The organism is Cytophaga sp. (assembly GCF_051961495.1).
Taxonomy (GTDB): domain Bacteria; phylum Bacteroidota; class Bacteroidia; order Cytophagales; family Cytophagaceae; genus Cytophaga.
The window spans coordinates 1-57671 of sequence record NZ_JBQCDF010000005.1; the positions used below are offsets into that span (position 1 = coordinate 1).

50 protein-coding genes (1 of these 50 running past the window's edge) are annotated in these 57671 nt (G+C 41.5%); 24 read left to right on the forward strand and 26 right to left on the reverse strand.

The genetic code is table 11. From position 1 onward, the window contains the following. The 3 genes from ileS to ACTHJT_RS00320 form a co-directional block, all read left to right on the forward strand. The coding region (gene ileS, locus ACTHJT_RS00310) for an isoleucine--tRNA ligase (RefSeq protein WP_440235541.1) at positions 1-2655 on the forward strand (2655 nt) is incomplete at its 5' end. A 69-nt stretch (positions 2656-2724) separates the two neighbouring features. Beyond that, positions 2725-3351, forward strand: coding sequence for a lipoprotein signal peptidase (locus tag ACTHJT_RS00315; protein ID WP_440235542.1), 627 nt, complete (start codon positions 2725-2727; stop codon positions 3349-3351). A gap of 194 nt (positions 3352-3545) precedes the next feature. Continuing rightward, positions 3546-3998 (forward strand): hypothetical protein, encoded by a 453-nt coding sequence (locus ACTHJT_RS00320; protein WP_440235543.1) that lies wholly within the window; start codon positions 3546-3548, stop codon positions 3996-3998. A gap of 80 nt (positions 3999-4078) precedes the next feature. On the opposite strand, the gene ACTHJT_RS00325 is transcribed toward ACTHJT_RS00320, so the two are convergent. The 6 genes from ACTHJT_RS00325 to mutY all read right to left on the reverse strand — a co-directional run bounded on the left by ACTHJT_RS00325 (position 4079) and on the right by mutY (position 10632). Then, positions 4079-5119, reverse strand: a complete 1041-nt coding sequence (locus ACTHJT_RS00325; protein ID WP_440235545.1) for a patatin-like phospholipase family protein — start codon at positions 5117-5119, stop codon at positions 4079-4081. 80 nt (positions 5120-5199) lie between these two features. Further along, entirely contained in the window at positions 5200-7290 is a 2091-nt protein-coding gene (recG, locus tag ACTHJT_RS00330; RefSeq protein WP_440235547.1) for an ATP-dependent DNA helicase RecG, read from the reverse strand. 112 nt (positions 7291-7402) lie between these two features. Next, positions 7403-7993 carry a gliding motility lipoprotein GldD gene (gldD, locus tag ACTHJT_RS00335; RefSeq protein ID WP_440235548.1) on the reverse strand — a complete coding sequence of 197 codons (591 nt, stop codon included), beginning with the start codon at positions 7991-7993 and terminating at the stop codon, positions 7403-7405. Beyond that, entirely contained in the window at positions 7983-8867 is an 885-nt protein-coding gene (locus ACTHJT_RS00340; protein WP_440235549.1) for a transporter associated domain-containing protein, read from the reverse strand. Before ACTHJT_RS00340 ends, gldD begins: the two co-directional genes overlap by 11 nt. A 181-nt stretch (positions 8868-9048) precedes the next feature. After that, positions 9049-9501: a single-stranded DNA-binding protein gene (locus tag ACTHJT_RS00345; protein ID WP_440235551.1), complete on the reverse strand. Its 453-nt coding sequence runs from the start codon at positions 9499-9501 to the stop codon at positions 9049-9051. A 60-nt stretch (positions 9502-9561) separates the two neighbouring features. Continuing rightward, complete coding sequence (mutY, locus tag ACTHJT_RS00350; RefSeq protein ID WP_440235552.1) at positions 9562-10632, reverse strand: A/G-specific adenine glycosylase; 1071 nt, start codon at positions 10630-10632, stop codon at positions 9562-9564. Positions 10633-10759: 127 nt separating this feature from the next. On the opposite strand from mutY, the gene ACTHJT_RS00355 reads away from it, so the two are divergent. The 4 genes from ACTHJT_RS00355 to ACTHJT_RS00370 all read left to right on the forward strand — a co-directional run bounded on the left by ACTHJT_RS00355 (position 10760) and on the right by ACTHJT_RS00370 (position 15978). Then, positions 10760-11113 carry an HU family DNA-binding protein gene (locus ACTHJT_RS00355; RefSeq protein ID WP_440235609.1) on the forward strand — a complete coding sequence of 118 codons (354 nt, stop codon included), beginning with the start codon at positions 10760-10762 and terminating at the stop codon, positions 11111-11113. Between the two features lie 73 nt (positions 11114-11186). After that, the gene (locus tag ACTHJT_RS00360) at positions 11187-12035 is read left to right on the forward strand and encodes a tetratricopeptide repeat protein (protein WP_440235553.1); all 849 of its coding nucleotides are present in this window, start codon (positions 11187-11189) and stop codon (positions 12033-12035) included. 219 nt (positions 12036-12254) lie between these two features. Further along, positions 12255-13862 (forward strand): Rne/Rng family ribonuclease, encoded by a 1608-nt coding sequence (locus tag ACTHJT_RS00365; RefSeq protein ID WP_440235555.1) that lies wholly within the window; start codon positions 12255-12257, stop codon positions 13860-13862. 229 nt (positions 13863-14091) lie between these two features. Beyond that, positions 14092-15978: a hypothetical protein gene (locus ACTHJT_RS00370; RefSeq protein WP_440235557.1), complete on the forward strand. Its 1887-nt coding sequence runs from the start codon at positions 14092-14094 to the stop codon at positions 15976-15978. Positions 15979-16028: 50 nt separating this feature from the next. Here ACTHJT_RS00370 and ACTHJT_RS00375 read toward each other — a convergent pair whose 3' ends face one another. Next, positions 16029-16703, reverse strand: coding sequence for a porin family protein (locus tag ACTHJT_RS00375; RefSeq protein ID WP_440235558.1), 675 nt, complete (start codon positions 16701-16703; stop codon positions 16029-16031). A 43-nt stretch (positions 16704-16746) separates the two neighbouring features. On the opposite strand from ACTHJT_RS00375, the gene gldB reads away from it, so the two are divergent. After that, positions 16747-17781, forward strand: a complete 1035-nt coding sequence (gldB, locus tag ACTHJT_RS00380; protein WP_440235559.1) for a gliding motility lipoprotein GldB — start codon at positions 16747-16749, stop codon at positions 17779-17781. Here the strand turns inward: gldB and ACTHJT_RS00385 are convergent. The 5 genes from ACTHJT_RS00385 to ACTHJT_RS00405 form a co-directional block, all read right to left on the reverse strand. Further along, a complete protein-coding gene (locus ACTHJT_RS00385; RefSeq protein WP_440235560.1) occupies positions 17762-18988 on the reverse strand; it encodes a glycosyltransferase family 4 protein in 1227 nt (408 codons plus the stop codon). The genes gldB and ACTHJT_RS00385 overlap by 20 nt on opposite strands. Beyond that, positions 18972-20813, reverse strand: a complete 1842-nt coding sequence (locus tag ACTHJT_RS00390; protein WP_440235561.1) for an asparagine synthetase B family protein — start codon at positions 20811-20813, stop codon at positions 18972-18974. Before ACTHJT_RS00390 ends, ACTHJT_RS00385 begins: the two co-directional genes overlap by 17 nt. 112 nt (positions 20814-20925) lie before the next feature. Continuing rightward, the gene (gene nth / locus ACTHJT_RS00395; protein WP_440235563.1) at positions 20926-21591 is read right to left on the reverse strand and encodes an endonuclease III; all 666 of its coding nucleotides are present in this window, start codon (positions 21589-21591) and stop codon (positions 20926-20928) included. Between the two features lie 9 nt (positions 21592-21600). Then, positions 21601-21831 (reverse strand): hypothetical protein, encoded by a 231-nt coding sequence (locus ACTHJT_RS00400; RefSeq protein ID WP_440235564.1) that lies wholly within the window; start codon positions 21829-21831, stop codon positions 21601-21603. After that, positions 21806-22411, reverse strand: a complete 606-nt coding sequence (locus ACTHJT_RS00405) for an RNA polymerase sigma factor (RefSeq protein WP_440235566.1) — start codon at positions 22409-22411, stop codon at positions 21806-21808. The genes ACTHJT_RS00400 and ACTHJT_RS00405 overlap by 26 nt, the downstream gene beginning before the upstream one ends. A gap of 318 nt (positions 22412-22729) precedes the next feature. On the opposite strand from ACTHJT_RS00405, the gene ACTHJT_RS00410 reads away from it, so the two are divergent. Both ACTHJT_RS00410 and uvrA read left to right on the forward strand, forming a co-directional pair. Beyond that, positions 22730-23164, forward strand: coding sequence for a DMT family transporter (locus tag ACTHJT_RS00410; protein WP_440235567.1), 435 nt, complete (start codon positions 22730-22732; stop codon positions 23162-23164). Positions 23165-23369: 205 nt separating this feature from the next. Next, positions 23370-26201: an excinuclease ABC subunit UvrA gene (gene uvrA / locus ACTHJT_RS00415; RefSeq protein WP_440235568.1), complete on the forward strand. Its 2832-nt coding sequence runs from the start codon at positions 23370-23372 to the stop codon at positions 26199-26201. 208 nt (positions 26202-26409) lie between these two features. Here uvrA and ACTHJT_RS00420 read toward each other — a convergent pair whose 3' ends face one another. From ACTHJT_RS00420 to ACTHJT_RS00450, 7 genes are all read right to left on the reverse strand, one after another. After that, positions 26410-27795 carry a T9SS type A sorting domain-containing protein gene (locus ACTHJT_RS00420; RefSeq protein ID WP_440235569.1) on the reverse strand — a complete coding sequence of 462 codons (1386 nt, stop codon included), beginning with the start codon at positions 27793-27795 and terminating at the stop codon, positions 26410-26412. A 34-nt stretch (positions 27796-27829) separates the two neighbouring features. Further along, a complete protein-coding gene (locus ACTHJT_RS00425; RefSeq protein WP_440235570.1) occupies positions 27830-28468 on the reverse strand; it encodes a LysE family translocator in 639 nt (212 codons plus the stop codon). 77 nt (positions 28469-28545) lie between these two features. Continuing rightward, positions 28546-29328: a TPM domain-containing protein gene (locus ACTHJT_RS00430; RefSeq protein WP_440235571.1), complete on the reverse strand. Its 783-nt coding sequence runs from the start codon at positions 29326-29328 to the stop codon at positions 28546-28548. Further along, positions 29329-29766, reverse strand: a complete 438-nt coding sequence (locus tag ACTHJT_RS00435; RefSeq protein ID WP_440235572.1) for a TPM domain-containing protein — start codon at positions 29764-29766, stop codon at positions 29329-29331. It lies immediately after the preceding gene. A 7-nt stretch (positions 29767-29773) separates the two neighbouring features. Further along, a complete protein-coding gene (locus ACTHJT_RS00440) occupies positions 29774-30352 on the reverse strand; it encodes a LemA family protein (protein WP_440235573.1) in 579 nt (192 codons plus the stop codon). A gap of 233 nt (positions 30353-30585) precedes the next feature. After that, complete coding sequence (gene prfA / locus ACTHJT_RS00445; protein WP_440235574.1) at positions 30586-31659, reverse strand: peptide chain release factor 1; 1074 nt, start codon at positions 31657-31659, stop codon at positions 30586-30588. 62 nt (positions 31660-31721) lie between these two features. Further along, positions 31722-32297 carry an SRPBCC family protein gene (locus ACTHJT_RS00450; RefSeq protein WP_440235575.1) on the reverse strand — a complete coding sequence of 192 codons (576 nt, stop codon included), beginning with the start codon at positions 32295-32297 and terminating at the stop codon, positions 31722-31724. A 272-nt stretch (positions 32298-32569) separates the two neighbouring features. Between ACTHJT_RS00450 and ACTHJT_RS00455 the strand changes: the two genes are divergently transcribed. The 3 genes from ACTHJT_RS00455 to ACTHJT_RS00465 are packed head-to-tail and all read left to right on the forward strand — an operon-like array spanning position 32570 to position 35864. Beyond that, on the forward strand, positions 32570-32878 hold the full coding sequence (locus ACTHJT_RS00455) for a hypothetical protein (RefSeq protein WP_440235576.1): 309 nt from the start codon (positions 32570-32572) through the stop codon (positions 32876-32878). A 58-nt stretch (positions 32879-32936) separates the two neighbouring features. After that, positions 32937-35267 carry a TonB-dependent receptor gene (locus ACTHJT_RS00460; RefSeq protein ID WP_440235577.1) on the forward strand — a complete coding sequence of 777 codons (2331 nt, stop codon included), beginning with the start codon at positions 32937-32939 and terminating at the stop codon, positions 35265-35267. A gap of 12 nt (positions 35268-35279) precedes the next feature. Then, the gene (locus ACTHJT_RS00465) at positions 35280-35864 is read left to right on the forward strand and encodes a hypothetical protein (RefSeq protein WP_440235580.1); all 585 of its coding nucleotides are present in this window, start codon (positions 35280-35282) and stop codon (positions 35862-35864) included. Positions 35865-35941: 77 nt separating this feature from the next. Here ACTHJT_RS00465 and ACTHJT_RS00470 read toward each other — a convergent pair whose 3' ends face one another. Continuing rightward, a complete protein-coding gene (locus ACTHJT_RS00470; protein WP_440235581.1) occupies positions 35942-36658 on the reverse strand; it encodes a hypothetical protein in 717 nt (238 codons plus the stop codon). Positions 36659-36772: 114 nt separating this feature from the next. Here ACTHJT_RS00470 and ACTHJT_RS00475 point away from each other — a divergent pair, with 114 nt between their 5' ends. Further along, entirely contained in the window at positions 36773-37954 is a 1182-nt protein-coding gene (locus ACTHJT_RS00475) for a class I SAM-dependent rRNA methyltransferase (protein WP_440235583.1), read from the forward strand. A 3-nt stretch (positions 37955-37957) separates the two neighbouring features. Here ACTHJT_RS00475 and ACTHJT_RS00480 read toward each other — a convergent pair whose 3' ends face one another. Next, entirely contained in the window at positions 37958-38653 is a 696-nt protein-coding gene (locus ACTHJT_RS00480; protein ID WP_440235584.1) for a HEAT repeat domain-containing protein, read from the reverse strand. A 109-nt stretch (positions 38654-38762) separates the two neighbouring features. Between ACTHJT_RS00480 and ACTHJT_RS00485 the strand changes: the two genes are divergently transcribed. Continuing rightward, positions 38763-40316, forward strand: a complete 1554-nt coding sequence (locus ACTHJT_RS00485; protein ID WP_440235585.1) for a hypothetical protein — start codon at positions 38763-38765, stop codon at positions 40314-40316. A gap of 293 nt (positions 40317-40609) precedes the next feature. Here the strand turns inward: ACTHJT_RS00485 and ACTHJT_RS00490 are convergent, their stop codons facing one another. The 4 genes from ACTHJT_RS00490 to recF are packed head-to-tail and all read right to left on the reverse strand — an operon-like array spanning position 40610 to position 45914. After that, positions 40610-41164, reverse strand: a complete 555-nt coding sequence (locus tag ACTHJT_RS00490) for a hypothetical protein (RefSeq protein ID WP_440235586.1) — start codon at positions 41162-41164, stop codon at positions 40610-40612. Between the two features lie 8 nt (positions 41165-41172). Next, positions 41173-44460 carry a PKD domain-containing protein gene (locus ACTHJT_RS00495; protein ID WP_440235587.1) on the reverse strand — a complete coding sequence of 1096 codons (3288 nt, stop codon included), beginning with the start codon at positions 44458-44460 and terminating at the stop codon, positions 41173-41175. Positions 44461-44469: 9 nt separating this feature from the next. Next, positions 44470-44787, reverse strand: coding sequence for a DUF721 domain-containing protein (locus tag ACTHJT_RS00500; protein WP_440235589.1), 318 nt, complete (start codon positions 44785-44787; stop codon positions 44470-44472). A gap of 14 nt (positions 44788-44801) precedes the next feature. Further along, positions 44802-45914, reverse strand: a complete 1113-nt coding sequence (recF, locus tag ACTHJT_RS00505) for a DNA replication/repair protein RecF (RefSeq protein ID WP_440235590.1) — start codon at positions 45912-45914, stop codon at positions 44802-44804. 57 nt (positions 45915-45971) lie between these two features. Between recF and pdhA the strand changes: the two genes are divergently transcribed. The 4 genes from pdhA to ACTHJT_RS00525 all read left to right on the forward strand — a co-directional run bounded on the left by pdhA (position 45972) and on the right by ACTHJT_RS00525 (position 49666). After that, on the forward strand, positions 45972-47015 hold the full coding sequence (gene pdhA / locus ACTHJT_RS00510) for a pyruvate dehydrogenase (acetyl-transferring) E1 component subunit alpha (protein WP_440235591.1): 1044 nt from the start codon (positions 45972-45974) through the stop codon (positions 47013-47015). 22 nt (positions 47016-47037) lie between these two features. Continuing rightward, positions 47038-47745 carry a tetratricopeptide repeat protein gene (locus ACTHJT_RS00515; protein ID WP_440235593.1) on the forward strand — a complete coding sequence of 236 codons (708 nt, stop codon included), beginning with the start codon at positions 47038-47040 and terminating at the stop codon, positions 47743-47745. Between the two features lie 77 nt (positions 47746-47822). Further along, positions 47823-48302, forward strand: a complete 480-nt coding sequence (ribH, locus tag ACTHJT_RS00520) for a 6,7-dimethyl-8-ribityllumazine synthase (protein ID WP_440235594.1) — start codon at positions 47823-47825, stop codon at positions 48300-48302. 32 nt (positions 48303-48334) lie between these two features. Further along, on the forward strand, positions 48335-49666 hold the full coding sequence (locus ACTHJT_RS00525) for an aspartate kinase (protein WP_440235595.1): 1332 nt from the start codon (positions 48335-48337) through the stop codon (positions 49664-49666). 155 nt (positions 49667-49821) lie between these two features. Here ACTHJT_RS00525 and ACTHJT_RS00530 read toward each other — a convergent pair whose 3' ends face one another. Then, the gene (locus ACTHJT_RS00530) at positions 49822-50310 is read right to left on the reverse strand and encodes a regulatory protein RecX (protein ID WP_440235596.1); all 489 of its coding nucleotides are present in this window, start codon (positions 50308-50310) and stop codon (positions 49822-49824) included. 30 nt (positions 50311-50340) lie between these two features. On the opposite strand from ACTHJT_RS00530, the gene ACTHJT_RS00535 reads away from it, so the two are divergent. The 5 genes from ACTHJT_RS00535 to ACTHJT_RS00555 all read left to right on the forward strand — a co-directional run. Further along, positions 50341-51627, forward strand: coding sequence for an MFS transporter (locus tag ACTHJT_RS00535; RefSeq protein WP_440235597.1), 1287 nt, complete (start codon positions 50341-50343; stop codon positions 51625-51627). Then, on the forward strand, positions 51614-54079 hold the full coding sequence (locus ACTHJT_RS00540; RefSeq protein ID WP_440235598.1) for a bifunctional UDP-N-acetylmuramoyl-tripeptide:D-alanyl-D-alanine ligase/alanine racemase: 2466 nt from the start codon (positions 51614-51616) through the stop codon (positions 54077-54079). Before ACTHJT_RS00535 ends, ACTHJT_RS00540 begins: the two co-directional genes overlap by 14 nt. Positions 54080-54212: 133 nt before the next feature. Continuing rightward, positions 54213-54449: a FeoA family protein gene (locus ACTHJT_RS00545; protein WP_440235600.1), complete on the forward strand. Its 237-nt coding sequence runs from the start codon at positions 54213-54215 to the stop codon at positions 54447-54449. Positions 54450-54480: 31 nt separating this feature from the next. Continuing rightward, positions 54481-56574, forward strand: coding sequence for a ferrous iron transport protein B (feoB, locus tag ACTHJT_RS00550; protein WP_440235602.1), 2094 nt, complete (start codon positions 54481-54483; stop codon positions 56572-56574). A gap of 282 nt (positions 56575-56856) precedes the next feature. Next, positions 56857-57671: the 5' portion of a glycosyl hydrolase family 8 gene (locus tag ACTHJT_RS00555; protein WP_440235603.1), read on the forward strand. The gene runs 3685 nt beyond the window's last position; the window shows 815 of its 4500 coding nt (coding positions 1-815); the start codon lies at positions 56857-56859; its stop codon lies beyond the right edge, outside the window.

Sequence of the window (57671 nt, forward strand, 5' to 3'; positions counted from 1 at the left end):
GCCTGGACGACAACTCCATGGACGCTTCCATCAAACAGTGCATTGGCTGTAGGAGAGAACATTGACTATGTATTGGTTGAAACATTCAATCCATATACACAATTACCTGTGCGTGTAATTTTAGCGAAAGCGCTTGTTGGAAAATATTTTTCTGACAAAGCAAAGGACATCGCGCTTGAAGATTATAAAGCAGGTGATAAAGTTATTCCGTTTAAAATTCAAACCGAATTCAAAGGCAAAGACTTAGTCGGCATTGAGTACGAACAGCTGATGCCATACCTGCAACCGGACGCGCCTGCATTCCGCGTAATCGCAGGTGATTTCGTAAGTACAGAAGACGGTACAGGTATCGTACACATTGCGCCAACGTTTGGCGCAGATGATGCGCGCGTTGCAAAGGTTGCCGGTATTCCATCCATCGTTACCAAAGACGATCGGGGCAATGAATATCCGCTGGTTGATAAACGCGGCCGTTTCACCAGCGAGGTTACAGACTACGCAGGTGAATATGTGAAAGAAGCTTATTTAACCGACGAAGAAAAAGAAGCAGAGCGTGCCAAGCAAGGCCGTGATAAATACTTGAGTGTAGACGAACGCATTTCCATTAAGCTGAAAGAAGCAAACCGCGCATTTAAAGTAGAGAAATACGAGCACACGTATCCGCATTGCTGGAGAACAGATAAGCCGGTATTATATTATCCGCTGGATTCCTGGTTCATCAAAACAACAGCAAAGAAAGACCGTTTGGTTGAACTGAATAAAACCATCAACTGGAAACCGGAATCTACCGGTACCGGCCGTTTCGGAAACTGGCTGGAGAACCTGGTTGACTGGAATCTCTCACGCTCACGCTACTGGGGAACACCGCTTCCGATCTGGCGTACAGAAGATGGCTCGGAAGAAAAATGTATTGGCTCGATAGAAGAGTTGAAAGCGGAGATTGTAAAAGCACAGAAAGCGGGTATCGAAACAGCAACAGATATCAAAGATCTTCACAGACCATATGTAGACAATATTGTTCTGGTAAGCGATTCGGGAAAGCCTATGAAACGTGAGCTGGACCTGATTGACGTATGGTTCGATTCAGGTGCGATGCCTTACGCGCAATGGCACTATCCATTCGAAAACAAAGAAATATTCAACAACAACTATCCGGCAGACTTCATTGCTGAAGGTGTGGATCAGACACGTGGCTGGTTCTTTACCCTGCACGCAATCTCCGGTATGTTGTATGATAAAGTTGCATTTAAAAATGTAATTGCAAACGGCCTGGTACTGGATAAGAACGGAAACAAAATGTCCAAACGTGTAGGCAACGTAGTGAACCCGTTTGAAACCATTGATAAATATGGTCCGGATGCAACACGCTGGTATATGATTACCAATGCACCGCCATGGGATAACCTGAAATTCAACCTGGATGGTATTACAGAAGTGCAGCGCCGTTTTTTCGGTACACTTCAGAATAACTATTCATTCTTTGCTTTGTATGCAAACCTTGACAACTTCACGTACGCGGAAACAGATATCGATTTGCGGAACCGCACGGAGAGCGATCGCTGGATCTTGTCAAAGCTGCAGTCGCTGGTGAAAGAAGTAGAGACTTCGTATGCGGAATACGAACCGACAAGAGCAGGCCGTGCGATACAGGATTTTGTGGTAGATGATTTAAGTAACTGGTATGTACGTCTGAACAGAAAACGTTTCTGGAAAGGCGAATACAATGCAGATAAAACAGCTGCTTACCAGACGCTATATACTTGTTTGGAAACGGTTGCGAAATTAGGCGCGCCGATTGCTCCGTTCTACATGGATAAATTGTTCCGTGACCTGAACGAAGTAAGCAAGAAGAACAGCGTAGAATCTGTGCACCTGGCAGACTTCCCTAAAGTGATAGATGCTTACCTGGATGTTGAGCTGGAAGAGCGTATGAACCTTGCTCAGCGCGTTTCTTCATTGGTGCACTCAATCCGTAAAGCGCAGACCATTAAAGTGCGTCAGCCTTTATCACGCATCCTGATCCCGATTCTTCAGCCGAAGATGAAAACACAGATCCAGGCTGTAGAAGACCTGATCAAAAATGAAGTAAACATCAAAGCCGTTGAATACATTGAAGACACTTCAGGCGTGGTTGTTAAAACGATCAAACCAAACTTCAAGAAATTAGGAAAAGAATACGGTGCGAAGCTGAAAGAGATCGGTAATGCGATTGCAGAACTGCAGGCCGCCGACATCGCAGCGATTGAGCGTGGTACATACAACCTGAAACTTGCTGACGGCACCCTTATCCCGATTACTGCTGAAGATGTAGAGATCCGTTCTCAGGATATCCCGGGCTGGTCGGTAGCTTCTGAAAGCGGTATTACAGTAGCGCTTGATATTACACTGACAGATGAATTGCGCAAGGAAGGTATCGCGCGTGATGTGGTAAACCGTGTACAGAACCTGCGCAAGGACATGGGACTTGAAGTACAGGATAAAATTCGCATTACGATTCAGAAGGTGGATGAACTTATCAATAATGCGCTAAGCTCAAACCAGGAATACATCTGCACAGAAACGCAAGCCTTCTCCTTAGAGTTAGTTGAAAAACTTGCTGATGGCAAGGAAGTAGAAATGGATGAGCAAACGCTTATCATGAAAATAGAAAAATAAAATCAGTATAAAGTGTAGAGTGTAAAGTGTAAGAGCTTACACTTTACACTACACTTTTACACGAATAATATGCGCTATACCAAATACTTTTTGCTGACGATAGGAGTTATCCTTTTTGATCAGATCATTAAACTATGGGTGTTCAATACATTTCCATTTGAAGGCTACGAACATCCGTATCTCCGCCTGGGCAACTGGTTCAAGCTTCATTATATTACCAATGAAGGGATGGCATTTGGTATCAAGCTTGCCGGGGATTACGGCAAATTGGTATTAAGCCTGTTCCGCTTGCTGGCAATGGTTGGTATCAGCTATTACCTTTATGTAATGGCAAAGAAAAATATGCATCCTGGGTTTCTGTGGAGTATTGCGTTGATCCTTGGTGGTGCCATGGGAAATGTGGTTGACAGCACTTTCTATGGTGTGTTCCTGGACCTGCCAACGTCAAATGCACCGATGCTTTGGTTTCATGGCCGCGTGATCGATATGTTTTATGTAGATATCTGTAACTGTCTGATCCCTGATTGGGTTCCGGTGTTTGGCGGAAGTTATTATCCGTTGTGGCCGATTTTTAACTTTGCAGACGCATCCATCTTTGTAGGAGTGGCAGTCATATTGCTTTACCAGAAACGTTTTTTCCCTGAAAAGGAAACGGTAAAGCAGCCAACAACAGAGCCTCAGCAACAGCAGCAATAGTAGAGCACAGGTTTCTGATAAATAATTGAACAACAGCCAGGCGGTTTTTACCGCCTGGCTGTTGTTTTTGGTGGTATCAAAAAAGTATTTTGAGTCTTGAAGCCTGAAAATGAAACCATTTCACAACATCGACGTTCAAACAACTAATTTTAGTTTAACATTTTCAAAATCCCCATTTTAAACCCTAAAACAAAATGAAAAAATTTATCCTCTCTGTTGCGATTCTTTTTGGTGCAACAATGCTTACACATGCGCAAACCTCACTTTCCATCAAACCTATCATGGAGCAAGGATTGGAGTTCGTAAAAGAAATTGAAAAAAAATACGACGGTAAGGCCATCATCACAAAAGCAGAATTTGATTTTGCATTGGATGATAACTATACAATGATTGACCTGACGAATTCGCTAACCTATATATTTGCAGGCTTGGGCGACGAAAACATTGAAGATATATCCTTAGTTGTTTATAAAAATGAAAACGGCAGCTGGGTAAAAGTATCTGAAGACAGTGAGTTTAAAAACTCTGCTGTTGTTTCTTACCAACCGCCATCTGCTGGTGAGTACGCAGTAGACATCAAAGTAAACAAATACAAGACTGCCGATAAAATTGGCCATGTCGGATTGTTTATTCTTGCGACAAAATAATTTGGTTTTAGTTGTTATAGTAGAAAGATCCCGCTCTCAAGGCGGGATCTTTTGTTTTATACTTATTGAACAGAAACAAATTATTTTCTTTGAAAAAAACTCAATGCACCTGCGCGGCCGCTCGCGATCAGCGCATTGACCGTTTCGGGATCAAGCTTGCGCACACGCGGCGAGAGATTCAGGTTGTCGATACTTATTGTTCTTTTAATAGTAGAAACTTGTGAGAGCTCCGGATTGGGTTTGTCTACCAATGTGAAATAAAGCGCCGAAGCGAACTGATCCATCTTTGTAATATCCATAGCTGCAACGCCTGAATTTTCAACATTGTATTTGATCTGGTCAGAACGTTCCAGCAGAATGCCCAGTGTTTGCGGATTGGAATAGTATGCATTTATGGAATCAAAGTTCGAAGTATATTTGGTTGAATCAAACATATGGATGGGATAATTAGACAGCACACCGCCGTCGACCATCATGTGCAGTGGCTTTGTTGATGATGCTTGTGTTGCATAAACCTTGCCGGCATCATCTATTAAGACCGGTTTATAGTATAGAGGAATAGACATGGAAATGCGCACTGCATCACGTATAGACATGTTTGGATATTGTTCATGAGAAAAAATTCGCAGGCATTGATAAGTCAGATCGGTACCTGTTACATACAGATCTTTATATCCTTTTGAAAGCCTCTGGGTATGCAGCTCAGCAAATGTTATCTCTGCAGAACCTGTTTTTTTAGTGATCAGTTCACCGATCCATTCGGTAAAGGCGTCTCCTTTGTACCAGCCAAATTGTTTACGCAGTCTTCTTGTACCGCCGATTACAGACCAGCCGCCATCATTGAATTTTTTAAGTGGAATTGTTTTCGCAATTTCCTGCATCTCTGCCGGTGTGTATCCCACAGCGAGCAATGCTGCCTGTATGGCCCCGGCAGAACTGCCGCCAACACGCTCCACCGATTCTAGGATATGCAGGCTGTCTAGCACTTCATAAGCGCCGATATAAGCAAAGCCGCGAATACCGCCTCCTTCCAGCACAATATTTTTATAAGCAGATTGTGCGCTTGTAGCCAAACTGATTAGTAAGAAAAAGAAGGTGGAAATAAAATGATGCTTATTCATTTGATGTCATGTATATCTTTAATCAATGCTAAAAAAACCGGTTCAAAGCTTTTAGCCCTAGGCCTTCTGCGTTAGGCTTTCTAACTTATCCTGCTCCACTCCTTACTATTGCGACTCTTTGATTCCATGTAACTGCGCAGCATGCGGTTCTCCGGCTTTAACAGATCCGGATCTGAGTCCAGTAGCTCCATAGCCGATTGCCTGCTCAGCTGCAGGGTTTGTGAATCCTGCGCCAGGTCGGCGAGACGCAGGTCGAGCACACCGCTTTGTTGTGTACCTGCCAGGTCGCCGGGGCCGCGGAGTTTCAGGTCCACATCGGCAATTTCAAAACCGTTTGTGGTGCGCACCATCGTTTCGATACGTGTTTTGGTATTCGCAGAAAGTTTATGACTCGTCATCAGTATGCAATAGGATTGATCAGCCCCACGACCAACACGGCCGCGCAGCTGGTGCAATTGTGAAAGTCCGAAGCGTTCCGCGTTTTCAATCACCATCACACTGGCGTTGGGCACGTTTACACCAACTTCAATCACCGTTGTAGCAACCATGATCTTGGTTTCGCCTTTAACAAAACGCTGCATTTCAAAATCCTTGTCTGCCGGCTTCATGCGTCCGTGCACAATGCTGATCGGATATTCCGGAAATGCGCGGTTGATGCTTTCAAAACCATCCATCAAATCTTTCAGGTCAAGCTTTTCAGACTCTTCAATCAAAGGATACACAATGTATACCTGTCTTCCTTCCTGGATCTGCTTGCGGATAAAACCGAATACCAGCAGGCGGTCTTTGTCGTATTTATGCGAAGTAGCAATTGGCTTTCTACCAGCCGGCATCTGGTCAATCACCGAAATATCAAGGTCGCCGTATAGCGTCATTGCCAGCGTGCGCGGAATGGGCGTTGCTGTCATGACCAGCACATGCGGCGGAATATCTGTATTCTTTTTCCAGAGCCTGGCCCGCTGTGCCACACCAAAGCGGTGCTGCTCATCAATGATGCAGATGCCTAATTGTTTAAACTGCACAACATCTTCAAGAATGGCGTGTGTGCCGATTAATATTTTCAGACTGCCATCAAGCAAATCACGGTGAATAACATCACGTTCTTTCTTTTTTGAGGAACCGGTAAGTTTGGCAACGGTTAAACCAACTTTGTCTGCAAGTACTTTCAATCCTTCATAATGCTGCGCCGCAAGAATTTCGGTAGGAGCGATCAGGCAAGCCTGGTAGCCATTATCAATGGCCATGAGCATACACAGAAAACCCACGATGGTTTTTCCGCTTCCTACGTCACCCTGCAGCAAGCGGTTCATCTGCTTACCTGAGCATACGTCTTTGTATATTTCTTTAACCACACGCTTTTGTGCATCGGTAAGATCGAAGGGTAAATGTTCTTTATAAAAAACATTCAGCGTAGGAATGTGATTGAATACAAAACCTTTGTAATGTACTTTTCTATAGGTGCGCTGATGCAGGAGTTTGATCTGAATTAAAAAAAGTTCTTCAAACTTCAGGCGCGCTTTTGCTTTTTCAAGTGCATTGGCGTTAGGCGGAAGATGAATCCATTCCATGGCTTGAGCCCGTGAGATCAGCTTGTACTGATTGATGATGGCTGCAGGCAGTATCTCAGGAAGTTTGGATGCAATCTCTTTAACCAACCGTTCGGTTAATTTTGAAATGGCTCTGCTATCGATGCCGCGCGCTTTTAGTTTTTCGGTAACGTTGTAAACCGGCTGCAAACCTTTTTCTGTATTTTCTCCGGAATACAGCTCCATCTCCGGATGTACGACATTCAGCTTGCGTCCGTAAAGATTGGGCTTGCCAAAGACTACGTAAATCGCATTGGGCTGAATGTTTTTTTCGATCCATGCTCCGCCCTGAAACCACACCAGTTCCAGAATGCCTGTATCGTCCTGTACATAGGCGATCAATCGTTTCTTTGGTCCGACACCCTGGCTGGAAATGCCGGTGATCCGGCCACGCACCTGTATGTAAGGCAAGTCTTCGTGGATGTCTTTAATGGAATATATTTTACTTCTATCCTCGTGGCGGAAAGGATAGTAGTAGAGCAGGTCTTCAAAAGTAAAAATCCGCAGCTCGGTATTGAGCAATGCAGACTTTTGCGGACCAATCCCCTTTAGAAACTCTATCTTCGTATCAAGAATATTTGACATTCGTTTTGAAATTCCAAATTCCAAAAAACAAATAACAAACGAATAAAAATCGCCTGAAGAAGTTTATAGCAGTTTGGAATTTGTTATTTGCTATTTGGAATTTATATTTTGGTTATTTGAATTTAAGTGTTTCGATCAAGTGCATCACATCTTCTTTCATATATTTGATCACTGGCGCAAGAGAATCATTCTTGGTAGATGTTCTGAAATATACAGCACCACGCAGGAAATTTTTTGTTGTATCGGTTGCGTGAAACTGAACCTGGCTTGGCACATCGCCGCTCAGTTCAAATACCTTCACGGCATAACCGTTTTTGTTATCGGTAACCAATTCATCGATCGCGTATGCTTTTACATTGTGTTTGTTTGCCAGCGTATGTGAATCCTTGATGTATTCATCAATGGTTTTAAGATTGTTGTTGGTTTTTTTATAGGTGATCTGAATGTTGGCTCTGAAGTCAGGGTAGTAGATGTCGATCCAGTACGGTTCAGCAGTCTTGGAAGTGTCGGGAATGATCTTCGCCATGGAAGAATATTCAAAGGTATATGGATAGTCGCCTGTAAGCGTATCGTAGCTGTGCGCAGGGAGTTCGATCTTGTTGTAACCTTTTGGTTTTGGCATGAAGGTAGTTTCTTCATTACTGCAGGCGGACGCAAGAATAAGCAAGCTGATAATTACCGAAACAAATAAATTACTTTTCATTTTCTGAATTTTCTGGAACAATTACTTTAACACGTAAAATACGTTTGCTGTTTACAGCATCAATCTTGAACACATAACCTTCGTAGGTTATTTCATCGCCGAGGCGTGGCATGTCTGAATGGATATTCAGCAGCAGTCCGCCCAATGTTTCACTTTCACCTTTCACTTCATTAAACACATCATCATTTTGCAGATTGATAGCTTTGTAGAAATCCATCAGTGAAATTTTTCCTTCAAACAGATAACTGTTATCGCTGAGCTTTGCATACGGTTTCTCATCGTCATCATATTCATCGTGAATATCACCAACGATTTCTTCAATTACATCTTCCATGGTGATCAATCCGGCAGTGCCGCCGTACTCATCTACTACAATGGCCATGTGCAAATGTTTCAATTGAAATTCGCGCAACAACTCTTCGATCAGTTTTGTTTCAGGAATGAATTCAACGCTGCGGATGAGTTGCTGCCAGTTGAAATCATGGGGTTTGTTATAAAACGGAAAAAGATCTTTAATATTTAAAACGCCTTCAATTTTATCTGCAGATTCTTTATATACCGGAATCCTGGAGAAGCCGCAGGTGCTGATGTATTCCTGTAGTTCCTGATAATTGAGGGCGATATCGACGGCTGCCATATCCATGCGCGGACACATGATCTGCTTCACCATGATGTTACCAAATTTAACCAGTCCGCGGATCATTTCTTTTTCTTCGCGGGTGCTGAGTTTACCTTTGGCAGACTCTAATTCGTGCTCCAGCTTTTCGATGTATTCACGCTGGCTATCGGTAATTTCAGCAATACCAAACAGCTTGCGTACATATTTCGAAAATGAATCAGTTCCTTTTTTGTTCTGTTTACTCCCTTCGGACATAAAACTTTATAAATAGAATGTAATGTAAAATAAGAAAGCCTGTTGCAGGCGCAATGCCGGCAACAGGCTTGATGAATTGCCTATGCACTAACTATAACAACTGTTGAGGGAGATATAGTTAAATTACAAACGGGGTAAGGATCAGCGGATCGTTCCAACAAACAATTCTTTTAGTGAAACATTAGAAAGGAAGATCATCAGCACCACTTGCCTGTGGTTCGAATGAGCCTGCGCTTTCCATTACAGGTGATGATTGTGATGAAGCTGAGGATGATGAACCTGCAGGGGAATCCGGAGAACCGCCTCTTGAGCCTAACATCGTCATGGTATCACCAATGATTTCAGTGATGTACTTTTTAACGCCGTCTTTGTCGTCATACGAACGTGTACGGATTTTACCTTCCACATAAATCTGACTTCCTTTACGAAGGTAACGTTCAATTACATCTGCAATCGGGCCGTAAAAAACTACGTTGTGCCACTCAGTCTGGTCAACGCGTTCGCCGTTTTTGTTTTTGTAAGACTCAGTAGTAGCAAGCGAAAAATTTGCCACTTTACGATCAGTGCTGATCGCACGTACTTCAGGATCTTTTCCAAGATTTCCTACCAGAATTACTTTGTTAATTCCTGCCATGATGATTAATTTAAATTGTTTTAGCTGTTGAAAAATTTTATTATATTATAATAAAGGTAGTCAAAATTTATGAGCCTTCAAATACCTGGAAATCAAAACAGGCTTGGGTGTTGCAGGAAGGTCTTTCAGCGCAATTTTTTCAAGATTATACTGTACTTTTAACTTTTCGAATTCGGCTTTTTCGACTTCAACGGTATAAAACCGGGCATGTAATATTTGATGGCTTAAAACATGTTTAGGCGAAGCAAATTCGGCTGTGATGTTTTTCTTTGAAATTCCTTTTGCATGTTTCAGAACTTCTGTAAATGAAACTGGGGTTTTTGATTCGACCAGCATAAACTCATACAAACCCTGCCAGATATCATTTGGTCCCCGCTCTTTCATAAGTATAGAATTTCCGCAGCGGATCATGAAGTAATGCAGGTACCGCTCCTGTTTTGCCTTCGCCTTGCTTTTTACCGGAAGGATAGCCTGGTCACCGGCTTTGTTTGCTACACAGATCTGGTTGAAGATGCAGGCAGGGCAATCCGGGTTGGCAGGCGTACAATAGAGCGCACCAAATTCCATGATGGCCTGGTTATAAATATCGGGATCCTTTTTAGGGATAAGTCTTTGTGCTAATTCATAAAAAGTTTTTTTACTGGCATTCAGCATAATATCTTCATAAATGCCAAAGATACGAGCTAATACCCGGTACACGTTGCCATCTACTACTGCCACCTGTTCTTTAAAGGCAAAAGAAGCAATAGCAGCTGCTGTGTATGGACCAACGCCTTTTAATTCAAGCAGGCTTTTATAAGTATTAGGGAACACTCCGTTAAAATCGGTAATAATAATACGGGCGGTTTTATGTAAATTTCGGGCTCGGGAGTAATAACCAAGACCTTGCCAGAGTGATAAAACTTCCTTTTCGGAAGCATTTGCCAGGTGGTTAATGGTTGGAAACTGCTCCAGAAAGGAAAAATAGTAAGACATTCCCTGCTGAACGCGGGTTTGTTGTAAAATAATTTCGGAGAGCCATATGGGATACGGATCCTGGGTTTCCCGCCACGGGAGTTCCCTTTTGTTTTTTAAATACCAATTAATCAGTGTTTTAGAAAACTTTTTTTCAATATCTGGTGTTATCACCATAGGTGTGTGTTCCTCAACCACTTATGTTACACAAAATTATGTAGGATTAATTCAGTAAATATATTTTTTATTCACGAATAGTACCCTAACTTTGTAAGCTATTTTTGAACATATTAAGTATCATATAATTATTAATAAATATAGAGTAATGACGAAGGCAGACGTAATTAACGAAATCGCAGAAAAAACAGGAATCGACAAAGCTGATGTTACAACAACGGTAGAAGCGTTCTTTAAGGTAGTAAAAGACTCTATGTCTGAGGGCCACAACATTTATGTAAGAGGTTTTGGCAGCTTTATCAACAAAAAACGCGCTCGTAAAGTAGCACGTAACATCTCTAAAAACACGGCAATCATCATTGATGAGCACTACATTCCTAGCTTTAAGCCTGCCAAGGTTTTCGTTGAGAAAATCAAATCAAGCAAAAAAGTAAAGGTAATGGCTGAGAAGTACAGCAATGTGGATGAAGAGGTTGACTAATATTTCAAGCCCTTTAACGAAATAAAATAAGTTGAGCCTGTATGTTCATGCAGGCTCTTTCTTTTCTTAAATCATGCAAAAAAAGCAAGTAATCGCCATTTTAATTGCCGTTGTTGGGATTGGTATTGTGTTCAGTTTACCTAAAGTTTTGGTACACAATAAAACAGAAGAAAAAGAACAGGTGCAGGGAGGAGAAGCAACAGCTTCAGGCTCAGATTCTTTAAATGAAATAGGTAAGTTAATGGCCGAAAAGCATACGCACAAACCTGGTGCGGATGACCAAAAAAAGATCCAGGATTTCACAAAGAATTATTATTCAGTTTCGGATAAAGAAAAAAAGCGTATCTTTGCAGACTCGATTTTGGCCTATTACACAAAATTTCACCAATACGACAGCGTTGCCAAGTATTCTGCTGAAATTGCAATCTTAGCGCCAACGGAGAAAACATTGGTTGCTGCAGGAGATGCTTATATGCAGGCATCTGATCTGGTTTCGGTAAACGATAAACCTGCTTACATGGACAAGTCAAGGCTTTATTATAAAAAGGCACTTGAACTGAACGGCGGGAATCTGGATACAAAATCAAAGCTTGCCATGACGTATGTAACAACGTCAAACCCGATGACCGGAATAAAACTTTTGCAGGATGTAGTTAAAGAAGATCCTCAAAATGAAACGGCTTTATTCAATCTTGGATATTTGTCGATGCAATCCGGCCAATACGAAAAAGCAACACAACGCTTTAAGACATTGATTGAAGTGAACCCTAAGCATGCTTCGGGAACCTTTTATCTGGGATTAAGCTACCTTGAATTAGGAAACAAAGCGAAAGCAAACCAATATTTTAAATTAGCACAGGGGTTGGATAACGATCCTGAATTTCAGGCAATACTTGAAAGCTACTTAAAAGACACAAATTAAAATTATTATTTACATTTAAACTATTACGATTATGCCTTGCGGTAAAAAAAGAAAAAGACACAAGATTGCTACTCACAAAAGAAAAAAACGCCTAAGAAAAAACAGACATAAGAAGAAGTAATCTCTTCTTACGTTTATATTTTATATAAGAAAAGCTGGTCTCTCTCAGATTCCGGCTTATTCCTATTTTAGGACCTTTTACATTTAACAAGTAGCGAGTTGAGCAACGAATTATTTATAAGTTCGTCTCAAACAGGAGATCGTATAGCCTTAATCAATGATAAAAGGCTTGTCGAATACCAGTTTGAGGATCATGCCCGTAAATTTAATGTTGGTGATATCTATCTGGGCACAGTGCGTAAAGTTGTGCCTGGGTTGAATGCCGCTTTCATAGATGTTGGGTATGAAAAGGACGCTTTTTTGCACTACTTTGATCTTGGTCCGAAGGTTAAATCCCTGACCAAATTCACAAAGGCTGCAATTACCTCAGCGTCCACTCCAGCCTTACTCAAAAAGTTTGAGTTAGAGGCGGAGATAAAAAAAGATGGTAAAGTAAGTCAGGTACTTGACAAGGGGACTCCGATCCTGGTTCAGGTTGTAAAAGAACCTATTTCGACTAAGGGGCCGAGACTTTCCTGTGAAATTTCACTGGCAGGTCGTTATTTGGTTTTAGTGCCTTTCTCCAACGTAGTTTCTGTATCCAAAAAAATTACTGATAAAGAAGAACGCCAGCGTTTGGTGCGGTTGATTTCATCTATCCGTCCTGAAAATTTTGGTGTAATCATCCGTACGGTTGCTTCAAACAAAGAAGTGGCTGAATTGGATAAGGATCTTCGCAATCTGGTAAAAACCTGGGAAGACGGGATTGCTATTCTTAAAAAAGCAAGGCCAAGAGACCTGATCATTGGCGAGCTGGATCGTACATCTTCTATCCTGCGCGACATGCTGAACGAAAGTTTCGACAGCATCAATGTGGATACGAAAGAGTTGTATGATGATCTACGCTCATACATTAAAAACATTGCTCCTGACAAAGAGCGTCTGGTAAAATTATATCAGGGCAAAACCAAAATGTTCGAATCTACAGGGGTTGAAAAACAACTGAAGACACTTTTTGGTAAGTCTGTAAGTTTATCCGGCGGCGGTTATCTGATCATTGAACATACTGAAGCATTACACGTAATTGATGTGAACAGTGGCAACAAATCAAATAACGAAACCAGTCAGGAAGAAACAGCGTTGCATACAAATCTTGAGGCTTGCCGCGAAATAGCGCGCCAGCTAAGGCTGAGAGATATGGGCGGTATTATTGTAGTGGATTTTATCGACATGAAAAATCTCGATAACCGCAAAGTAATATACGAGCGCATGAAATTGGAAATGAAAGATGACCGTTCTAAAAACGTCATTCTTCCGTTATCTAAATTCGGTTTGATGCAGATCACCAGAGAACGTGTACGACCGCAGACAAACCTTATCACATTGGAAGTTTGTCCTACGTGTAACGGAACCGGTAAGATCAGCGCCAGTATTGCAATCACAGACCAGATTGAGCATAAATTGGATTACATCATCACCAAGCAGAATGAAAAGAACATTACGCTGGTACTGCATCCATACATTTATGCTTATTTCACTACAGGCTTTATTTCAAAGAGAACAAAATGGTTCTTAAAGTATTTCCGTTGGGTGAAGCTGCGCACGGATTCATCACTGGGTTTAACAGAATTCAAATTCCTGGACGAAGGTTCGCTGAACATTGACATGGAAAGCGAAGCAACGACAGAGGATTACAGAAGTGAAGATTATATTAGTAACGAAAAATAAAATTCACGGATAGAATAAACAAAAAGGGTTATGCATTTTGCGTGACCCTTTTTGTTTTTACATCCTGTCAGAGCTAAAACCTTCCAAGGGTTTGATTGAACCAGGACAAAAGACCAATAACAATAAACCCTTGGGGGGTTAATCTTCAGCAATCCGGCATCATTTTTATCTTGCCTCAAAATGGTTTTTTGCTGCCAATGTAGTAGATTGATATAAACTAACTTTTTACATGCCGGTTCTTTCAGACAAAAGAATTTTATCTGTTTTAAGACATAAGGAAATTATCCTTGCCTGTATGGCGCTTTCGTGTATCTGGCCGCTGCAGTTTATCTCCAACATTAATTTGCCTGCGGATTTTACTTCTGTTGATATTTCCTGGATGCTCTCGTTGAGCCGTGCCTGGGAGGAGCAGCGCATCTGGGGTGAAGAGATCATTTTTACGTATGGTCCGCTCTCGTTTTTATCAACCCGCGTAGTTACAGGGAGCAGCGCTATGTGGGTACTCCTGTTTTTTGATCTGTACATTGCCGGTTCTTTTGTTTACATCGTTTATAAAATCCTTAAAGAAACATTTACCTGGCGCAGGGCTGCAGTTATTCTGGCAGCATGTTTCTTCTACAAACAGGCCATGCTGCTGTCTCTTGTATTTACGCTGCAGCTGCTGGCGATACTCTACCTCAATCAATTTAAACACGAAAAAAAATGGATGTTGCTACTGCAGGCGGTTGTGCTTACAACACTTATTTTTTACATCAAATTCAATCTTGCATTTGTAAGTATACTGGTCTTTATACTATACATCCTGTATTTGAACCGGGTACAAATAGTAAGCATCAAACAAGCTTGTGTCATACTCGGCTGTTTGGCAGTTTCTATATATAGCGTTTCGCTGCTGCTGCCTGTAAGCCTTGGCAGTTATGTAACAACCGGACTGGAGCTGGTTATGGGATATAGAGATGCCGTATATCTTTACCCGCAATCTTTTTTGGAGAACATGCTGGCAGGTATTGTACTTGCTGTATTTTTCAGTATCCTGGCATTGATTCTGAAAGAATTTAAATACAACAACACGGCACAAAAAATACTGAGCAGCGTGTTTATATTATTATTGTTTGTTGTATTCAAGCAATCTTATGTGCGGGCAGACATTGAGCACCTGAAAGATTTTTTTTACTGCACACCGCCGTTTATGATTGTATGCATGTATATGAGCGCATACCGGCCGGCTTTCATGCAGTGGACGGTCATTGTACTCTGGTTGGTGAGCATAGGCATTACCATTTCATTCAAGGATTATTTTTATCCCTTCAAAAAAGCATTGGCATTGCCTGCTTATGCGTATTCGGTATTTCAGCAGCCGGATTACAGTGGACAGATTTCTAAAAGAGTAATGCCGGAATATATCAGAAAAGAAATTGGTCATGCATCGGTAGATATTATTCCCTGGGAGAGTTCTTTACCAATCATGAACAGTATGAATTATACACCGAGGCCGGTAATTCAAAGTTACCAGGCGTATACTCAAAAACTGGACCTGTTGAATGCTGTCGCATATAACGGTTATGAGGCACCGGAATATATTTTATACAGCACCGGCAGTATTGATCAGCACTACAATTTCTTTGATGATACCCGGTTGAAGGAAATGCTCTATAATCGGTATTATATAACGGACACCTTCTCATGCGGGAAAGAAGAGATGATATTATTCAGAAGCAGTAACGTTCAGCAGCAGCGGGATTTCAGAAAAATTTTTGCTGAAGAACGGAACATAAACGACACCATTCAGGTACCTGCATCAAGGTATCCGTTGATGGTAAGAATCAATATGCAATACAGCTGGATCGGGGAGTTTCAGAATTTTTTGCTGCGTGCACCTTATTCAACCATGGAAATGCATGCGGGTGATTCAACAACTGTTTCTTTTCAGGTAGCAGCACCGGTGCTGGAAGGCGGCGTATTCATAGATCGCTATATAAACAACCGGAATGATGCCGTAAAATATTTTCAGGAACAGGCAGATGAAAACAATAAAACAAAAAACATTCAGCTGCAGGTCGGCAATACCATCTGCTGGAAAAATAAAGTGCTCTGTGAGTGGTATGAACTGCGTTAAATAAAAAAGGAGCTAAAGAGCTCCTTTTATGATTGATTATGAATGCGTGCTTAGAAGGTAACGCCCACTTCCAGACCAACAAGATCGGTGTTGTATTTAGCATTGTCTTTAAGCTTAAAGTTGGTGCCTGAAATGGACGAGCTGTCAAACTGGTTCATTAAACCACGGTTGTAGTATAAACCACCGAATAATGCGTTTGATTCACCCAGCTTATATTGGACACCTGCGCCAACATATAAGGACACATTAAACGCATTGTATTTAGAATCATAGTCGCCGGAAGTACTGGGATCCGACTCTTTAAATTTCTCATAGAAATTAATGGATGCCAGACCACCTAACTGGAAATACAGTTTCATGTTCGTAGCAATTTCATTGGTATATGCTTTGAATGTAATCGGGATCTGCACAGATTGCAAGCTCACAATTTCTTTGTATGTATAATTGACAGAAGGATCTGTATTTTTAAACGTAAGACCCGCTCTTGTACTCATATACCAGGCTCCGGTTGAAAACGCATAATTATCGCCGAATTTGAAATCAACCGTTGGGCCGAAGGCAAAGCGCATTCCTGAACCATTATTTGAAATATCAAAATTGTCATTCTTTGTGTCTTTCACACGGTTCATGCAAAGCGCAGGCGAAAGGCGTAAGCCTAAAGTAACCTGTGAGAAGCCTGAAAGGACTAAAAAGCCTGATAAAAAAAGAAGCGATATTTTTTTCATAGATTTGTCGTTAGTTTTATTGGAACCAAAGATATTGAAAATTATGAAATTTTGGATAGCGATACTATTTATACCTTTCCTGACTTCCTGTGGGCAAGAGGAAAAACCTCTTAGTAACAGTGTTGAAAAACAGGTAATTAAGCCGGAAGAAGCAGAAGAGATAGAAGTGTCGGCGCAATTATACCGGATCGATAAAGAACTGTTGGCAGTTACGAAAAAAGAAGATATCGAAGCTATTTTTCTTAAATACCCGGCATTTTTTAAACAATATCTGAGAGCGATCGCAAAGAAACCGATGCCGGAAGATGTGGATCATATGTTTGCTCATTATAACAATCCGGGTTTGAAAGCATTCGGTGCTGAAGTTGTAAACGGCTGGGGCGATATGCAATCACAGAAGAATGATCTGACTACCATGTTCCGCTTCATGAAATATTATTTAAAAGATTTCAAGGAACCGAAAGTATATACGATCTACTCAGGTTTGATGGAGCCGGATATGTCTTTTTCTGATTCAGCCATTGTTGTTTGTCTGGATTGGTATATGGGCCCGAAGGCTGCGCATCGTCCAAACATTTATGAGTACATGCTGAGCCGCTATGATAAGCCTTATATGATACCAATGATGGCATTGGGAATGTCAACGAAGTTCAATAAAAATAATGTAGCGGATGAAACACTGTTGGCAGAAATGATTTACTATGGTAAGGCACATTATTTTGTAGAACGTGTGTTGCCGGATCTGCCGGACTCATTAAACATTGGCTATTCTTCAAAAGAGCTTGCAGCCGTTGATGCCAACCTGCCGGTGATATGGGGGCATTTCATAGACCGTAAGATTCTATTCGAGACAAGCCGTAAGATTGTTGAACAATACACCGGTGAAGGTCCGTTTGTAAATGAAATCAGCAATGATTGTCCGGGCCGAATTGGCCGTTGGTTGGGCTGGCAGATCGTACGTAAATATATGAACGAACATCCGGAAGTGACCTTGCAGGAATTGATGGATGAGCAGGATGCTTCAAAAATATTCAAGCTGTCGGGTTACAAACCGCCACTTAAGAATGCTGCAAAATAAGCTTGCTTAACCGGAGAGCAATTTCTTTCCGGTTGTATTCGCGTACAGCCAGCGCGCGGGCGTTAGCAGACATTAGCCGGTACAATTCCGGATCAGATAAAAGGGTAACAAACGTTTCTGCGGCCTGTGCGGCTGTGGAAACGGAAAACCCGCAATGATTTTTTTCAAGAGCTTGCTTTTGCCATCCGCCGTAGTTGATCACTACCGGCAGGCCGCATGCTAAATAATCATAATATTTATTGGCACTGTTTGTTTCAAGAATCTTAAAGGAGGCAAACGATACAATGCCCGCATCTGCTAATTTAAAATAATCACTCACATAAGCCTTTGGCACACTTTCAATAAAGGAAACGTTGCTTAATTTTTTATTCTCAACCAATGATTTTATTTCCGTTAAACGATTGCCATTGCCAATAAAATAAAAACGGATCTGCGGATTGCCTGTCTGCCCAACTTTTTCTGCCGCATCAATAAATAACTCCAGCCGGTTGGCAAGCCCCATGGTGCCTGCATATAACACGATGAATGTATCGGTGGGTAGATCATATTGTTTCCGCAATATTGCTTTATCAACAGCAGGTGCAAATTGTCCGGTATTGGTGCCATTACACAGCACCGTAAATTTTTCTTCCGGAATATTTTTCTTTAGCAGGTATTCTTTCATGCCTTCAGAAAGCAAAACAATATGTTTACTTTTTTGATAGATGAAACTTTCCAGTTTATAAAGGAATGAAATAAATAATTTATTTTTCAGAATGCCCATCTGCACCGGCACATCGGGCCACAAATCACCGATCTCAAAAAAGACGGGCTTCTTTAGTATTCTCTGAAACCACAATCCGATAAGGCCAACACTTATCGGCGTACTTACAGCATAGATCACATCGGTATTTTTTTTATATCTGCTTACATGTCTGCAACAACTCAAAAAAAAGGTAATAAACGACAAGACACGGCGCAGGTAATTCATATGATGGTCGTACCCGATGCCGATACAATCCACCTGGATACCATCAATGTTTGTGCTTGTGAAAAAATTTTCAGGCTGTTGCTGAAAATTACCTGCACCGCAAAGTACAGTAACTGTATGGCCAAGTGTGGCGAGGTGTTGGGCGACTTCATAAGAGCGGTTGTTTCCAAAACCTCCCGGCGGACAAAAATGCTGATGAATGATTAATATGTTACGACGATCAGAACTCTTTGTCATACCATTTCATTAACAAAAACAATCTCCAGCGGTCATTGAATGTTGCAAGTACGCCTTCCGGCAGATTCTTCTTTATAGAAACCTTCTGCGACGCACTGATCCACTCGTAGATCGGGTGGCTGGTATTCATGATCGTATCCTGTATTTCTTTATTGAAAGCATCACTCACATCTACCAGGTTAAGCGGACGGGTAGGAGCTGTTTCAAAAACCATTTTAGGATTAATATCTGTGTAGCTAAGCAGTTTTTTCAAGATCCAGTTATGACCGTGTTTGAAGAGCAGTTTCGGATCAAGGGAATCCATGAAACGTTTTACATCTGCATCCAGGAAAGGCAACCGTGCTTCAATAGAATTGCGCATCATCGTCTTGTCAATGACAGGCAGCGTGCTTGATGCTAAAATTTTCGTCTGGTCAAAACGGAAGGCAGCCTTCAGATAATATGACATCTCTTCATGTTTTTCCGCCAGCAATTCTTCCGTTGAAACCTCCTGGCTTTTTTCATGAAATACTTCTGAAGAACAGAAATTCAAATACGTTTGAATAGGATCCTTATCTACCTTTTCAATGTACTTGTTCCAGCTCTTGAATATTTTTTTGATGGAATTATTTCCCTGTGAAGGCAACAGCTGATGCGTTGTCTTAAACAGACTGATCTTCAGGTTGTGATGCAGCAGTCTTTTCAGGTAGTTGTAATACGCAATGTGTTTGGAATAATTACCGACCAACTCATTTGAACCGTTTCCTAAAATTGCAACCTTCACAAACGGGTGCATTTGATTGGAAAGATGGTAAGAATGAAAGTATGCATATTCACCTACCGGCTGGTCAACACTTGCAAGGAAGGTGTTAAAGGTAACCTTGTTCAGTGTTTGCGGAGTAATGGTGATGTGATTGAATGAATATTTCTGAATCAATTCGCTTATGGCATCGTTTTTTGCCGGATCATTTGATTCAAAAGCAAACACAGGAATATTTTTTGCGCCGGCTTTTGAAATCTTGTCCAACAGAATAGCAGAGCTGATGCTGTTGTCAATGAACAACCCAATGGGTACATCCGAAACCAGATACTTGGAAATGGATTTTTCAATGTATTCATTCAGTTTACTTACCAGCGTGTCCGAGTTCAGGTCAGAGTATTCAATGGATGGTGTGATGCTGAATTTTTTAACTTTAAAGTCGTGCCGGTCAAATTGCAGATAAGCGCCTTCGTTCAGTTCATAGATATTTTTATAGAATGTAAACGGGCGCTGTACAAAACCCAGCTGCAGATAGTGCTGCACCTGAGAACTGTTGAATTGCTTTGCAACAAGTCCCGAAGCCAGAATACCCTTGATCTCTGAAGACGCAATAAAATAATTATCATCGTTGTAATAATACATTGGCTTAATGCCGTACATATCTTTACTCAGAATAATACGGTTTTCTTGTCTGTCGAAGAACACAAAGGCAAACATACCGTTCAGTTCGCGCAGCCCGTCAATGCCGTATTCAATCAGCCAGTATAGTAAGATTTCTGTATCGGAATGCGTATTGAACACATACTTCAATTCCAGCTTCCGGGCAAGTTCTTTATAGTTGTAGATGGAACCGTTGAATAAAACGAAGTAACGTTTGTCAGCGCTGAAAAAAGGCTGGTTGGCAGCATTGTCGATATCAATGATTTTTAATTGATTGATGCCGACAAAAATTTTCTCCTGTTTGAATTCGAACGTAAGGGCGTCGCTGTAATCGGGTCCTCTGTAAAAGGTAGCGCCGTTCATGGCCTGAATCGGGCCCGATGTCAAAGCACTTTTCTTATCAATAATTATATTAATACCACACAAAGTTCAAAAAAGATAGGTTGAACAGTAAGATGCAATTATTTAAACGGATAAATAACCGGGTTTTTAGAGGTAGCCTTTGCGGTGAAAACGCAATTGTTATGTAAAGATAAGCTTATTTATCTGATTTAGGAGCTTTGCCGATATTTTTGGCGTACCACATGCATATTTCGGTAAGGGGGCATACTTCGCATTTGGGCGTGCGGGCCAGACAGGTATAGCGCCCATGCAGAATAAGCCAGTGGTGCGCCTTGTGCACCAGTTCTGTGGGGATGTATTTCATGAGCTGCTTTTCAACCGCCAGGGGAGTGGTAGCTGTTTGAGGAACCAGTCCGATGCGGCGGGAAACGCGGAAAACATGTGTATCCACAGCCATGGTTGGCTGCTGCCAGATTACGCTGGCAATGACATTTGCTGTTTTTCTGCCTACGCCGGGAAGCTTAATAAGTTCTTCAACAGTGGAGGGGACTTCACCATTAAAATCCTTAAGCAGCATTTGTGCCATGCCGACCAGATGCTTGGCTTTGTTATTTGGATAGGAAATACTGCGGATGTAACTGAACACTTCGTCGGAAGATGCCTGCGCCAATGCGTAAGGATCAGGGAAGCGTTCAAAAAGTTTTGGGGTAGTGAGGTTAACCCGCTTGTCTGTGCATTGCGCACTCAAGCTCACCGCAACCAGGAGCTCGTATGGGTTTGAGTATACGAGCTCCGTTTCAGGTTCGGGTGAATGGGTTGAGAAATAATTCAGAAATTTTTCAAATCGTTCTTTGCGCTGCATAACTTTCGTTTACTGCTGCAAAGTAAGCGTTTTTGAATAATTTAAGATACGGTCGATGACATTCTCTGAAGGTTCAAGACAGGTTTTTTTGATTAAGGACTTGGTGGCTGAATATCTGTTGTACAGTTTCAGGAACTCGGCGTCAATAAGCAAAAGACCCTCCATCTGGAAACGTTCTTCAGGACTTACTTCATCATAAACAAATCGGATAACATCATTTTGGGTAAACGTTTTTATCATAGACAATCGGTTTGGGTTGCTTCGTCAGCTCCTTGCGGAGGTTTATCAAAGCGTAACGCATTCTACCCAAAGCAGTGTTTATGCTTACTCCAGTGGCATCAGCAATTTCCTGGAAACTCATATCGGAAAAATGTCGCATCAGAACAACCTCCCGCTGACTTTCAGGCAATCTTTGGATTAAAGAACGGATTAACGCTTCATTCTCTCCCTTGATCTGAATGGATTCCGAAGAATCTTCAGAAAAGTCAAGAGAATTGAAAATATTCATTCCTTCATCCATAACGATCGTTGGATACCGTTTATTGCGTCTGAAATAATCAATGGCAAGATTGTGCGCAATGCGGACTACCCATGGTAAAAACTTGCCTTCATCGTTGTATTGCCCGCCTTTCATTTTGTGGACAACCTTAATAAAGACATCCTGTAAAAGATCTTCCGCTAAATAACGGTCTTTTACAATCAGGTAGATGGTGGTGTAAACTTTGGATTTGTGCCTTTTTATGAGTTCTGCAAAAGCCGCTTCGTTTCCCTGGATATACTGTGAAACCAATGTGGAATCACTGATAGCATTCATTTTCATATCCGTATGTGTTTGGTTAACGTAGAGGTTTATCTCATAGGGTAGTGTTTAAGGTTAAACGTAAGGCGCTTTTTAAATTATGATTTAAATATAGAGCAAATATCTGAATTTGCAATCATATATCCGGACTATACGCAAAAAGTAAGCCTGAAATCGTAAAAAATAATTTTTTATTTAAAAACTTTGAACCTTTAAGGGGATTGCCTTAGTTGTACGGTCAAAAATGAGTCTTTAAATAGAACAGAGGAGGTTTTTGAAAAATAAAACCTGAACAGACAATTCAATGGGATTACAGAACAAACTAAAAAAATTATGAAAATGGATACAGTATCGTTTATGTTGGTAGCGTTGGCAGGGATTGCTGTAGCTTTTCAGATGGGTGTAAATGGCGCATTAGGCAAACAAATCGGCACGATTGAGGCTTCCTTTACCTCCTTTCTTGTTGGTACGATTGCATTATTTATTGGCATGCTGCTGCTTGGAAAGGGAAATTTCATGTTGATTCGTGAGGTGCCCGTATGGAAATTAACCGGCGGTTTGCTGGGAGCCATATATGTTATGATGAGTGTGATGCTTGTTCCCAGAATAGGTATTGGTAATGTATTAATGATCTTGATTATTGCACAGCTCTCTACCAGTGCAGTCATTGATCACTTTGGCATTTTCACGGGTGTAAGCATACCCGTAAGCTGGAAAAAATTAACAGCCATGGGTTTGATGTTCTTTGCGCTGTGGTTGTTTTATAAAAAGTAGTACAGAGTATAAAGTACGGAGTACAGAGTAAAAAAAGTTTCTAGTAAAGACTTAGTACTCCGTACTCTGTACTTAGTACTTTTTTCGTCTGGAAACTAGCATCTACATTGTGATAATTGAATAAAAAAGCGGAACTTTAAAGATGCCGGTTGTTTATTGAGCATCGATTGGCATATACGAAAGAAGACCCGTAATAACACACTATATGAAAGGAACGGCTGTGGCGAAAAAAGAATACGCACTTGATATAGAATCTTTAGATCCAAGAAATTTCATAATCATCAAAGGAGCACGTGTACATAATCTGAAAAATGTTGACGTTGCAATTCCCAGAAATAAATTAGTTGTTATCACCGGACTTTCCGGCTCCGGTAAATCATCCCTCGCGTTCGATACCTTGTTTGCGGAAGGCCAGCGTATGTACGTGGAAAGCCTGAGTTCTTACGCACGCCAGTTTCTGGGCCGGATGGAAAAGCCGGAAGTGGATTATATCAAAGGCGTTTCACCGGCTATTGCGATCGAACAGAAAGTAAATTCCCGGAACCCCCGTTCCACTGTAGGTACAACCACAGAGATCTACGATTACCTGAAATTATTATTTGCCCGCATCGGCCATACCATTTCTCCGGTGAGCGGCCTGGAAGTTAAAAAGAATACTGTTACAGATGTTGTAGACTGGGTATTTGAACATGAAGAAGGCACGCGCTTCATGGTGCTTGCGCCCTTCAGAACCAAGCACGGGCGCAAACCGCCGGAAGAGCTGCAGATTCTGTTGCAGAAAGGTTTTACACGTTTGTACCTGAACGGCGAAGTTGCAACCATTGAAGAACTGATTGAAAAAGGAACGAAAGCGATTCCTGCGAAAGCAGATGCCTGGATTCTGATCGATCGAAATTCAGTAAACAAAACAGAAGATGACGCACCATTCCGCGTATCGGATTCTGTACAGACAGCCTTCTATGAAGGCGACGGCGATTGCCGCATTGTTATACCAAACGGCGAAACGCGCGATTTCTGCGATCGCTTTGAAGCAGACGGAATTATTTTTGAAGAACCATCCGCAAACTTCTTCAGCTTCAACAACCCTTTTGGTGCCTGCAGAACCTGTGAAGGTTTCGGACATGTATTAGGCATTGATGAAGACCTGGTAATCCCTGATAAATCTTTATCCGTATATGAAGGCGCGATTGCCTGCTGGCGTGGGGAGAAAATGAGTGAATGGCTGAAGCCCTTGATCAAGAACGGAATCAAGTTTGACTTTCCGATACACAGAGCCATCCAGGATTTGTCGGAAGAAGAACGGAGATTATTGTGGGAAGGGAATAAATATTTCGATGGCTTGAATGCATTCTTTGCATACCTGGAAACACAGACCTATAAGATTCAATATCGTGTAATGTTGTCGCGCTTCAAAGGCAGAACCGTTTGTCCGGATTGCCGCGGCACGCGTTTGCGCAAAGACGCATCGTATGTTAAGATTGCCGGCAAATCCATTACAGATATCGTATTGATGCCGGTAGACGAAGCGCTGGAATTCTTTAACGGCATGAAGCTACAGAAGAACGAAGCAAAGATCGCTGAGCGTTTGCTGAAAGAAATTACCAATCGCCTTTCATACCTGGACAAAGTTGGCTTGGGCTATCTAACACTGAATCGCTTAACCGCATCGCTTTCAGGTGGAGAGTTCCAGCGGATCAAACTGGCAACATCACTGGGAAGCGCACTGGTTGGCTCCATGTATGTGCTGGATGAACCCAGTATTGGTCTGCACCCGCGCGACACCGGCAAGCTTGTTGAAGTATTGAAGATGCTGCGCGACATGGGTAACACAGTGATTGTTGTTGAACACGAAGAAGAAGTTATGCGTGCTGCCGACCAGATCATTGATATTGGTCCGGATGCAGGCATTCACGGTGGTAAGCTCATGTTCCAGGGTGTGATCGAAGATATGATCACGCATAGCGGCTCCTACACGACCGATTATTTAACAGGCCGCGCGAAGATTGAAGTGCCGAAGCAACGCAGAAAATGGAATGCCTGTATTGAGATTAAAGGTGCCAGAGAAAACAATCTTAAAAACATCAATGTAAAGTTTCCGCTGCACACATTCACCGTAGTAACAGGTGTGAGTGGCTCGGGTAAATCAACGTTGGTGAAGAAAATATTATTCCCGTCGCTGCAGAAACTGTTTGGCTTCTCCGGTGAGTTTACGGGTAAGTTCGACCGCATGGATGGTGACATCCGCGAAGTAACACAAATAGAATTTGTAGACCAGAATCCGATTGGGAAATCATCACGTTCAAATCCGGTAACCTATGTGAAAGCATATGACCTGATCCGGAATTTATATGCAGAGCAGCCGCTGTCAAAAGCACGTGCTTATAAGCCGGGGCATTTCTCTTTCAATGTAGAAGGCGGCAGATGTGAGATGTGCCAGGGTGAAGGTATTGTAACGGTTGAAATGCAGTTTATGGCAGATGTGCATTTGACCTGCGAAGCCTGCAACGGCAAGCGTTTCAAACAGGAGATTCTGGAAGTCAAGTATAATGATAAGAGCGTATCCGAAGTATTGGATATGACGATTGAAGAAAGTTTAACATTCTTCAAAGATAAACCGAAGTTGATCGAGAAGCTGCAGCCATTGGCAGACGTAGGTTTGGGTTATGTGCATTTAGGGCAATCATCGAGTTCGCTATCGGGAGGAGAGGCGCAGCGTGTGAAGCTTGCTTCATTCCTGGGTAAATCGCCCGATGATAATAACGAACATATCCTGTTCCTGTTTGACGAACCAACAACCGGTTTGCATTTCCATGATATCCGTAAGCTATTAGACTCCATACAGGCGCTGGTAAACAAAGGCAATTCTGTTATTGTGATTGAGCACAACATGGAAATGATCAAGTGTGCAGACTGGATCATTGATATTGGTCCGGAAGGTGGTAATGGTGGCGGCGAAGTTATTTTTGAAGGCACGCCTGAAGAGATGCTGAAATGCAAAAAAGGATATACAGCGAAATATTTGAGAGAGAAATTGTAGGGAGATTGCATTAGCCCAACGCTAATAGATCCGTTGTTCCGGATTTGTATGCGTAATTGAATTACCGTTATTTAAAAGCGATGCCATCGATTAAAGCGATGGCATCGGCCGTTTCAGGCAGCACTGCTGATCAGCAATCCATTGCGTTAACATAAACAATCCGGAAGACAGATAAAATAGGATTTGTAATCGTCTATTAAATTTCAGTCTATTTCTTTATAATCTTCTGGCTATACAGCCTTCCTTCATTTTCAACAAAAAGAAAATACACACCTGTACTAAGCGATGATAACCCGGAAAGATCCAGCTGCTGGTTTGAAGAGGAAACAGCAGCTTCGCATGTATACAATTCAACACCCAAAGAGAATACGATGCGTAGGTGTGAATTACCCGGCAGGAGATTTGAAGTATTGAGCGAAATAGAATTTTCAAAAGGGTTTGGAGCAACCATTAAGTTTTCGCTGATTGCCTGTGAAGATTTTACAGCAAGAATAGTTTGTATGCTGCTGCAGTCATCATCGGTATTTGACTGTTTAATATATTCTATGTTTCTGTAAAATCTGTCATCGTAGTTTGGAGCACCATTATAATAGTATTGACTCAGGCCTAATCCACGGGTAAAGGTGTATGAAGGAAATCCTTCAAAAACTACATCCGGTACAATATATAAGCCACCTCTATATGCCTCGTATGCAAAGAGCATTGTGGTATTTTTATTTGTGGGAAGCGATAATAGCCCAATGTAAGGGAAATCACCTGTTACAGAAAAAGCAGTAACGGTCAATGTACAATGCGTTTGAGTCATTGAATAGACGCCGTTGTCAATAGCATTAACATGGCATTTGCTGAGTTGATAACGAATGGTATCACCATCAGCAGAAACCGTTTTTGTAAGCACTTTATAAATATCATAATCCAAACGATCTGTTGGTGGCCCCGGACTATGAGGACTATAGATCAACATATCTCCGGCATCGTAATCGAAGTATTCAAAGAAATCCAGTTTATTGTCGCCAATGTGTGTGTTAAAAATATAATTCAGACTGAAGTTATTATGCTTATAGAAGGAATCGTCGAAAAAAGGGAATGAATATACAAACCCAAAATTTTCGGATACTTTAATAGAGTCTTTAAAACCATTGTAGTCTTCAACAATGATTGTTTTTACATAATCTGTCTGGTTTGTTAACACGGTTTCCTGCTTGTAGTTTGCATAGGTAGCAGTATAGACAACATTATTAAGTGTGAATTTCCATTTTGTCCAAAGAGGTTGCTGAGTTTTAACAACGACTGTATCATAATATCCATCCCTTGTTACAAGGAAAAGAAATATGCCGCTATTCTTTTTTACCATGGAACAACCCCAGAAATTATCTTTGGTTGTGTTCAGCTTGTTAAAATAAAAGATAGAGTCACTATTAACAACAGCAGCGCTGTCTACTGTAATAACGTGTGCTGTTGTGTCAAATCCGAGTGCCCTCCGATATAAAAATTCATAACTGAACGTATTTCTGAACGGTTGAAAATTCTGAGCAGTTGCAGCATGGGCAAGAGCAAAAAAAGCAAATACGAAAACGATGGCCGACAATCTCATAGCTATAATAATTAAAAAATCAATTTACATAAATTTATTTATAATTCTCCCACAACAGCTTCCCTGCCTGCAATACAGCGAGGCCCAGAAAAATATAACCTACTACTTTATTCAGGATCTTTTCAGAAAATAAGGAAGGCGTATTTCCATAGAACCATTTTTTGCAATAGTAGGCATATATGAAAAGCATGGCCATGCTGCCGCTGCATACGCCTACAACAAAGGTCGTCATTAAGAGTAAATCATCTTTCATCCAGCCGGTGCTCATGAAATACGTACTGTATCCAAGCCAGAAGGTGATCTGCGTAAAATTAATTACTCCAATAAACAACCCTTGCGCATAATCATTCGAACCTTTGGGGTGTTGTTCATTTTCCGTAGGTTCTTTGTGTTTTTTGGTAAGGAAAACATACGAGAGTATGAGGAATGCCGGCACGGCAATGATTTCAATGAAGTCGGCAATGGACTTATGCGACAGAAAATACTTTGAAAAGATTACTGCGATGAAGCAATAGAAAAATTCAATGGATACTGCGCCGGCTGCAAACCACATGGCTTTACGGAGTCCGGTTGATGTAGCGCGTTTGATGGCAAGCAGATTGAACGTTGAAGGTGGAATAGTGCCGAGAAAGCTGACGATAAACCCGATAAAAAAATGACTGACGAAGAGCATAGAGGTTTAATATTGATTTAGAAATACGGATGCCATCGTTAAAACGATGGCATCCGTATTTATGTTGTATGAGAAATTTACCAGTCGCCGCCTGCGCCGCCGTCGCCGAAACCGCCGCCGCCAAAGCCACCAAAACCGCCGCCGCTGCTTCCGCCGCCACTGCCCCAGCCACCACCGCTGCCGAAGCCTCCAATGGGAGGAAACATGCCAAAGCCGCCGCCGCTGCGGTTATAACCGCGGCCACCGCTGTTGCCTTTGTTGTTATGACGGTTCAGGAATCCGATGATGATGATTACGATAAAAATCAATAAGAATACATAAGCAGGCTTAATTTTACCGCCTGATACATTGTCGCTCGGGTCTGCCGTATATTCATTTTTAGAATACCGGATGATGGCATCAATCGTAAAATTAATGCCGTTAAAATAATTGCTGCGTTTAAATTGAGGGATCAGTTCGGCGTCAATGATTCTTTTACAACGCATGTCAGGCAGCACACCTTCCATGCCGTAGCCAGTTGCAATAAACGCTTTGTGATTTTCTTTTGCGATGAGCAGGAGCACACCGTTCGATTTGGATTTCTTCCCGATGCCCCAATATTCTCCCAGGCGGGCGGCATAATCAGAAATATCATAATCACCCAGATTGGTAATGATTACAACAGAGACCTCAATGGAAGTAGAGTCGTTGAATGTGCGAACCTTCTGCTCCAGCTGCGCAACCTCTGCAGGGTTAAGCATACCGGCAAAATCATTGATCAATCTCGGTGGATTGGGCGGTGGCGGAAAATCTGAGTTGTTTGCTCCGAACGTATATAGAGAAAGCAGCAGATATACGAACAGAAGGATGCGGCCTCTCATTTAATTTTTATTAAAAGAAATTTCGTTTGACAATTCATTTATATCTGTCTTACTGTAAGGGAAATGTTCGCTAAGTTTCAGTCCTGCTTTTTCAATGCCTTTGCTTAAGCCAAGTGCATATTCACCTTTCTTAAAATGATCCAGTACCAGCTCTTTGATTGAATCCCAGAAACCTGCAGGTACTTTCGCATTAATACCAGCATCACCCAGGATCGCGAACTTACGGTCGTTGATGGAAAGATAAAACAATACGCCATTTTTCAGATCCGTTTTATGCATTCCAAGCGAAGCAAAAACATCAGCAGCACGATCCATCAGTTCGTATGCACACTGGTTCTCAATGTGCACACGAATTTCTCCGGATGTGTTTTTTTCAGCCTTGTGAATGGAATCAATAATTGCAGTCTGTTCAGCAGCACTGAAAAAGGAGGTTGGCATAATCTGCTTAGAATTTTACAGAAGGAGCTTTTTCTGCTCCCGCATCTGATTTGAAATATCCTTTTTTCTCAAAGCCAAATGAACCTGCAAGCATGTTGTTCGGGAAAGTTTTGATTGTAGTGTTGTATTCCTGTACAGCTTCATTGAATTGTCTTCTTGCCTGTGCAATTCTGTTTTCTGTTCCGCTCAATTCAGCACGAAGATCTGAGAATCCCTGGTCTGCTTTCAGGTTCGGATAGTTTTCCGTGATTGCCATTAATTTGCTTAGTGCAGCAGTCAACTGACCTTGTGCAGCCTGGTATTTTTGAATATTTTCTTCTGTAAGCTGATCTGCCTTAACAACAACCTGTGTTGCAGAAGCACGAGCTTCTACTACTTTTGTAAGCGTTTCCTGCTCATATTTTGCATAGCCTTTAACCGTTTCAACAAGGTTTCCGATCAGGTCATTACGGCGCTGGTACTGCACATCTACCTGTGCCCAGGCTGCCTCAACATTTTCCTGCTGCTTAACCATAGTGTTGTATCCGCAGGAACTGAATAAAGAAAGAACGATTAAATAAAGAGGAATGGATAAGAAACGTTTCATTGGTTTACGATAGTTAAGATGTGTTAATAGGGTTGTAAGTATCTCTTGTATAATAAAAATACAGTTAATGTATGTAAAAACATAACATTGAGATATGTATTTCAGATTGATAATAAAGCGTTATAACAATAAAAAAGGAACTGGTGGCACTATTAAAACCTGATAAGCACAGGTTGCAAAATAAAAAAAGGGGCGACCATTAGCCGCCCCTTTCACAATCTTTATTTCTATAATCAGGAAGCTTCCTGTGTACTTAAACGCTGCGCGTTTTCAGCCAGTCTCAGTTCTTCAATAAAATCATCAATATTGCCATCCATCACGCCTGGCAGGTTGTGTACGGTGTAACCGATGCGGTGATCGGTCACACGGCTCTGCGGGTAATTATAGGTTCTGATCTTATCAGAACGGTCGCCGCTGCCGATCATAGAGTTACGCTGTGCACCAAGTTCGTCCTGTTGTTTTTTTAATTCGATCTCATAAATACGGGAACGTAAAACCTTCAGGGCTTTTTCAAAGTTCTTGATCTGGGATTTTTCATCCTGGCATTGAACCACGGTACCTGATGGGATGTGCGTTAAACGGATGGCTGAATAAGTTGTGTTTACAGACTGTCCACCTGGTCCGGAAGAACAGAATGTATCTTTACGGATATCATTCATGTTCAATTGCACATCCACTTCTTCTACTTCGGGCAGTACAGCTACAGAAGCCGCAGAAGTATGAATACGACCTTGTGTTTCTGTTGCAGGTACACGTTGTACACGGTGTACCCCGGATTCAAATTTCAATTTTCCATATACATCGTCGCCCGAAACCGCGCAAATGATCTCTTTGTAACCGCCAGATGTTCCTTCTGTTGCATCGATCAACTCCATTTTCCAACCCATGCGGTCGCAGTAACGCTGGTACATACGGAAAATATCTCCTGCAAAGATTGATGCCTCGTCACCACCCGTACCGCCGCGGATTTCAAGGATAATGTTTTTACTGTCATTCGGATCTTTTGGTATCAGAAGTTCTTTAATAACCAATTCGATCTCGTCTTTCTGCAGGGCTAAACTTTCAAGTTCTTCTTTCGCCATTTCTCTGAAGTCAGGATCTTTTTCAACGCTAAGAACCTTTTTAGAACTGTCGATATTGGCCAGAATATTCTTGTATTTATTGTATACCTCAACAATCTTGTTGAGTTCTTTGTATTCTTTATTTAACGACGTATAACGCTTCATGTCCGACATGATGTTCGGATCCAGAATTGCTTCTGAAACTTCATCAAATCGAACCTTGATCGCTTCTAATTTATCAACCATGATGTGTTTTTGTAATTAAGATGCAAAGATAGAAAAAGGAAGGCAGAAAAAGGAGCGATTGGCTATAAGCCTTCGATCGGCTGCGTTTTTTTCATCTCAGCTACCGTTTTAAGACGGTTCAGGCTCTCCTGGAACAGGGAACCGGCAATATTATCAATCATCAGAATAATGTAGCGGTTAGGCAGATGAAAGCCCACATCACCGTCAAGTGTAATGGTGGCACGGGCTGTAGAGTCCGATACATGCTCAAGCTGGATGTTTCCTTTGGTATCAAAGCGGTTATTGATGAGCAGAGAAAAGGTAACATGGTCATCCATTTCATTATCGATAATTGTAATGGTACCTTTACCTAATTTATCGCCCTGGTAGCTCATGCCGCTGCCAATCCCCTGGTTTGGTCCGAAGTAGGTTTGTTCCAGCGAATAATCCTTATTAACGTTCAAGGCAGTCCAGGAAGGCCATTTCTGCAATTTGTTCAGATATGGAAATATGGATTTATTTGATTGGTGAATGATAATCGATCTCTCAACATGATAGGACGAAGGCAATAAGACACCTACTACTACCATAACAAGAATAATGGATAGCAATAGCAACAACCCCTTTTTAAACCTATTTCCTATTATTAAAGTAGACATATTCTGTTAAAATAAAATTCAGAGTATTATACGAACGATTTAGAAATAGAGTTCGGCAATTACTATTTTTCTAAGATATTAATGCTGATAAAGATAGATAAATTATATAATTTATCTTAGAACAACTTGCACGAATCTATAAACGCCCAGAACCTGCTATTGCATGGCTTTTAATAAAAGGCAAACAATTTTTAAATCTCGTTGAAAATCAGATTCTTTAAAAAAAGGTTTCTTGTAAATGAACTTTATTACTCCCACATTTGTAAGTGAACATGTTGAAAAGGAAAAATATATATCGGGTATTTTTGGGCATAAGCCTGCTGCTTTTTGTGCAGCTGGTTATCCCTTTTCTGCATAATCACCACAGCGACCGCGACCTGAAACAGGGTTTCAACAAACAAACCGAGCAGTGTATGATCTGCGCGCTGGATATTGTTCCGGCAGATTTTATTTTACCGGAACCGTTTGCTGCGCTTGTTGCATATATTATATTTTCAGTTTTATATACCGGACTTATTTCGCAGGAAGTTATTTTTGCTGCAGAAACTTCAGGCAGAGCGCCGCCTGTAGCTCTTTCTTAATTCTTCTTTCATCCGAAAGTCCCTTTCCTTTTAATTCAAGAAATTACTTATTCATCGCGTGAAGACAATTCTTCTGGCGTGGATTGTACTGTGTATTTCTATTGCAGAAATACAGGCGCAGTCTGTACGTTCATCCGCATGCGTTTATACGCTGAGCGGCATTATTCAGTATACAAATTCCGGCGAACCCGTGGAAGGTGCGTTAGTCTTCATCCAGGAGCTGAACACATATGTACTCACAAAACCTGACGGTACATTCCGCATAGATTCTTTGTGTGCGCAAAGCTACCGGCTGCATATTGATATGCTTGCCTGCAGCCACAAAGACACTTCGGTTCTGCTGCAAAAAAACACCTTCATCCGGATCGGTTTAACACCCGTTGAGAAAGACGAAGAGATTACGATCGAGTCTCAGCACAGCGGGAACCAGCCGGAGATCAGTTCTGTAGAAGTGCTGGAAAAAGAAGAGCTGGCGAGGCTACGTGGAAACAGTCTTGGGGAAAGTTTAAAATATCTGCCTGGCGTAACAGCGCTGCAAACGGGACCTACGATCTTTAAGCCCGTTATACAAGGCATGTATGGCACACGGATTCTGATTCTGAACAATGGCATCCGCCAGGAAGGACAGCAATGGGGCAACGAGCATGCGCCGGAGGTGGACCCTTTTATTGCCAGTAAAATCTCCGTGATCAAAGGTGTGCAATCGATCCGTTACGGCTCAGATGCCATCGGTGGTGTGGTATTGCTGGAACCTGAAGCATTGAATACGTTTCGTGGAACAAAGGCGCTCATTAATCTTGGCGGTTTCAGTAATAACCGGGCCGGTGTTGCATCAGGCATTATAGAGCATGGATTCAAGAAAATCCCCGGGCTCGCGGTGCGGGTGCAGGGAACCGTGCGGAAAGGCGGTAATACCCGTACGCCGGATTATTGGTTAAAGAACACCGGTTTTCAGGAGGCCAATTTCTCGGCTGCCGCTGCGTATCAGGCCCGCCGCTGGGGTGTGGAAACATTCTATAGTCAGTTTAATACAACGTTAGGGATCTTTACCGGTTCACATATCGGTAATGTGTCAGACCTCATAACGGCAATCAACAGCGGACAGCCGGCGGTTACTTCTGGTTTTTCCTATGCGGTTGAAAGGCCCAAACAAATTGTTAATCATGAACTGTGGAAGAATAAAGTTTATTATCGCCTGAGGCAGCACACACTGGTGCTGGAGTACGCCCGCCAGTTTAATAAACGTCAGGAGTACGACAGCCACAAGGCTTACAATCCCGGTTTGCCCGATGAACCGCAGCTGTCGTTTGAACTAACCACACATACTGTGCAGACGTATGCGGAACACCGGATCAGCAGCCGCATCAGAGGCACAGCGGGCATTATGTATATCAACCAGGCAAACACCTACCAGGGCCGCTACTTCATTCCGAACTTTGCCAGCAATGCTGTTGGCGTGTATGTGACAGAAGCATATAAGCTTTCAGCAAAGACAAAAGTTGAAGCAGGTTTGCGCTATGATTACAAATACCTCAAATCATATTATTATGAGAACAATGTATTGCAGGCTCCGGAGCGAACGTTCCAGAGTCCTACAGCAAACCTCGGCTTGCTGCACGAATGGAGCAGCCATATAGAAACACAGGTATTGCTGGGGACTGCCTTCAGGGCGCCAAATGTCAATGAGTTATATAGCAATGGTGTTCATCATGGTGCGGCTGCATATGAAATCGGTAATCCCGATCTGCAGCCGGAAAAGGCTGTTAATGCTGCATTTACGTTGAATTACATGTTCAAAAAATGTTTCGGGTATGTACACGCCTATGGATATTATTTCAACAATTACATTTACCTGAAACCTGTATTCCCGCCAACATTAACCATCCGCGGTGCATTCCCGACCTTTGAATACACACAGGTAAATGCCACCTATGGCGGACTTGATGTTTCATTGAATGACAGCATTACAAAAAAAATAATTTTGTCGGCGCGTTATTCGATGGTAAGTGCATACAACCGTTCGCAGGATGAATGGCTGATTTATATTCCACCGACGCGCTTGCAATTGGGCATGAAATACCTACTGCCAGCTGTCGGAAGAATTAAAAAACCATATGTGTCTGTTGATGGTATTCTGACAGCAAAGAAAAAGAACGTGCCGGCCAATGCAGATTATATGGCGCCGCCGGCAGGTTACTTTCTTTTACAGGCGGAAGCAGGTGCATACATAACGCTTGCGAAACAGGAAATGCTGATCACACTTACGGCTCAGAATATTTTAAACACCCGTTACCGCGATTACCTGGATCGCTTCAGATATTATGCTGATGCTGCAGGCACAAACATTATTCTGCGATTGCAGATACCATTGGATTTTACAAAACAATAAAAAGATATTCTCATGAAAAAAAATACAATTCTGAAATCAATTATTGCCGGAGCTGTTTTGCTTGCCGTTGTATCATGTAAAAAAAATCATGGCGATGTTGCCAATCCTGTTAACCCAAATGAGACGGAGCTTATTACAACGGTGAAACTGATTGTTTATCCGGTTAGTGACCCTGCTGCAGAGACTGTCTTTGCATTTATTGATGCGGATGGAGCCGGCGGTAATGCTCCGTCCATTGATACCATTCGTCTTTCTCCATCTACAGAATACCACGTACAGGTATTGGTGCTGGATGAAACAAAAAATCCCGTTGATACAACATCAAAAGAAATTGAAGAAGAAAGAAATGTGCATCAGTTCTTTTATACCAAGAGCGGCAGCTATGATCTGACCACAAGCTACCTGGACTTTGATGACCACAATGTACCGCTTGGCCTTAACATCAAACTTACAACCGGAGCTGCATTTACTGTTAAAACAAACCAGTTGAAAGTAGTGCTGAAGCACCAGCCGGGCCTGAAGCCTACATCAGGACTGGGTGATAGCTCACTGGGAGAAACAGATATAGAAGTGGATTTTCCGATCCTGGTACAATAAGAAAATCAAAAATGCTCAGGCATAAAAAAACCGATAAGTTTTCTTATCGGTTTTTTTATGCGGGTAATAATAAAATATTAATACTGGTAAAGTCGCGCCTGCTGTAATTGTTTCTGCGGAGCAGATACTTCTTTCGCACTCAGGTTTGTTCTGAATCCGATAAAGAAGGTTAAGATGTTTGATTTAGAAGGCGTGTTCAATACGTATGATGGATTAGCCTTTGACGGCATCAGGTGATAGTTGTCGCCATAGAAGTTATTCAATGTATATTCTGCACCAATGGTGAAGCCTTTCATGTTGAAACCTACGATAGCAGAGTAATTGATTTTGTTGATGTCTGCGTCATTTTTGCGCTTACTTTTATCATCACCGATAAATACTTTTTCTTTGTAATCAATCTGTGCTAAAAATTCACCGGCAACATAGAAATATCTGTCTTCTTCCATGTTTCCGAACTTAAGACCTACCGGAACACTTAAGCTGTATGCTCTGCTTTTAACTCTTACTTCAGAGTAAAGTGTATCGTTGTATTTACTGATAAAACCAACGTTTTTCACCCCGATACCTGTGTAGATACCAATTTTATTACTGAAATCTTTATGCCCCTGAAGCGTATAGTTTGCAAACGGAGCAAAACGGATAGGCCCCGATACAGATGATCCATCGCTGCTTTCAACTATACCGATCTGAAACAATGTTTTGTTTTCAAATACTCCATACATTTTTTTACCCTGACCCATGGAAGTAAAGGTGAAGCATAAAAGAGACAAAGCGAATAATGCAAAATTTTTCATATTCATTGAAAGGAAAGAATGTTTAGTACCGCTAAAGTAACTATTTTGAATATCTATTACCAAGTTATTTTGAAGTTTTCAATATCTTCGCACTGTTAAACCGAATTTACATCCATGCCTATTCCAGTACTTCAATTAAAAAAAGGTAAAGAACGCTCTATCAACAACCGACACCCCTGGATTTTTTCAGGAGCGGTAGCAAAGTTACCTGATAATGAGGAGGGCACCATTGTTGCCGTAACGGATTTTGAAAACAAAAAACTGGGCTTCGGATTTTTGTCACATAAGAGTCAGATTGTATGCCGGATGTTTGAATGGGATGATCTGACGGATACGGTTATCTCAGACACATACTGGATGCAGAAATTAAAAAATGCATATGCATTGCGGACAACGGTTATTCCGCAGGAAAAGACAAATGTATACCGCCTGCTGCACGCAGAAGGCGATTTCTTTCCAGGCATCATTGCCGATGTATATGCGGGAGTTGTTGTACTGCAGGTATTGATCAGGGGAGTAGAGAAACTGGTTCCTGCCATTAAACAGGCATTGATAGAACTTGGATTTGAGCATATTTATATAAAAGCCAAAACATCTTCAACCGTACTGGAAGACATACGCACCGGCAGCGGCTGGCTTCACGGCGGTGTTGAGGTACCGGTGATTGTTAAAGAGAATGATGTGCTGTTTGAGGTTGATTTCATTGACGGACAGAAGACCGGTTTCTTTGTTGATCAGCGGGAAAACAGAGAACTGCTGCGGAGTTATTCCAAAGGAAAAAAAGTATTGAATACATTTTGTTATACAGGTGGCTTTAGTGTTTATGCAGCATCCGGAGGAGCAGAACTGGTTGACTCGGTAGATATTTCAAAAGAAGCTGTTGCATTGGCAGCGAGAAACATGGATCTGAATCTGCCTGGCTTTAAGCATGGCGCCATTGCTGCAGATTGCTTTGATTATCTAGGTGAAATAGAAAAAGATTTTTATGACATCATTGTACTTGACCCGCCGGCTTTTGCCAAGTCTGCTAAAGCTGTCGCCAATGCTTGTCGTGGTTATAAGCAGATCAATCTGAAAGCTTTCCGGAAAATTAAAAAAGGAGGTTTGCTGTTTACGTATTCCTGCTCTCAGAATATTGACAAGGATCTGTTCCAGAAAATTGTTTTTGGCGCCGCGGCAGATTCATACCGGAATGTCCGCATCATCCACCAGATGCACCAGCCCGCTGACCACCCGATCAATATTTACCATCCTGAAGGTGAGTACCTGAAAGGATTGGTATTGTATGTTGAATAAACGTCAGTAGATATCCTGCATTTCAACAAAATTGATGCGATCAATCAATAAACTGTCGCCCGACTGCTCGTTATGCATAACAGAAAATTCCTCGAGTTCTTTTTTCGATTCAGGCGTATTCATTTTTGTAAGTGCGTAAAAACATTCGGCACGCATAGAGATCAGCTCTGTGCTGTCGTAAAGAATGCGGGTCAGTTTTTCTGTGGCAGCTGTATAACGAATTATACCTAAACCTTTGGCTGCCTGTTCTCTGCTGTAAGAAGGCTTTTCATTTAATTTTTCCAGTAAAAAAGGACCGATGGATTTGCCGGCATCTGAAACAGGTTCTAAAAAGAAATTTTTGGAAACTTTCTGATTTTCGAAAATCGTGTAATAATTGCGTCCTACATAAGGGTCGAAAAGGCTTTTGGTAATAAAGAAAAAAGCAGCAGCAAACAGTACAATAGCAATCCGCACAATTCGTTTTAATTCATAGAATGCAATTGCAGTGAGCAGGCAATTGCACACAACAACATAAACATAATATTTTATTAAAAAGAGTTTGTTGCAGGCTGAAACCAGAAGGATCTCTTTCTCTACGTCAATAGATCGCCAGATATAATTGCCCGGGTCTGTTACCACCCACCAAAAAATAAAAAGTAAAATATTCAGAATAATATAAATAAGACCTATAGGGCCGTATTTCTTAAGTAAGATCATAGTAAGCACCACTAATTTGATGATAAATATATAAAAAGCGAAATCATTATTTTATTGAATTTGTTCTAAAGAGAGTATATTTATCTGAATTCAACACGTAAAAATTGAGATGACCCAAAGAATAATTACATATATATTTTTTAGTATCTGTTTGTTTACAGCATTGCTCAGTTCTGCACAAAATGCAGAAAGTGAATATGAACTGCTTGTTAAAAAAGCACAGAACATCTATTCAGCGGTTGATACAGCAGGGAATTATGTGTTTGTATTTCAAACGAGCAAAAACCTGGAGGTAACTTTTTTTGACAGGCAAAATAAAAAACAATCGGATCTCGTTCTTACGATTCCGCCGCAGATTACCCGCGATGCTTATCTTGGAACGCAATTGACCGGTGATAGCTGCACCATCTATTTTTTCAGTGAACACACAAGAGGCATTACTCAACTAAGCGTGAACAGACAGAGCGGGAATATGTTAAAAAGAACCGTAGGACAACTGCCTTATTCTTCAAAATTCCTGAAAAGTTTCTTCCTGAATGATACCTTTTATATTCTTACAGCAACCAGTGGAAAGAATGAACTGACGCTGCATGCTGTTTCGGAAAATAAATTAAACCAGACTACTTTCGGGGTTGAAATGCCCGACATGTATAAACGATTGGGCTCAGGAAACAATCTGTTGAATGAAGAGCCGGAAGCAACTTTAGGCATTGACCGTGTCAATTATAAGGTAGAAAATAATGTCAAGTCTGCGCGCGCAACAAAAAAGATCTATACGTTTGGTAACAATATTTATCTGATCTTTGATGATCCGGACTATACAAGTGTTATTCATATCGATGTTGTAAAAAGTACCTGTACCTATAAACAGTTTGTGTTTAACCAGAATAAAGGAAATCATTCATCCAAAAAGCAAGGCAACTCCTTTTTGTTCGAAGATAAATTGTTCAGGGTAACGATGACACCAGAGCAACTAACGTTTACGGTATTGAATGTTGATTCGAATAATACTTATGCAACTTTTTACGCGACGCCACAAAATGTTATTGATTTTAAAAATGGCGCCATTATCCAGGAGAATAGCTCCGATAAACAAAGAGTATTGGAAGACACACAGGAGTTTTTCAAAAAAGCACTTGCAAGTAACCTGAGCATTTCTGTAAACAGAAAAGACAGTATTTATGTAGTGGAGATTGGCAGTTATGAAGAATACGTTTCCGGAGGTTACGGCAATAGCCCGAATGCAGGAAATGGCCCGAACTTTTCGATCGGTATGGGTATGGGCATGGGATACGGTGGTATGGGTATGGGATATGGCGGTATGGGAATGGGGTATGGTGGTATGGGCGGCATGGGTATGGGAAATTATGGATATGGAGCGCCGGGTTATTACAATGGATACTCAGGTTATTATCCATATAACAGTACTACCACAACTATTCGTACGATCTATTTCCACAGCATGATTGATTCCGCCTCCTTTCAACAGGAACCTGGTATTGTACCAATATCCCTGCGCGAGCGGGTAAGCAATTTTGAAACTGCGATGTTCAAAGACAAGACACCTGAATTAATCCGGATCGTTGATTTGGAAGACAGGATTATTATTGGCTACCTGATCACTGCCCAAAACACCTTCAAAACATATTCTTTTTACAAGTAAATTGTTTGAAGATAATCAGCCGATTTAGAGGTATGAATCCTGATTTGTTTTTGTAATTCATTGTAAAACAGATATTTAAAAATCGTTGTTTCAGCAAAAAAATATTCAAAAAAGGGGTTACTTTCAAACGGGAAAAGGAATTAACAGTAATAGATAACAAATTTTCCTGTTCATAATAACCTGTTAAAGTTTAGAAGCGATGTGATTCCCAACACGTCGCTTCTTTTTTATTTAGTCAGGAACCTTAAAGAAAAAACCTACAGGGGGTGATTGATAATTTTTTATCAGATGCTTTATTTAATCTGCAGCGAACGGACCTGGGCTGTAATTTCTTCTTCCAGTGTTACAAATACCGGCTCCGGACAATCAATAAAAAACTGGAACCCATTTCCATTCGGGTGGATGCCGTGGACGATAATAACTTTATGTGGGATACCGGCATCATCGATGTAAGCAGCCCAGTAACCAATGGCATAGGCTATCTGCAGCAATCCATCGGTATGCGTAATGGTTTTTAAAATTTTAAAGTCTTTCTTCTTTTGAAAAAAAGCAAGGCTAGCCAGGGAATATGTTTTAATATCAACTCCACGTGCAGGCTCTGTTTTGCAGGCCTGCGTTGCGACGAAACGTTTATTCGCTTCTGTCTCTACCGCTTTGCGTTCATAGTTGAGTATTTCAACACCTTTCTTCTTATCCTGGTAAAAAGAAGTTTTCACCCAATCAGCTGTGGATTGATATTGAATGGTGCGACCCAGCTCTACCGGTATGGTTGCCACCGGACCTGCATCCTGAGAATAGGCAGTACAGTAAAAAAGAATACAGGAGAAAATAAATAAGAATTTTTTCATCTGTGCGGTTATTTGTCTTTGATGATCTGTACCCAGCTTTTACAGCAATCTCCATAAGGCGCGCAGATCCAGTAGTAGTAAACACTTGAGCTCACATCCTCGGCGCAGAAATCATTTTTGTATGATTCAGATTTAAACACACATTTACTCCAGGCATTATAGATTTCTACATGCCAGTTTGGATACAAGCCTTTGATCTCAAAGCAATCATTTTTAGCATCACCATTTGGTGTAAACAGATTTGGAATAATAATATTCTCAATTTTTATCATGCCAACAGCCGTGGCTGCACAATAATCGTTGTATATACTAACGGAAACAGGATAAGATCCTTCTTTTTCGTATTCATGTATAGGTGATACGTCTGTTGAGGAATGCCCGTCGCCGAATGTCCACAGATAGTGCAGCGGACCGCTGCTTGGGTTGTACAGCCGTACAGTTAATTTGCCGTTGCAGGGCGTTAAGTTCTCCCAGTCCACGCCTGCGGAGAGCGTGGCTACATGAATGAGCACGGTGTCTTGAAGCACGCATTTGTTTGTATCAACAACAGTCAGGTAATAAGGCCTTGTTTGACTTGGATGGAACAGCGCATCACAAACATTCGGGTTAATTACTTCCGTTGTAGGCGACCAGGAATAAGTATAATATGGATTACAGTTTTTAAGTATGCTGATTGTGTCACCATTACATATCGTGGTGTCAGAAAGGTTAACACCAATGGAAGGAAGCGGATAGATCGTTACGGTCTTCTTTGCCGTGTCTTTTCCGATACAGGTTGTAAGATCGGTTACAACAAGTTTAATAATGTATTTGCCGGGTTTGTCATAAGTATGCGTGATAGGGCTGGTATTGCTTATTTTTGTACCATCTCCCAAGTCCCATTCATAGAATACACCGCCGGTACTGGTATTGGTCAGGTGCACGGTTGTGGAGCCACAACCGCTAGCAGTATCAATGAGGAAATCGGCACGCAGGTTAGATAAGTCAAACTTAAAGCAGGCGTTGTTACAATTGTATGAGTTGTTTGTTTTGGACTGCGCATTTGGTGTAACAGGGAAGAAAGATGTACCGCCGCAGCTGCCGCATACAGACTGATAAACAATTCCGTTTTTATCAAATCGGCTTGTTCCGCCGTCAACGTGGTCGTCTTCACCATAACCACCATAATATGTTGCATACAGCAAACTATTGAATCCTTTCTCCAGTACCAGCAAATAGAAGTCAGAGCCGTCTGTTGTTTTGTACAACGCGTTGCTTGTAACATCAAGACCGAATGTAGTTCCGCCCGAATAAGCATTCAGGTAATGGTTGACGTTTCCGCCCCAGCCGGATATCAGAATGTTGTCGCATTTGTTTACAAGAAACGCCGTAGGTACAATGCTGATGGCATTGGTAGCATTACCGAATGTGGTCGATAATAACCCGGTAGTAAGCGTGGGATCAATCTTCTGTATAAACTGTCCGGTTTTTGGTTTACCGTAAACACCGGCAGACATAGGATAATTGCCAAGTGTCTGTCCCAATACGTAAATATTTTCCAACGCATCAAGCTGGATAAAGAAACATTGGTCAAACTTGTTTGTGCCCACATACGTTGCGTGCAGAAGCGTTGTTCCATCAGCGCTGAAATGGGCGATATAACCATCCAGGTCATTGGCATTCATCGTTGGTTTCATTCCGGCAGATGTGCCAGGTAAATTCTGGCTGGTTGTACCGCCGGTGATGTATACACTTTTATCCGATGCCACGCGGATGGAGTAACCCGCATCTTTCTGCGGTCCGCCCCAGTAGGTGTTCCACTGCATGGCTGACAGGTCGCCGTTCAGTTTACACAGGTAAGCATCCATGTTGCCGCTGTATGTCTGGTTATAACCCGGCACGGTTGTATTGATAATGTCTGCGGAAAATGTTTTCGTAATAATGTAAATATCATCAGCGGCGTCGCAATAAATTTCACCTCTGAACTGGTCACCGTAATTCTGTGTAAGTGTATCATAAATGTAGGAGATCCCGTCATTGGCAGAACCGCCGATCAGTGTAGAGCTTACCAGGTTTGAGCCATCAGCACTTAATGTTGATATAAACAAGTCGCTACCCGGATTAAAAAGAATTCTGTCGCTTTGGTCCATCGGATATACCGGAGTACCGCCATTAAATGTCTGGTCATAAGCACCTGTAGTAGTCGGGAATGCCGGTCCGCCGAACACAATGCCGTCTGAACAGGTAAAGCCAAATAATACAAGTTCCTTTTTGCTGTTTACGATACAGCTGCTGGGTACTTCAGTATTTCCGCCGCCAAGATAAGTAGCATATAATAACTTTCCTACCGGATTGAATTTCATGATCGCAACATCCGAATCAATATCCGGGTAGCCGTAATAGGTTGTCTGGTAAGCACCGAGTGTTACCGGGTAACCCTGGGAAAAAGCAATACCCACCATATATGTATTGCCGTCTTCATCATAGGTTGCTGAATTGCCCCAGTTGTCAGCAACAGAGCCTGAATAGGTAGAGAAGATCAGCTGCGGGTCAATAACCAGAGGAGCTTTCTTGTTATATCCTTTCGGGAAAACAAAGCTCAGAACATTATTTACCAGTTTAAACTGGCAGGGAACAGTAACGCGGTTACCATTGATCTCCTGATAAGCGTAAGGTTTCTGTTCGTAAAAATCAGTAACAGATGTTTCAATAATCAGTTCACCGTTTTTTAAATACACACTGTCAGCGCCGGAATACTTCAGCTGGATAACAGAAGGGTCGGCGCCAGCGGCAAGATGGAATTCGTATTTGAAGCCTGTTTCCTGACCAAAGCAAACCAGGGAAGTATTTGGATAAATATCGTTTAAAACGGTTTGACTGAAAGCTTTTGCATTGCTGCCCCATTTGGCTGGGTCGTTTCCTTTAAAATAATTGTAAGTGAAAGAAGTAGGATTGATTCCTTTGGCTGAAGAGATTGGCGAGCAACCTAAGAAAGCTACTTCGTAGGCATGCGCCTGAATACCCTTGGCTGTTTTTGCGTTGCCGGTTTCTCCTGATGGAGAGGTATGCTTGCCATGGCCGGCATGTGCAGCAGCCTCTGCATCATAAAAATTAAATAAAAAACGGTTCTTTTCTATATACAACTGGCCTGAAGGAATTTCAGACCGGTAAAGTACATTTCCGTTCCATTGACCTTTATTTTCAACGAACAATCCTCCTTTTATCTGTTCAGGCGCATATTGCGCCCAGGAAGATGAAGCGTGAAAGAAAAGAACAAAAAGCAGAAACAGGCTGGTTTTACGGTTAAAAGCCATCATATATTAGATTTATAGGAACACTACATCTTCTAACACTTTATCCCCCGAAGCTTTATTAAGTAACTCAACTACCTTGTGTTTGGATTGATTTAATTCGTGTTTTAAAGGTGCTGATGAAAGATGTATGTATAGTTTTTTATTACGGATATAAAGATTGGTTGTTCTGCGGGCAATTGGCGCCCCCATGATTTTTTCCCAGTTCTGAATAATATACGTTTCTTTGTATTTTCCGCGGACGCGTAACTGATCCATCCAGTCCTCAATGGCATCACCAATGCTTAATGAATCCTTTTTGCGTTTAAAATCACGTTCAGGTTTATTATACATAAGAAAGTTATTCTTTAAAAGCGGAGATCAGATTGCTTTACCTTGCCCTGATCTATTATAAACATACGAAATTCTTTTGTATTTGACTGAAAAAAAGTCCCGGAACGATCAGGACGTGCGTCTGAGATGAATAGCTGGCCTTTTACATATTTTTGAACCAGGGAAATCAGCTTTTCAATACGCTGGTCGTCCAGTTTATCAAAAATATCATCCATCAGTAAAATAGGTGTATGGCCGGTACATGCTTTCAAAAGCTCGTATTGCGCAAGCTTCAGGGCAATCACAAACGTTTTTTGCTGCCCTTGAGATCCGTATTGCTTTACGGCCTCCCCGTTGATGATAAATTTGAAATCATCTTTATGAATTCCTTTATTGGTACGCTGCAGGATCAGGTCTTTTGAATACGAATCCTTATATGTTTTTTCGAAATCAGGAGCGAGAACTTTCGTCTCGTATTCAATGGTGGTACGCTCATGATCAGGAGACAGCAGCGTATAATATTCCTGAAAGACCGGCAGCAGGCGGTTCAGGTATTCATTGCGTTTGCCGGCAATGATGGCGCCAGACTGCAATAGGTTATGATCGTACGCATCCATCAGAATACGGTCAATAAGCACACCTTCCGAAGCCTGCTTTAACAGGGCATTCCGTTGTTTTAAAAAGTGGGTGTAACGGATCAGCGCCTCCAGGTAAATATGATCCGCCTGGGAGAATAAAGTATCAAAAAACCGGCGGCGGTCTTCGGCACCGTTCCGGATCAGATCCGTATCGTGCGGGGTTAAAACAATTGCCGGAAATTTGCCAATGTGTTCCGAAATCCGGGTATAAGGTTTTTTGTCGACGGTAAAAGACTTCTTTTTTCCGTCAAAATCGTATTGAATTTTAAATTCTTTTGAATTTTCGTGAAACCAGCCCAGGGCCGAAAAATATGCCTGGTTGGTGGTAATCATCTGCTGGTCGGTAAAAGCTAAGAAGCTCTTTGTCAAACACAAACAATAAATTGCATCCAGCAAATTCGTTTTTCCGCTTCCGTTTAAGCCTGCCAATAAGTTAATATGCTCCGAAAAAGAGAGTTCCAGCTCAGGGTAGTTCTTGAAATTTAGCAGGCTTATCTTTTCAATATACATGAATTTTATTTATTTTAGCCCTTCAAAGTATACTGTAAACAGCACAAATAAGAAGAGATGGCAAGTGTTAAAGAAAAAGCGAAGGATAACACTAAAACAAAGGTAGAATCCGCAGGAGCATTTACCAAAGAAACATACCTTTTCTGGTATGAAAAAATGCAATTGGTAAGAAAATTTGAAGAGAAGACAGGACAACTTTACGGTCAGCAAAAGATTAAAGGTTTCTGTCACTTATACATTGGCCAGGAAGCTTGTGCTGCAGGTGCAGTATCAGCGTTGAAAAAAGGCGATCATTATATTACTACATACCGTGATCACGGCCAGCCATTGGTTTTGGGCACAGACCCTGGCGCAATTATGGCAGAGATGTACGGGAAAGCAACAGGTATTTCCAAAGGAAAAGGCGGTTCAATGCACATTTTCGATAAGGAAGTAAACTTTGCCGGAGGACATGGTATCGTTGGAGGCCAGATTCCTTTGGGTGCCGGACTGGCATTTGCTGAAATGTATAAAGGCACAGACAATCTATGTATCTGCTACATGGGTGATGGCGCGGTGCGTCAGGGCGCTTTACACGAAACATTCAACCTGGCAATGCTTTGGAACATCCCTGTAATCTTTGTTATTGAAAACAATGGCTATGCAATGGGTACTTCCGTACAGCGTACATCGAATGTAACTGAATTGTATCAGATCGGCGAATCTTACGATATGCCTTCTGAAGCAGTAGATGCCATGAGTGTTGAAGAAGTTCATTTGGCTGTAGCAAGAGCAGCTGCACGTGCAAGAACTGGCGGCGGCCCTACTTTACTGGAATTCAGAACATACAGATACAAAGGCCACTCTATGTCTGACCCGGCTAAATATCGTACAAAAGAAGAGCTTGAGTCTTACAAGGCACAGGATCCGATCGAAAAAGTACGTACAACAATCCTTGAAAAGAAATATGCTACAGAAGCAGATCTTGAAGCGATTGATGCGAAGATCAAAACAACTGTAGATGCAGCGGTTAAATTTGCAGAAGAGTCTCCATATCCGGATGCTTCTGAAGCATACAAAGATGTGTACACACAAACGGACTATCCGTTCATCGTTGAATAATAAATACTTTTTATAAATAATAATGGCTGAATTAACCGAAAAAAATACTGCTGAGGCAGTAAAACAACCAACACAATCAAAAAACACTGGAATGTCAACAGAAGAATTAATTGAAAAATATAAGACTCCGGTTTTGGCAGGTTTAGGGATTGTTGTTGTATTGATTGCTGCATTTGTATTCTATAAATACAATCAATCTGAAAAAAGCACAACTGCACAGGAAGAAATGGAAGCAGCTGTATTCTATTTTGAGCAGGATTCTCTGGAGCTTGCTTTAAAAGGCAACCCGGCAAAAGAGATTATGGGTCTTGAGGAAGTTGCAGAAGAATACGCAGGTACAGATGCAGGTAATCTGGCAGCATTTTACACAGGTATTATTTATTTAAAGCAAGGTAAATTTGAACAGGCGATCAGCCACCTGGAAAACTATTCATCAAGCGACGGAATCATGCAGGCTCGCAGCTGGGCTGCCATGGGTGATGCATATTCTGATTTGAAAGATGGTGAGAACGCAATCAAGTATTACAAAAAGGCCGCTGAGCATAAACCAAACGAACAGTTGACGCCTTCATATCTAATGAAGCTGGCACTGGCATATGAAGTAAATAAAGACTGGAAATCAGCAGCAGAAGCATACGATAAAATCATCACAGACTTTCCTAAGTCTCAGGATGTAGCAGATGCCAAGAAGTACAAAGCGAAGGCACAGGCCCTTTCCGCTTCCGAATAATTTCTAACAAAAACATCGCAAGCCAAAAGGGATAAAGCAAAAGTTTTATCCCTTTTGTGTTGTATAAAGAATAAGACATGTCCAGCGCAGATAAAAACTTAAGCACCTATTCGGGTGTCATTCCGGATCTATCTTCCAAGACATTCGGCATTGTAGTGGCTGAATGGAACGAAGAAATTACAGAACCACTTTACGAAGGTGCTGTTGAAACATTATTGAAGCACGGTATTCCAAAGGCAAACATCATTCGCATGAATGTGCCGGGCACGTTTGAATTAAGCCTGGGTGCGCAGCGATTTGCACAAAAGGTATCTATAGACGCAGTAATATGTCTGGGTTGTGTGATCCAGGGAGAAACAAGACATTTCGATTTCATTTGCCAGGCTGTATCTGCGGGAATCACAGATGTAAATCTGAAATATAATAAACCTGTAATCTTTGGTGTACTTACTACAGACAACAAAGAGCAGGCGTTTGACCGTGCCGGCGGCAAACATGGCAATAAAGGTGATGAAGCTGCTATCACCGCCTTAAAAATGCTGGCATTACCCTTTTAAATTATTCTCAAAATCAATCGTTAATTAATACAATGAAAGTTCTAAAATTTGGAGGTACTTCAGTAGGCAAGCCTGAGCGCATGCATTCAGTCGCAAAATTGATCTCTAGCCCTGACCCGAAGATCGTAGTATTATCTGCTGTTTCCGGCACAACCAATGCGCTTGTTGATATATCAAATAAATTATCAAATAAAGATTCCAAAGGAGCTGAAGAAGCTATTGCAAACCTGTTTGGTCCGTACAAATCATTTGTTGATGAACTGTATTCAACAGAAGCGGGCAAAGCAAAAGGCCATGCAATTGTAAAGACCTATCACGACCTGATCAGGAGTTATGTAGGCAAAGCTGATTTCGGTGACAAAGAAACAAGATTGTTTTTGGCGCAAGGCGAAATCATTTCAACGAATTTATTTCAGGAGTACCTGGTTGAACAAGGCTATTCATCAGCATTGTTGCCGGCATTGGATTTCATGAAAACAGATGCCGACAGTGAGCCGATGCTTGATTACATCGAAACAAAACTGAATGAGCAATTAGCAAAGTTTCCGAATAAACATTTATATATCACACAAGGGTATGTATGTCTGAATTCAGATGGTGAAGTTGACAATTTAAAACGTGGTGGCTCTGATTACACAGCAACCTTGATTGGCGCGGCTTTACGCATGGAAGAAATCCAGATCTGGACAGATATTGATGGTATGCACAACAATGATCCGAGAATTGTTAAACGTACATTCCCGATTCCGGAAATCTCTTTTGATGAAGCTGCCGAGCTTGCATATTTCGGTGCTAAAATTTTACACCCGACTTGTATCCGTCCGGCACAGGTACGTAAGGTGCCTGTACGTTTGCTGAATACAATGCAGCCTGAACAAAAAGGAACTGTAATCAACAACACACCGTCTGACCGCGATATTACTGCTATTGCAGCGAAGGATGGCATTACGGCAATCAAGATCAAATCAAGCAGAATGCTTTTGGCGCACGGCTTCCTGCGCAAAGTATTTGAAATATTTGAGAACTATAAAACATCCGTAGATATGATCACAACTTCAGAGGTTGCTGTATCATTGACGATTGATGACGCTAAAAATCTGGATCAGATTGTTAAAGAATTAAAAGAATTTTCAATTGTTGAAGTAGATATGGACCAGACAATCATCTGTGTGGTTGGTAATTTTGGCAAAGAGAAAACAGGAATCGGCAAACGTTTGTTTGATGCAATGGAAACAATTCCTGTGCGTATGATTTCTTACGGCGGAAGTTCTTCAAACATTTCTATTCTGATCAATGGCGGAAATAAAAATGAAGCCTTGAATGCATTGAATGAGAAATTGTTTTTTCATGCAGAGAAAGTATAGAGTATGAAGTACGGAGTACAGAGTATTAAGTACTAAGTCGACGATATAATTACATGCACTCATTGTTAATCGTTGAATAAATAAAAAAAGCGGAAGATCCCCGAAACTATCAGGCTCTTCCGCTTTTTTTATTCTTTGTACTCCATACTCTATACTTAATACTCCGTACTCTGTACTTTCAGAATCTCCCACACCAGCTCTGATTCAAAGCCACGTGAAATTAAATACTGCGCAATTTTGTAGTTCTTCTGGTATAAGTTTTTTGAAAGAATTTCAGTGGATTTCTTGTTGATAATTTGGTGGATAGTTTCTATATAATCACCCTCTGGAATTTCTTTTAAGGCAGATTTAATGCAATACGGACTCAAGTCTCTCATTTCCAGCTCTCTTATAATTCTGTTTCGTCCCCATTTTTTTACTCTGAATTTACCGCCAGCAAAAGCCTTTGCAAACCGCTCTTCATTCAAAAAGTTCTCCTGAATTAATTTTGAAATAATTACTTCAACTTCATCTGTTTTTATCCCATATTCGTATAACTTTGAGCGAACTTCCTGTTGGGTGCGTTCCTGGTAAGCGCAAAAAGATGCAATTTTTACAAATGCTTGAGCTGAAGTGTAAACTTTTCTAGTCTTTCTGTCTTCCATGGGATGGTTATAATTTAGATTACAAGATAATTGACAAATAAAAAAACATTAGCAATTCTATTAACGGCAAATGGTGTTTCAAGCTTTGCCCAAGGCTTTACTATGATGTCGATACCTTATTATTTTAATAAGATAGATGATTATTCTTTTTTCAGCTTAAGCTTAACAATCATTACCCTTGCTTCATTATTCTGGGCGCTTTATGCAGGCTCCATCATTGATGGTTTCAACCGTAAAGATGTATTCCTGGGTACAAACTTTGTCGGCGGTATCGTCATTCTTTCAATTGCTTCACTTGGCTTTAAAGAAGGTTCATTAACCAATATATTGATTATAATGGTATATGCATTAACCATGTTTGGTTATGTAATCCATTACCCCAATTTATATGCTTTCTCCCAGGAATTATCAAAGCCCAAAGATTACACGAAAATAACATCTTTAATTGAAATTGTTGGTCAGTCTACCGTAATGGGTTCTGCTATTATGGGTACCATGCTGTTGAAAGGCGTTGAAAATGCTCAGGTCCCATTTACAGATATTTATGTTACACTGGAAAGATGGGAGATTCATGAAATTTTTCTTTTTGATGCCATTGCTTATTTTGTTTCATTCCTGATCATTCTTCTGATCAAGTATTCGCCAAACATGAAGCTTGTCATATCCGATGAAGGCTCTCTGTATGAGCGTTTGAAAACCGGTTACATGTATCTTAAAAACAATCAGCTGGTAGCTTTATTCGGAATCTGTTCATTTGTAATCTTTATCGTGGTTTATATTGAGCAGTTTGCCTTAATGACTCCATACGTGTTGAATCACCTGAAAGAAGATGCTCCGGTATTAGGTCTTACAGAACTAATGTACGGTTTAGGAGCTTTGTTCTCCGGTGTAATTATCCAGACTTTGTTCAGTAAAATGCCGGTATTAAAAGCGGTTGTTTTATTAACCTTTGCAACGGGTGCAATATTCCTTTTGAGCTCTGTAACCTGTGCCGTTATTATTTTCATCAACGTGGCATTTCTGAAAGGATTTACCAACGCAGGTTCCAGAATTTTCCGCGTTACATATTTATTTTCATTGATTCCAAATGAATTGGCCGGCCGCGTAAACAGTTTCTTCAATGTGATGAACACGGTTTTCCGCTTGATCTTTCTTTCGATCTTTACACTGCCGTTTTTTATGGACGGCTCAAACATTGTATATGCATATGCAATACTTGCCTGCTTCTGCTTTATTGCCGGTATTGTATTGTTATTGAACTATAAGCAATTCTCTAAGCTAACGGAAAATATTTCGTCTCACGATGAAGAGCATTGACATATCAGTTGAACAGCTATCAACGATTGTTGGCGGAGAGGTTTTACAATCCGCGGATTCCGGTACCGTAATAAAACAATTAATACTCGACAGCAGAAAGTTGATGGCTCCGGCAGGAGCTGTTTTTTTTGCTATTGACGGTAAGCATCACGACGGCCACGCCCATATTGAAGAGTTATTCAATAAAGGTGTTCGTGTTTTTATTATTGAAAAAAATATTCCGCTTGAAAAAATTCCCGGCTCTACAGTAATACGGGTTAGCTCATCAGTCGCAGCCCTGCAGGCATGTGCTGCATATAGAAGAGCACAGGTTAGCATTCCGGTTATTGCGATCACGGGCAGCAATGCCAAGACCATTGTAAAAGAATGGTTGAGCCAGGTGTTGAACACAGAATATTCCATCGTTAAAAGTCCTCGGAGCTATAACTCACAAATCGGTGTTCCCTTGTCTGTGTGGGCAATCAATGAACGGCATACTATTGGAATTTTTGAAGCTGGTATTTCAACGGTTAATGAAATGCAGGCCCTGCAAAAAATCATTCGTCCCAACATTGGTATTTTTACCAATATAGGCTCAGCGCATGATGAAGGTTTTCATAACCGTCAGGAAAAAATCTATGAAAAGCTTAAGCTCTTTCTTGCATGTGATGCACTGATCTATTGTAAAGATCAGGAAGAAGTTGATGCGGAAATACATGCTGCCGGCATTCCTTCATTTAACTGGTCGCTGAAAGGCAAGGCTGCTGTTGAATACAGAATCATCGAAAAAGATTCTATACAAACAAAGGTCAGAGTATTGTTTAAAGATACCGAAGGAGTCCTCGATCTGCCTTTTGTTGATGAAGCGTCTGTTGAAAATGCATTGCACGTTACGACAACTCTTTTTTATCTGGGTTACTCTATACAGGAGGCTGCGCGAAAGGTACAGCTGCTGCTGCCATTGGAAATGCGGCTGGCATTAAAAGAAGCGAACGACGGTTGTTATGTCATTGATGATTCATACAATAATGACCTGGCAGGCTTATCCATTGCACTGGATTTTTTAGAGCACGTGAAGCAAAGCGAAACTAAAACAGTTATTCTTTCTGATGTGCTGGAATCGGGTCTTGATTCTACTGTGTTATATAAAGAAGTTGCAGCGAACTTAACGGCAGCCCATGTGCAGCGGGTGATTGCCATCGGAACAGAAATTCAGGAACTGAAGAAATCGTATACCGGAAAAGTGGATTATTATAATTCGACAGAAGATTTTTTTAAAGACCTCGCAAAATTCAGATTTCAAAGAGAAGTTATTCTTGTAAAAGGTGCGCGTATTTTTCAATTCGAAAAAATTGTAGCGCAACTGCAGCATAAAGTACACGAAACGGTTTTAGAGATTAATCTTGACGCGCTTATACATAATCTGAATGTCTATAGAAGCCGTCTGAAGTCAGGCACAAAGATCATGTGTATGGTAAAAGCCTTTTCCTATGGCAGCGGAGGTTTTGAGATTGCACAGCTGTTGCAGTATCATGGTGTAGATTACCTGGCGGTTGCTTATGCCGATGAAGGTGCACACTTGCGTGAAAACGGAATCACATTGCCAATTATGGTAATGAACCCGACGCTTTCAAGCTTTGATACCATTTTACGTTATGAACTGGAACCGGAGATCTATGAACCGGTGCTGTTGCAACAGATCATAGAATACGCAGCAGCAAAAAACAAGCACATAGACATACATATCAAGATTGATACGGGTATGAAGCGCCTTGGCTTTGAAAAAAAGGATATTAATGGGGTAGCAATGCTTTTGTCTTCCAATTCCAACATAAAAGTAGTGTCGGCCTTTACTCACCTGGCAGCTTCAGATAGTGCGGAGCACGACGGTTTCACCCAAAAGCAGCTTTCAGATTTTGATGAAATAACCGCAACACTGAAAAACACGTTACAATATTCTTTTTTAAAACATGCTGCTAATTCATCCGGCATCATGCGGTTTCCGCAGGCGCATTACGACATGGTGCGCCTGGGCATTGGTTTATATGGTGTAGAAAGCGCTGGTATGTATCAGAACGAACTGCAGGCAATCAGCGTATTTAAAACACATATTTCCCAAATCAAGGAAATCTCTGCGGAAGAATCTGTCGGCTATAGCCGTAAAGGCAGAGTGGCGAAAACATCGAGAATCGCGACAATTGCTGTAGGTTACGCCGATGGCTATAACCGCAGATTCAGCAATGGCGTAGGAGAGGTGCTTGTGAACGGCGTGCGCTGTCCCATCATTGGCAACGTATGCATGGATATGAGCATGGTGGATGTTACCGAAGCTAACGCCAGACAAGGTGATGAGGTGATTCTTTTCGGAGAAAACCCTACGGTGACGGAACTTGCCCAAAAGACGGGTACAATCGCGTATGAAATCCTGACGAGCGTGGGCGCACGGGTAAAGCGTATTTTTTATTCTGCCTGATTTATTTTTTATTCATTTAAAAGCTTACAATCTGATAAATATGATGTTAAGCACCCTTTAAGAAATTATAGCTATTTCTGTTGCAGAGCTAGCGCCTGCATTGTACCTTTGTTTACAATCAGTCTAAATAAAAATGCCTGTCTCTATCCCTGTTAAAACCGTTGCAGATCTACATATTGGCGAAAAAGGAGTCATTTGTGGTTTTACAGATGAAGAAACATCTTTAAAATTACTTGAAATGGGTTGTCTGCCGGGTTGTGAAATTGAACTGGATCGCAAAGCGCCTTTGGGCGATCCTATTTGTATTAAAGTGTGTGGTTATAACCTGTCCATGCGTCTGGAAGAAGCTTCAACCATTTTGCTTTCTTAATCCCGGCCATAAACATTATCTATAATACCCGATGAAAAGAGTAAAAGTAGCATTAATTGGAAATCCCAATGCCGGTAAATCTTCTCTTTTCAATTATTTAACGGGTTTAAATCAAAAAATAGGAAACTTCCCCGGTGTAACGGTAGATAAAAAAACCGGTGTTGCAAACCTGAGTCCTTCCATACAGGCCGATATCATTGACCTTCCAGGCACCTACAGCATATATCCGAGGTCTCTGGATGAGCAGGTAGTATTTGATTACCTTACAGAAACACTGCGCCAGCAGAACCCCGACATATTGGTGGTTGTGATTGATGCTTCCAACTTAAAAAGAAACTTACTGCTTTTTACGCAGGTAAAAGATCTGGGCTTTCCGGTTATCCTTGCCCTGAATATGCTTGACCTGGCAGAGAAAGGTGGCATCACGTTTGACCTGCCTGCCTTGCAGAAAGAATTAAATGTACCGGTTGTTGAGATTAACGCTCGCACCGGAAAAGGAATTGATTCGCTGAAAGCAGCCCTGGTATGTCCCGTGCATGTAGTGCCGGATAGTTTTTATAAATCGGCTGAAGTGGCTGGTCCGGTGGTTGACTATATCCGCAAGCGGTTTAAAATTACCAGCGATTACATGGCTCTGCTGCTTGCCCATCTGCACAAACGTACATCGATCTTATCCGACGAAGAAAAATCAGATATTTCTGAGCTGGTTGAAAAACACCACCTGCAGAGCAATTCCCTGCAGTATAGAGAAACATTGGCCCGCTACGAAACCATCCACGACATTATACATAAAGTCATGCGCGAAGATGCGCGCCAGGGGAAAATACGCTGGACCAAAAACATCGATCGGTTCGTAACACACCGGATCTGGGGTTATATGATTTTCTTCGTTGTACTGTTCCTGATTTTTCAATCCATATTTGCCTGGTCTGAATTACCGATGGTCTGGATTGAAGATAGTTTCGGTTGGCTGAAAGGCCTTATAGCGGGGGCTATGCCGGATGGTATTTTAAAAGACTTCATCAACGAAGGAATTATATCAGGTTTGCAGGGCGTGTTGATTTTCATACCGCAGATTACGTTCCTGTTCGCGTTTATAGCCATACTGGAAGAAAGCGGTTATATGTCGCGCGTGATGTTCATGATGGATAAGATCATGCGCCAGTTCGGACTTAGTGGCCGCAGCGTAGTACCATTAATCTCAGGGGTTGCCTGTGCGGTGCCTGCAATCATGGCAACACGCAGCATTGAAACCTGGAAAGAGCGTCTGATTACAATCATCGTTACGCCATTGATGAGTTGCTCCGCGCGTATCCCGGTATTTACCGTATTGATTGGTCTGATGATTCCTGAAACAACCGTATTAGGCATTTTTAACCTGCAGGGAATTGCACTGATGGGTTTTTACCTGCTGGGTTTCCTGATGGCAATAATCAGTGCATGGTTTTTAAAGATTATTCTGAAAGGAAAAGGGAAGAGCTATTTTATCATGGAGTTTCCTACCTATAAATGGCCGCGCCTCAAAAATGTTGTTACTTCCATTGTCGAAAAAGTGAAGACCTTCACCTTCGAAGCCGGAAAGATTATCCTTGTAATTTCCATTCTTTTATGGGTGCTTGCTACGTATGGTCCGGGTGATGCGATGAAACAGGCAGAAGAGCGTGTTGCTGCAGATTCTGCTGTTACGGTTCAACCATATGAGGCCCGGTTAGCTTCGGCAAAATTGGAAACATCTTATGCCGGACACTTCGGGAAGTTCATAGAGCCGGTGATCAGGCCGATCGGTTTTGACTGGAAGATAGGGATTGCCCTCATTACCTCATTTGCAGCAAGGGAAGTATTTGTGGGTACCATGGCCACCATTTATAGTGTAGGAAATGCTGAAGATGAATTATCGGTGCGTGATTCCATGAAAAATCAAACAGATGCCGAAGGAAATCCATATTACACCGTTGCCCGTGCCGGTTCATTACTCTTATTTTACCTGTTTGCCATGCAATGTATGAGTACTCTGGCAGTTGTATACAGAGAAACCAAAGGCTGGAAATGGCCGCTTATACAGTTTTCATATATGACTTTGCTTGCTTATGGCAGCAGCTTTATCTTTTTTCAACTGTTTCAATAGCCAGAAATTCTAATATTGTTTGTTCAAACAACAAATCTTACACTGCCTGATTATTAATATCCTAATACCACCTATTTATTAAAAAAAAACCCTTTTTGAATAAATAGCCCCAAAAAATCCCACATCAATACCCCTTTTCTCCGGATTACCATTTAAGCACAAGCCGAATAGGAGAGTATAGATTTGATTATTGTACTATTATATTAAAAAATTAAACTAATCTTACCTGAAAACCATTATAAGTAAATTAAATATTAAATTAGTCATATTATTGAGGTAAATATGATAAACATTGTTAATAAATTCAGTTTTGCTGTTTTAGTTGTTCTGAGTTTGTTCAGTATGCAGGTAAATGCTCAGATCAATACGCCTGCCGGAGCAACTGTCCCTTTCGGTTCAAATAAGTCGTATCCATATGGTATCATGCCAACCACTTTACCAACGAGTGGATCATATGGCAGCGCTTCTGAGATTGCGGATAAGTACAATTCCTGGAAGACGAATTACATAGAAAACTGTGGCACTGATAAAGCGAGGGTAAAATTTGACAATACTTCTGAAACAGTTTCTGAAGGAATTGGATATGGTATGTTATTGGCCGCTTATGCAGCGGATAAGGATTTATTTAACAGGCTTTGGGCTTATTACAAGCAATATAGAAATGGTAATGGTGTAATGCATTGGAAAATCAGCGGATGCAACTCTGTTATTGGCCAGAACGGTGCCACAGATGCTGAACTGGATGCTGCCATGGCATTGGTTGTTGCCAACTATCAATGGCCAAACACTACGTCTCCGCACAACTATAAGACAGATGCAGTTGCGCTGATCAATGCAATAAAATCGCATGAGATCAATGCTTCAGATTATACATTTGAAAATGGTGATACCTGGAAGCCGGCATGCAGAAACCCTTCTTACCAGGCCCCTGGCTATGCACGTGTTTTCAAGGTGTTCATGGCGGAAAACGGACAGGCAGCGAATGCATTCTGGGATAATGTCATTCAAAAGACAGAAAGTTTATTGATCAGCAATGCACACGCAACTTCAGGCTTAGCTACCAACTGGTGTACACCTGCTGGTCCGCCGAGTTCATC

Bases quoted from the DNA above. Each gene is read 5' to 3' on its own strand.
- ACTHJT_RS00315 (WP_440235542.1), top strand. From the start codon at position 2,725: ATGCGCTATACCAAATACTTTTTGCTGACGATAGGAGTTATCCTTTTT.
- ACTHJT_RS00320 (WP_440235543.1), top strand. From the start codon at position 3,546: ATGAAAAAATTTATCCTCTCTGTTGCGATTCTTTTTGGTGCAACAATG.
- ACTHJT_RS00325 (WP_440235545.1), bottom strand. From the start codon at position 5,119: ATGAATAAGCATCATTTTATTTCCACCTTCTTTTTCTTACTAATCAGT.
- recG (WP_440235547.1), bottom strand. From the start codon at position 7,290: ATGTCAAATATTCTTGATACGAAGATAGAGTTTCTAAAGGGGATTGGT.
- gldD (WP_440235548.1), bottom strand. From the start codon at position 7,993: ATGAAAAGTAATTTATTTGTTTCGGTAATTATCAGCTTGCTTATTCTT.
- ACTHJT_RS00340 (WP_440235549.1), bottom strand. From the start codon at position 8,867: ATGTCCGAAGGGAGTAAACAGAACAAAAAAGGAACTGATTCATTTTCG.
- ACTHJT_RS00345 (WP_440235551.1), bottom strand. From the start codon at position 9,501: ATGGCAGGAATTAACAAAGTAATTCTGGTAGGAAATCTTGGAAAAGAT.
- mutY (WP_440235552.1), bottom strand. From the start codon at position 10,632: ATGGTGATAACACCAGATATTGAAAAAAAGTTTTCTAAAACACTGATT.
- ACTHJT_RS00360 (WP_440235553.1), top strand. From the start codon at position 11,187: ATGCAAAAAAAGCAAGTAATCGCCATTTTAATTGCCGTTGTTGGGATT.
- ACTHJT_RS00370 (WP_440235557.1), top strand. From the start codon at position 14,092: ATGCCGGTTCTTTCAGACAAAAGAATTTTATCTGTTTTAAGACATAAG.
- ACTHJT_RS00375 (WP_440235558.1), bottom strand. From the start codon at position 16,703: ATGAAAAAAATATCGCTTCTTTTTTTATCAGGCTTTTTAGTCCTTTCA.
- gldB (WP_440235559.1), top strand. From the start codon at position 16,747: ATGAAATTTTGGATAGCGATACTATTTATACCTTTCCTGACTTCCTGT.
- ACTHJT_RS00385 (WP_440235560.1), bottom strand. From the start codon at position 18,988: ATGACAAAGAGTTCTGATCGTCGTAACATATTAATCATTCATCAGCAT.
- nth (WP_440235563.1), bottom strand. From the start codon at position 21,591: ATGCAGCGCAAAGAACGATTTGAAAAATTTCTGAATTATTTCTCAACC.
- ACTHJT_RS00400 (WP_440235564.1), bottom strand. From the start codon at position 21,831: ATGATAAAAACGTTTACCCAAAATGATGTTATCCGATTTGTTTATGAT.
- ACTHJT_RS00405 (WP_440235566.1), bottom strand. From the start codon at position 22,411: ATGAAAATGAATGCTATCAGTGATTCCACATTGGTTTCACAGTATATC.
- ACTHJT_RS00410 (WP_440235567.1), top strand. From the start codon at position 22,730: ATGGATACAGTATCGTTTATGTTGGTAGCGTTGGCAGGGATTGCTGTA.
- uvrA (WP_440235568.1), top strand. From the start codon at position 23,370: ATGAAAGGAACGGCTGTGGCGAAAAAAGAATACGCACTTGATATAGAA.
- ACTHJT_RS00420 (WP_440235569.1), bottom strand. From the start codon at position 27,795: ATGAGATTGTCGGCCATCGTTTTCGTATTTGCTTTTTTTGCTCTTGCC.
- ACTHJT_RS00425 (WP_440235570.1), bottom strand. From the start codon at position 28,468: ATGCTCTTCGTCAGTCATTTTTTTATCGGGTTTATCGTCAGCTTTCTC.
- ACTHJT_RS00430 (WP_440235571.1), bottom strand. From the start codon at position 29,328: ATGAGAGGCCGCATCCTTCTGTTCGTATATCTGCTGCTTTCTCTATAT.
- ACTHJT_RS00435 (WP_440235572.1), bottom strand. From the start codon at position 29,766: ATGCCAACCTCCTTTTTCAGTGCTGCTGAACAGACTGCAATTATTGAT.
- ACTHJT_RS00440 (WP_440235573.1), bottom strand. From the start codon at position 30,352: ATGAAACGTTTCTTATCCATTCCTCTTTATTTAATCGTTCTTTCTTTA.
- prfA (WP_440235574.1), bottom strand. From the start codon at position 31,659: ATGGTTGATAAATTAGAAGCGATCAAGGTTCGATTTGATGAAGTTTCA.
- ACTHJT_RS00450 (WP_440235575.1), bottom strand. From the start codon at position 32,297: ATGTCTACTTTAATAATAGGAAATAGGTTTAAAAAGGGGTTGTTGCTA.
- ACTHJT_RS00455 (WP_440235576.1), top strand. From the start codon at position 32,570: ATGTTGAAAAGGAAAAATATATATCGGGTATTTTTGGGCATAAGCCTG.
- ACTHJT_RS00465 (WP_440235580.1), top strand. From the start codon at position 35,280: ATGAAAAAAAATACAATTCTGAAATCAATTATTGCCGGAGCTGTTTTG.
- ACTHJT_RS00470 (WP_440235581.1), bottom strand. From the start codon at position 36,658: ATGAAAAATTTTGCATTATTCGCTTTGTCTCTTTTATGCTTCACCTTT.
- ACTHJT_RS00475 (WP_440235583.1), top strand. From the start codon at position 36,773: ATGCCTATTCCAGTACTTCAATTAAAAAAAGGTAAAGAACGCTCTATC.
- ACTHJT_RS00480 (WP_440235584.1), bottom strand. From the start codon at position 38,653: ATGATCTTACTTAAGAAATACGGCCCTATAGGTCTTATTTATATTATT.
- ACTHJT_RS00485 (WP_440235585.1), top strand. From the start codon at position 38,763: ATGACCCAAAGAATAATTACATATATATTTTTTAGTATCTGTTTGTTT.
- ACTHJT_RS00490 (WP_440235586.1), bottom strand. From the start codon at position 41,164: ATGAAAAAATTCTTATTTATTTTCTCCTGTATTCTTTTTTACTGTACT.
- ACTHJT_RS00495 (WP_440235587.1), bottom strand. From the start codon at position 44,460: ATGATGGCTTTTAACCGTAAAACCAGCCTGTTTCTGCTTTTTGTTCTT.
- ACTHJT_RS00500 (WP_440235589.1), bottom strand. From the start codon at position 44,787: ATGTATAATAAACCTGAACGTGATTTTAAACGCAAAAAGGATTCATTA.
- recF (WP_440235590.1), bottom strand. From the start codon at position 45,914: ATGTATATTGAAAAGATAAGCCTGCTAAATTTCAAGAACTACCCTGAG.
- pdhA (WP_440235591.1), top strand. From the start codon at position 45,972: ATGGCAAGTGTTAAAGAAAAAGCGAAGGATAACACTAAAACAAAGGTA.
- ACTHJT_RS00515 (WP_440235593.1), top strand. From the start codon at position 47,038: ATGGCTGAATTAACCGAAAAAAATACTGCTGAGGCAGTAAAACAACCA.
- ribH (WP_440235594.1), top strand. From the start codon at position 47,823: ATGTCCAGCGCAGATAAAAACTTAAGCACCTATTCGGGTGTCATTCCG.
- ACTHJT_RS00525 (WP_440235595.1), top strand. From the start codon at position 48,335: ATGAAAGTTCTAAAATTTGGAGGTACTTCAGTAGGCAAGCCTGAGCGC.
- ACTHJT_RS00530 (WP_440235596.1), bottom strand. From the start codon at position 50,310: ATGGAAGACAGAAAGACTAGAAAAGTTTACACTTCAGCTCAAGCATTT.
- ACTHJT_RS00540 (WP_440235598.1), top strand. From the start codon at position 51,614: ATGAAGAGCATTGACATATCAGTTGAACAGCTATCAACGATTGTTGGC.
- ACTHJT_RS00545 (WP_440235600.1), top strand. From the start codon at position 54,213: ATGCCTGTCTCTATCCCTGTTAAAACCGTTGCAGATCTACATATTGGC.
- feoB (WP_440235602.1), top strand. From the start codon at position 54,481: ATGAAAAGAGTAAAAGTAGCATTAATTGGAAATCCCAATGCCGGTAAA.